Source organism: Enterococcus moraviensis ATCC BAA-383 (assembly GCF_000407445.1).
Lineage (GTDB): Bacteria > Bacillota > Bacilli > Lactobacillales > Enterococcaceae > Enterococcus_L > Enterococcus_L moraviensis.
On the sequence record NZ_ASWB01000001.1, the window covers coordinates 1 to 57,671 of the forward strand.

The following is a 57,671-nucleotide window of genomic DNA, read 5'->3' on the forward strand; positions in this document are numbered from 1 at the left end:
ATTATTCCGGCATAGCTCAGTTGGTAGTAGCGCATGACTGTTAATCATGATGTCGTAGGTTCGAGTCCTACTGCCGGAGTTCCTTAATATAGGATTTAACGAGTATTGACTGCTTCTTTTAACTCTGGAGAGTTGTCCGAGAGGCCGAAGGAGCATGATTGGAAATCATGTAGACGGTGAACGCTGTCTCAAGGGTTCGAATCCCTTACTCTCCGTATTAAGTTTTTATTGGCCCGTTGGTCAAGCGGTTAAGACACCGCCCTTTCACGGCGGTATCACGGGTTCGATTCCCGTACGGGTCATTTATATTTATTGGAGGTTTAGCTCAGCTGGGAGAGCACCTGCCTTACAAGCAGGGGGTCGGCGGTTCGATCCCGTCAACCTCCATTAAATTACGGTTTGGTAGTTCAGCTGGTTAGAATGCCTGCCTGTCACGCAGGAGGTCGCGGGTTCGAGTCCCGTCCAGACCGTTTTATATTTTTTGGCGCAGTAGCTCAGTTGGTAGAGCAACGGATTGAAGCTCCGTGTGTCGGCAGTTCGATTCTGTCTTGCGCCATTTGGAGGAATAGCGAAGTGGCTAAACGCGACGGACTGTAAATCCGTTCCTTAGGGTTCAGTGGTTCGAATCCACTTTCCTCCATTACATAGTAGGGATATAGTTAAACGGTATAACTACGGTCTCCAAAACCGTCATTGTGGGTTCGATTCCTACTATCCCTGTTAATATTTTATGGCGATTGTGGTGAAGTGGTTAACACAGCGGATTGTGGTTCCGCCATGCGTGGGTTCGATCCCCATCAGTCGCCCTTAGTTTTAAATATTATAATATGCGTTATGGCGATTGTGGTGAAGTGGTTAACACAGCGGATTGTGGTTCCGCCACGCGTGGGTTCGATTCCCATCAGTCGCCCTTAGTTTTAAAATTTTGGGGTATAGCCAAGCGGTAAGGCAACAGGTTTTGATCCTGTCATGCGTTGGTTCGAATCCAGCTACCCCAGTTTCTCTTTTTGAGAATCATTAAATTGTAATATGGCGGTATAGCCAAGTGGTAAGGCAGAGGTCTGCAAAACCTTCATCACCGGTTCAAATCCGGTTACCGCCTTGCAAATTTATTTCATGCCGGCGTGGCGGAATTGGCAGACGCGCTGGACTCAAAATCCAGTGCCCGCGAGGGCGTGCCGGTTCGACCCCGGCCGCCGGTATTCTAAAAACACCAACGTTTCTAACGATTCGTTGGTGTTTTTTTTGAATTTTTACTTGGCAATTTCACTCAGTTAGATAATATGTAGAGTGGTAGAATTTGATATATTTTCGGTGCATTCCTTATTTTAAAATGGCTGACTATCTTAATAAAGAATAGCTGCACGAACAGTAGAATTCTATTTTACTATGCTATATCTTCATTCTATTGTTATTAGAAGAGCAATGTATAAGAACATGATGTATACAAATGATGTTTAAGCAATATCAATTTTAGTTAATAATAAAAAATAAATGTTTTATAATTTTGTTTTATTCTATAAAATATCTATTCATTTTCATTTACATCTTAAATTGATTTAACTAAGATATGACATGTATTTCATTTGACTAAAAGGAGTAATATTACTGATTATATATCAAAAATATATTCATAAAAAGATATATAATGTGTTATAATATGTATTATTTAGTTAGATTACTTTGCATGTGATAAGAATATTGTTATCAATAGTGGCAATACTTTTTAAGTATTGATTGTTTTAGTAAAGATGGGTGTACGCGACGAAAAGTGGGGTGATTTGGATAAAATAAGTGTAAGTTTTTTCTAGTACTCTATTCTCGAACTAAAAATAAAAGATCAGACATCTCTTTACACTAATGCAGTATCATGTTATTATCTAAACATACCGACGGTCAGTATAAAATATTTTGGGAATGAAATCCATTATTTTATGATTTGTCGTGATAGTGCGTTCCAACTATTTTTACTCACATACTAACTACCTTAACTAAATATTATGTGCTAACAAACAAAAAGAAATAGCAGATTAGGAGATGAAACAACATGAGAGAGAATATTCCACTTTTTCGCATGGCTAAAAAATATTTGAATCCTAGTGAAAATGTTGCACGCAAAACAACTGCTCCATCTATTGTTGCTGGAGCGGCAATTGTAGTAACAGGAATGGCTATAGGTTCAAAAAAGACAATTGCTTTAGGAGCATTAATGAGTGCAGGTAATTTATTATTTCTAAAATCTAGAACAGGAAAATAGCACATTTCTATGATGGATCATGAAAAAGAATAATCTATATTAAAAAGGTGAAGGTATGAATAAGAGAGTAAAAAACCATGAAAGCTGAGTCTATAATGGTATGTTTCATTATAATCTCGGCTTTTTTTAAACTTTCGTTTCGAAACATATCTTACCTACTATAAGAAGCATTTATCTATTTAAATAAAATGCGAAGTTGGGCGCAATATAACTAAAATGAAAATCGATAGTTAGCGTTTTAACAATAATTAAAATATCTAACAAAGGTAGGTAATTTGGCGTGATAAATATATTAAGGGGCAAGCAAACTGTTTTGGAAGAAAAAAAACTTATCAGTCAAACAATCATTCAGTTGTTTGAGCAACAAGTTTTTTATAATCCAGAAAGAGTGGCCATTCGTTACTTAGGAGAAGAAGTGACATACGCACAATTGAATGAACGTGCGAATTATTTAGGAGATAAACTTAGAAAATTTGGTGTACAAGCAAACGATGTCGTAGCTATTTTGTCCAAACAGAATTTGGATATGATTGTTGCAATAATAGGTGTTTTAAAATCAGGTGCTGCATATTTACCAATAGCATTAGATACACCGATTAATCGTATTAAATATATTTTAGAAGATAGTCAGTCAAAAATAGTCTTAACGAACAGTAAAGACGATCTGATTAAAGAAAATCTAAATATTCCTTTTGTAACAATAGACCAAGAGAAAACACTAAAGGATAATTTACCGATTATTAATACACCTAATGATTTATTGTATGTTATTTATACGTCAGGAACAACAGGAAATCCAAAAGGTGTGATGATCGAAAATAGAAATCTTGCTAACACGATAAATTGGCGTATCCAAACAGGTAGCGTTACAAATCAAAGTGTATTCTTACAAAAGTCTGCCTACGTGTTTGATGTCTCTGTGGGAGAGATATTTTCAACGTTATTAGCGGGTGCAGAATTACAATTATTATCTGAAGAACAAAATAATAATTTTGAAGAACTAGTAAGTGTAATTTACGAAAGTAAAGTCACACATATATCTATCGTTTCAACATTTTTCTTTGAACTACTTGAATACTTAAAAGAAAATAATACTGCCTGGAAATTGGATTCTTTGAAGACTATCTACCTTGGTGGGGATTCAGTTACACTTTCCTTGTTAAATAAATACCGTGAAGTCATGACTTCAGATCCGAATTTCAGTAAATTATTTAATGAGTATGGACCAACAGAATGTACAATTACTGCCACATCATGCCATTTAAAAGACTTTAGTGGCAATACTATGACAATAGGGAAACCCATTTCCAATACGACTGTACTGATTCTTAATGACGAAGGGGAGCAATGCCAAGAGGATGAAATTGGTGAGCTTTGTATCGGGGGTGCCGGCGTTTCTAGAGGGTATTTAAACCATCAAGAATTAACAGCTGAGAAATTCATTGAAAATCCTTTTAAACAAGGAGAAAAATTATACCGAAGTGGTGACTTAGCGAAATACGCAAGTGATGGAAATATTATTTTTCTTGGGAGAATGGATGATCAAGTAAAAATTAGAGGATACCGAATTGAATTAGATGAAATCAAAGATGCTTTGTGTGAATTACCAGAAATTGATTCCGCAGCAGTTTCTATATGGGAAAAAGATGGTAGTCAACACTTATGTGGATATGTTGTTTTTTCAAAAGATCGCCAGTTAACACGACAACAAATCAATAAGAGGTTATCCACTCGACTTTCTAGCTATATGATTCCGACGTTTATTGTACCAATCGATAAAATACCTTTAACAGTCAATGGGAAATTAGATAAAAGAAAATTACCAGCACCTGAAATGGCTCAATCAAAAGAGATTGTGTTGCCGACGACAAAAGAACAAGAAATTACAGTTCGAGTTTTTAAAGAGATTTTAGGAATAAATGAAGTTAGTATTAACGACAGCTTTTTTGAATTAGGTGGCGATTCCATCAAGGCAATTCGAATGATCTCTAGATTTAGAAAATATGATTATAGTATTGATTTACCGACGATTATGGAAAGCCGTTACGTAGAAACAATTAGTGAAAAAATCGCACAAATTGTTACAACGTCTGACAGTTATGATGAAGTGACTGGCGACGTTTTACTGACACCAATTCAGAAATTGTTCTTTAAGAGTAAGCTGAATGAACCACAGCATTTTAATCAATCATTTTTACTTGAAAGTCAGGAGAGACTTCAAAAAGAGCCATTGGAAAATGCATTTCAGGTATTATTGTCTCACCATGATATGTTAAGAGCGGTTTATCCAAACGATGCTCAAACTATCTTATCTCTTAAAGAGTCAAAAACTGTACCAATCGAGTACTTCTATTTTCCAGATATTGAAGAAGACGAAGAAATAAAAATGCAAATAGAAGCGGCAAGTAACCAGTATCAGGCTAGCTTAGATTTGGCTACGGGACCTCTAGTTAAGGCGCTATGTTTTTCAACAAAAAGAAGAGATTTTTTATTGGTCATTATTCATCATTTAGTTGTCGATGGAATTTCTTGGCGAATTATTGTTGAAGATTTGAATACGAGCTATCTTGCTGCAAAAGAGCAACAAGAAATTATCTTACCTGCTAAAACCGACTCTTTCCAAAAATGGTGTGAGTTACTCGCTCAATATGGCAAAAGCTATCGTGTGCAACAAGAACTTCCATTATGGGAGGAAACGGTAAAATCAATTGAAAAATCAAGAATTAGTGATGTAGAACTTGATTCGATTCCATCAGAATTGAAATTAAAAACACTTCATTTTGATGCAGATATAACAAATAACCTGTTGTATGAAGCTGGAAAGTCTTATAATCTTGAAATCAATGATCTTTTGCTAACAGCTCTATTTAGAACGGTGAATAAATTGGCTTCATCTTCTACTGTTTCAGTACAATTAGAAGGACATGGAAGAGAAATCATTGACCAAGGAGAATCAATCGATAGAACAGTAGGCTGGTTTACGATTATGTATCCTATTACTGTCAATAATATTGGTAGATCTCTTGCAACTGATTTGAAAAATACCAAAGAAACATTGAGAAGAATTCCAAAGCATGGTATTGGCTATGGTGTCTTGTGTGAACAGTATCCACACTTAGAACAAGATCAAGCTGAAATTACGTTTAACTATTTAGGTGTGTTCAATGAGGAAGCCGATTCAGATTTAATTAAAATCGATACCGTTGAATTTGGCAACCAAGTATCATCTAAGAATCGCTTTGGAACAAAAATTAACATGGATAGCTCTGTTTCTAATGGTGAGCTGATTCTGAATATTTCTTATGATGCGGCATTTTTCAGCGAAGAATTGGTTATGGCGTTACAAGAAACCTATTATAGTGAACTTCTTGCTGTTGTTGAGCACTGCCTAAGCGTAAATGAAACAGAATATAGTGCTTCTGATTTTGGTGAATTGGAATGGTCACAGCAAGAGTTTGATAGAGTCAATTTAGAAATCATCCAGAAAAAAGATCGCATTCAAAAAATCTTCCCCCTAACAACGATGCAAGAAGGAATGCTTTTCCATAAATTAATAGATGAAGCGTCTACTAGTTATGTTGTTCAGAATAATTTTAAAATAGATGGAACAATCGATTATAATTCTCTGGTAGATAGTTTAGATATATTAGCAAAAAAACACAGAATACTGCGGGCGATGATCAAGTACAAAGGTGTGAAAGAGCCTAGATTGGTCATTTTAGAAAATAAACAAATTGAGTCTCAATATGTTGATATTTCAGCAGATCTTCAACCAGATAAACAAATCGAAAAGTTAAAGGAGCAAGATTTAGCTCGTGGATTTGATTTAGAAAACGATGCTTTGTTCAGAATTAGGTTTATCAAAACGTCGGATAATCAAAGTCATTTGATTATGAGCTTTCACCATATAATTTTGGATGGTTGGTGTTTAGGTCCATTACTCTCTGATTTAAATGATTTTTATACAAAATTGAGTAATGGGATGACAAAAGAAGAACTAATCAAACAAATTCCAGAAGATACGAGCTATGAAGACTATTTAAAAGTCATGAATCTAAAAGATAAGGAAAAAGCTCTAGAGTATTGGACGAATTTATTAGCTGATTATAGTGAGACGGCAACCATTATCCCTGAAGGAAATCCAATCAAGTCAAATGAAGAAGTTAGACTGATTCAGCAAGTTTTAACGACACAGCAGTATGATAAGTTAAAACAGTTTAGTCAAGAAAATGGTCAAACAACTAGCTCTGTTATTGAGTCAGTTTGGGGAACTGTTTTAGCAGCGTACAATAATACCGATGATGTTGTATTTGGAAAAGTAGTCTCTGGTAGAAATGTAGATGTCAAAGATATTGAAAGTGCATTAGGCTTGTTTATTAATACGATTCCAGTAAGGATGAAATTTGAAAAACACCAGGCGTTTATTGATGTAGTTAAACAGCTGCAAAAGCAATCATTTGAAAGTGAAAAATATGATTACTGCTCGTTGGTTGAAATCCAAAATGAAAATTCATTGGGGCAAGATCTTTTTCAATCGATTGTTGTTTTTGAAAATGAGTATCATTCAGAAGAAGACAGTTACTTGAAGTTCAAACCAGAAGGAATTAGAGAACAGACAAACTATCCAATAACGGTTAGTGTGGTTCAAGGCGAGACATTAAATCTAAGAATATCATATGATACAGAGCAATATAATCAAAAAGAAATGGTACAAGTTTTAACTCACTTTACCAATGCGTTACTTCATGTTTTAGAACAACCAAATAAAGCTATGGCTGATATTAGTCTGATGGATAGTGAAGAAGAGAATATAGTGTTGAACAGATTCAATCAGACTAAGGTGGAAAATAAATCTATTACATTTATTCAAGCATTTAATGAACAAGTGAAAAAAACACCAAATAGTCCAGCAATAAGAATCGCCAATGAAACAATCACCTATTTAGAGTTAAATGAAAAAGCGAATGCATTAGGAAAACAATTACGAGCAAAAGGTGTTGGCCGTGACTCTATTGTAGGTATTTTGGCCGATAGATCACTAGAAATGATTATTGGTATGTACGGTATCCTGAAAGCTGGTGGGGCATATCTTCCGATTGATCCAGGCAATCCTATAGATCGAATTGAGTATACAATAAAAAATAGTGAAGCGTTGCTCTTGTTGGTGGATGCTCCAAATGCAGAGTTGGTTAAAACTATAGAGGTTGAACAAATCGTCTTAACGGATATACAAAGAGAATCAGAAGATTTAATGGTGATCAATCAACCAAACGATTTAGCCTATGTTATTTATACCTCTGGTACGACCGGAATGCCAAAAGGAGTAATGGTAGAACACCGGAATTTAGTGAATAGTTTAAATTGGCATATCAAAGACTCTTTTATTAAGAATGACAGTGTGATTTTACAAAAATCCAGTTTTGCATTTGATGTATCCGTTGCTGAAATTTTTACATGTGGACTGACAGGTGCGTGTTTGCAGTTGCTTACAACGGAAGAAAATGACAATTTTAGTCTTTTGGCTGGTGTTATTGAAAAAAATCAAGTGACCCATTTCTTTATGGTCTCTACATTATTTACTGTATTTTTGGATTATTTAGCTGAAATCGATAAGAAAGCTGTTTTATCAAGTTTGAAACATGTTTATCTTGGCGGTGATAAAATGACGCTAGATATGATGAGTAAATTGAATGATCAATACAAAGAATATTCGTTTACTATCAGTAATGCTTATGGGCCAACAGAATGCGCGATTGCAGCAACCTCTTACAAAATGACATCATTTGTTGAAGAGGGAATCCTACCGATCGGCAAACCAATCGATAATGTAAAATTATATGTAATGAATGATGGGAAACTTTGCGGTATTGGCATGCCAGGGGAACTGTTCATTGGAGGTGCTGGTGTATCAAGAGGTTATCTTAATAATGAAACACTGACACACAAAATGTTTACTGAAAATCCATACTGTGAGGGTGAACGAATCTATCGTACAGGAGACTTAGTTCGCTGGTTGGGTGATGGAAATATTGACATTCTAGGAAGAATAGATGAGCAAGTAAAAATTCGTGGATTTAGGATTGAACTTGGAGAAATCAAAACAAAATTGACAGAGTTTCCTGCAATTACAGATGCAGCCGTTATTATTCAAGAAGTCAACGGAAGTCATTTGTTAAATGCTTTTGTTGTAGGCGAACAGCTAGATGTACACGCTATAAAAGAACAACTGAAGAAACTGCTCCCTGCATATATGGTACCTGATTTTATCCAAGAAATTAATGAAATCCCAATCACAAGAAATGGAAAGTTAGATAAAGCTAAATTGCCAGTACCAGAAATCAAGCAAGATAAAGAAATTGTGTTACCTCAAAGTCCAATAGAAGAAACGATCCATAGACTCTTTAAAGAAATTCTAAATGTGGAACAAGTTAGTATTCATAATAGTTTCTTCGATTTAGGAGGTCATTCTTTAAAAGCAATTCGTTTAGCGGGTGCAATTGAAAAAGAGTTACACGCACAATTGTCTATTGGCGAGATTTTAGAAGCTCAAACAATTGAACAAATAGCAAAAAAAGTGCAAATCAAGCAAAAAGAATATGCTGGCTATCAAAAATTAGAGAAAACTGATTACACGGAAATGAGTTCAGTACAACGTAGGCTATATGCATTAAATCAATTGGAACCTGAAAGCATTTTATATAATGTACCCGTAATAATGAAAGCAAATGGTAACATTGACAAATTGGACCTACAATGCGCATTAGAAAAATTAATAGCCCGTCATGAGCCATTAAGAACTGTTTTTTCACTAGAGAATAATCAATTTCTGCAAACTGTTTTGGATAATGCTCACATTGATGTTTTAACAGAAGAAATAGAGGTTGAAGAAATAAACGATCAAATCAATAAATTTATTCAGCCTTTCGACTTGAGTAAAGCACCATTATTTAGAGCAAAAGTCTTTTATTTATCAGATAATACCTCAATTTTAGCTCTTGATTTTCATCATCTTATTTTTGATGGTGGTTCACTTCCGTATTTATTACAAGATTTATCTAGTTATTACGGAAATGAAGAATTGATACCATTGGAATATCAATACAAAGATTATTGTGCGTATGCAAGTAAACAAGAGTTAGACGAACAAGAGCAATTTTGGCTGAAGGAATTTGAACAAGGGATAGAACGAATGAACATCCCAACTGATTTTTCTAGACCTGCTACTCAAAGCTTTAACGGTCGCACGGTGAATGGAAAACTCGATTCAAAAATTAAAGAAAATGTTCAATTATTATCAAAACAAACGAATATGACGGAGTATGCAATTATCCTTGCAGCCTTCAATTTATTACTATCTAGGTATTGTCAAACCAATGACGTTATCGTCGGTGTACCCGTATCTGGAAGAACACATCCAGATATTCAAGATATGATTGGGATGTTCGTCAATACACTTGTATTAAAAAATCATGTAAATGAAGAAGAGACCTTTGAATCATTTGTCAAAGACGTTCAAAACAGAAGTTTAATTGCTTTTGAACATCAGGATTATCCATATGAAGAGTTAGTCAAGCAGTTGGAACCTGAAAGAGACCAGTCTCGTAACCCACTCTTTGATATCATGTTTGCTTTTGAAAAAGAAGGAGATCAAGCAATTCAACTAGGGGATCTTCAATTAGAAGAACTATCGATCGATGGAGGAATTTCTAAATTTGATTTGACTTTAAACATTCATGAACGAAAAGATAGCTATGAAATGTTTTGGGAATATAACACAGACTTATTTACAGAAATAACGATTCAAAACATCATGAATAGTTTTTGTACGATTCTTGCAACTGCACTCAATAACACACAAATGGAGTTGAACCAAATTCCATCTTTGAGTCAGAAAAAACAAGCAGAAGTTTATGAAAGTTTGAATGATACAAAAACAAAATTACCTGAACAAACATTGATGGAACTTTTTGAAAAAACAAGTATGGCTAAAGCTAAGAACAAGGCTATTTCGTATGGTGATACGATTATGACCTATGCCGAAATGAATCAAGCGTCGAACCGTATTGCACACAAATTAAAAGAACTTGGTTTTGGGACTAAAGACCATATCGGAATCGAAGGTCATAAAAATATTGAAACGATTATAGGGATTTTAGCTATCTTAAAAGTGGGTGGCGCTTATGTTCCACTCGATCCTAAAAATCCTATAAGTCGACAAGAGCACATTATTCAAGATAGTGAAATCAAAATTGTCTTAACGAGTGATGAAGAGTCACCGCTAAATAATTTAGTGGAGATCTTAGGACTCGATTTAGCTCAATTTGATTATTGTCCAAATGAAAATCTTGAAATAACAGCAAACCAAGAAGATACGGCTTATATCATCTATACCTCTGGAACAACAGGCTTACCAAAAGGGGTAGAGGTAACACACAAAAATATTATTAGATTAGTTAAAAATACTAATTTAATAGAGGATACCGACTTAAATATTTTACAAACCGGATCATTAGCGTTTGATGCTTCAACATTTGAAATTTGGGGTTCGTTATTAAATGGTGGAAGTCTTACAATGATCGACCAAACGACTCTATTTGATACGACGCTTTTGTCTAATGTAATCAAAGAAGCAAAAATTGATGCCATGTTTATGACAACGTCATTGTTTAATCAATTGGTTTCAGAAGATGTGCATGTTTTTGATCATCTGGGAATGATTATTGTCGGAGGTGAGAAGCTTTCTGAGTACCACGTCCAACTATTAAGGGATAACAATGCAACAATCCAAATTAAAAATGGTTATGGTCCAACTGAAACGACTACATTTGCCTTAACTTATACAGTTGGAGAAACGATTCCAGAACCAATCCCAATTGGGGCGCCAATCGGAAATACAACAGCCTATGTCGTTTATAAAGACAATTTATGTACGATAGGAATGCCAGGTGAGTTATATATTGGCGGAGCTGGTGTGAGTAAAGGCTATTTAAATCAAGTTGAATTAACAGCAGAAAGGTTTGTTTCACATCCTACTTTTGCAACGGATGAAGATTATCTTTATCGTACGGGTGACTTAGTAAAAATCAATGCAGATGGTTTGATTGACTATTTAGGAAGAATTGATGAACAGGTCAAAATTCGGGGTTATCGAATCGAACTAAGTGAAATTTCAAAACAAATCAATGAACTACCTAATGTTTTAGAAACGTTGACAATTGTGAACGAAGCATCTGGCACAAAAGAAATTGTCAGTTATGTTGTTACAGATATTGAACTGGACAAACAATTGATTCTTGAACAGTTACAAGAGACACTGCCTGAATACATGATTCCCAAACAAATCATGCTACTCAATGAGTTACCAAAGACAAAAAATGGAAAAGTAGACATTAAGCTTCTTCCAAAAGTTGAACGCGCTAGTTCAAAAGACTATATTGCACCGAGAAGTGAGAAAGAAAAAGAAATCACAGAAATTTTTAAAATGATTTTAGACATTCCTAAGATAGGAATCGATGATGGATTCTTCGAACTTGGTGGAGACTCAATCAAAGCAATTAGAATTGTTTCTAAATTAAGAGAAAACCAATACCAAGTATCGACAAAAGCGATTATGGAACTAAAAACGATTAGACGAATCAGTGCTTCGATTGAGCGCTCGATTCAACTGAATACGAGTGAGCAACAAGTATCTGGTGAAGGTAAATTTACGCCAATTCAACAAGAATTTTTCCGTGAAAGATTACCAAAACCAGCACATTTCAATCAGTCATTACTCTTAGAGAGTGTGGCACATTTTAACGAAAAGAGCGTAAAACAAAGCTTAGACTTTTTAGTGGCATATCATGATAATTTGAGAGCTGTTTATAAGGAAGATACATTTATTATCCCTGAAAGTTCTCAACAAGATCATTGTGAATACCAGGCAGTTACGCTACCAGTAGATAATGAAATTACTACGATTGAAGAAATAGGAAATGAAGCGCAAAAACAATTTAATATACAATCAGGACCTTTATTTAAAGCGATTCACTTTAAAGGACTGCACAAAGATTATTTATTATTAATTGCACATCATTTAGTAATTGACGGTGTTTCTTGGCGTATTCTATTTGAAGATTTCACTCGTTGTTATGAACAGGTTGAAAACAACGAAGAAATCACTCTACCTGCAAAAACGTATTCTTATCTAAAATGGAGTGAAACATTAGAACAGTATGGCGAAAGTGTGCTCTCAGCAAAAGAAATTCGTTATTGGGAAGAGATAGAAGAAAAAATCACTGAACCGATATTTGCTCGTGGCTCTCAAAAAGAAGAATTGCCTTTAACAACAATTGAATTGAAGTTTTCTAAAAATCTTACAGAACAGTTATTAAAAGATGCAGGCCAAGCCTATAATACTAAAACCAATGACTTAGTTTTGACAGCATTCGTTACAACGATTCAGAAACTATTTTCTAGGAAAGATGTAACAGTCAATATCGAAGGGCACGGACGTGAACAACTCAGTCAAGAAATCGTAACAGACAGAACCGTTGGCTGGTTTACAAGTATCTATCCAGTGGTATTTGATTTATCAGGAGACGGACTGGCTGAAAACATTAAAACAGTCAAAGAAACAGTAAGACGGGTTCCTAATAATGGCGTGGGTTATGGCATTTTAAAAGCCTATCGTCAACTTTTCCATAAGCTTCCTGAATTTACGTTTAATTATCTAGGAGAAATTGGTGAAGAAGGAACAATGGAGACAAGTATTTCAATATCTGATCAAGCATCATTTGAAGAAATCGATTTACTGAATAAGTTTGGCTCTCCAATCACATTGAATGCTCTAGTAAGGAATAAAGCGTTAGAAGTAGCCTTAAACTTTGATCCAGATTATGTATCAGATTCATCTCTACAAAACCAATTCGCTTCAATTTTTGAGGAAACATTAAAAGAAATCATTACACAATGCGTAGCTGTTAAAGAAACAGAATATACTGTTTCAGATTTTGGTGAACTGGTTTGGAATGATCAAGAATTTAAACAAATGCTGTTTGATCAAGACAGAGATATTCACAATATTGAACGGATTTTACCGATGACACCAATGCAACAAGGGATGCTGTATCATAAGGCCGTTGATTCAGATTCTACTAGCTATGTAATCCAAAGCGAATTCCAAATCCACGCGATTGATTTTGATTCAGCTCGTTTGAATGAAGCGTTCCAACTAATCGCTGAAAAATACAGTATTTTACGAACCAATGTTGTCTATAGACAGGTAGAAGAACCACGGATGATTCTTCAAAAAGAAAAAGCGATCGAATCCCATTGTATTGATCTTTCTCTGAACCAAAATCCAATGGTTGAGTATCAAAGAATAGTACAGGATGACGTTCAACGAGGCTTTGATTTAGAAAAAGATTCATTGCTGAGAACCAAGATAATAGAACTTCCAAATAATGAAGTTCGTCTTGTATTGACCTTCCATCATATTATTTTAGATGGTTGGTGTGTCTCAATCTTAATGAATGAGATCAACCATTTCTATACGGAACTATCAAACGGTATTGTTTATTCGGAGATACGTTCACAGCTAGAAATTGACGATAGCTTTGAACAACATGTTCGAAAACTGAATGAGGAAGATTCAGAAGCTGGCTTGATGTATTGGCAAGACTTGATTTCTGATTATGATTCCACGGCTGAAATAAGTGCAGATCATACAGAAAACCAACAAAATGAACCGATGATTCTTACAGAAGAAAAGTATGTTTCAAAAGAGTTGAGTCAAAAAGTTAAAGTAGCAGCTCAAACATTAGGTGTAACAATCAATACAATGATTGAAACTGCTTGGGGAATTTTACTTCAAAAATATAATTATACGAACGATGTTATTTTTGGAAAAGTTGTTTCTGGTAGAAATGCTGATATCGATGGCATTGAAAATTCTTTAGGATTGTATATCAATACGATTTTATTACGTGTAGATAGTACAGATAAAACAATAGAAGAATTAGTCAAAGCTATTCAAAAGCAAGCATTAGATAGTGGTAAGTACGACCATTGCTCACTAGCAGATATTCAAAATGAGTATCAAGCTAGTACCGATTTAATTCAAACCTTATTTGTTTTTGAAAATTATCATACGCAAGAGGAATCTGATAATCAGAAGGCTATTAATTTGGAAATGATCAATGCGCGTGAAGAAACGAACTATGCTATTACATTGAGTGCACAATACACAACGGAGTTAGGCTTCAAACTGATGTATGACAGTCAAAAATATGAAACGACGACGATTGTCCGCTTATTAAATAGACTTGTTTCAATAATCGGAGAGTTGGCGAATGATTCTAGAAAACTAGTTTCTGACATCGAATTATTTGATCATACAGATGAGGAAATATTGTTGACTGTATGCAATCCAAAAGCAGTTAGCTATCCTTCAACTCAAACAATTATTGAACTGTTCGAAGAACAAGTGAGACAACGTCCTGATGCAATTGCTGTTAAATATAGAGAACAAGCGTTAACGTATCGTGAATTAGATCAGCAAGCGAATCACGTAGCTCGCCAACTAATTGAGGCTGGAGTTGAACCTGAACAACCTGTTGGTTTGCTTGTAAGTAAAAAACTCGAAGTGATTGTGGGACTGTTTGGTATTTTAAAAGCTAATGCTGTATATGTACCGTTAGATCCAAAAAATCCAATGGAACGTAATCAATACATTTTAACGGATAGTCAATGTGAATTAGTCTTAACACCAGAGTCGGAACCATGTGAATTTATTAAGAGTCAAAAACAAATGACAGTTACTCTTAATAATGATTTAGAGGCAGTGGTGGCGCCTGAATCATGTACAACTGAGAACAGTTTAGCATATATTATTTATACTTCAGGAACGTCAGGAAAGCCTAAAGGCGTAATGGTAGAGCAACACAATGTGATACGACTAGTTAAAAACAATACGTATGCTGAATTAGCAGAAGCGAATATTTTACAAGGTGGATCCTTAGCATTTGATGCGTCAACATTTGAAATTTTTGGTGCTTTACTGAACGGCGGCAGTCTTTTCTTAGCAGAAGAAGAACAATTGTCAAATCCAGAATTACTCAAAGAAACGATTATAAACAATGAAATCAACTGTATGTTTATCACAACAGCCTTATTTAATCAGTTAGTATCGGCAGATGTTCAGTTGTTTGATCATTTGGATACCGTATTAGTGGGTGGAGAAAAAGCATCAGAAAAACACTTTGCCTTGTTGAGAGAACACAATGCTCAAATTAAATTAAGTAACATTTATGGACCAACTGAAAGTACGACATTTGCTTTGGTTTATCCCATTGAGCAACAGGTTCCTAAAAAGCTTCCAATCGGCAAGCCAATTGCGAATACTACAGCCTATGTGTTAGATGGGCAAGCACGTTGTGGGATTGATATTCCAGGAGAATTGTGTTTAGGTGGAGCAGGTATTGCGAGAGGCTACTTTAATCAGCCGGAGTTAACGGAGGAAAAATTTATTCAAATTCCAGCTGTGAGCAATGAGCGTCTTTATCGAACGGGAGATTTAGTTAAAATGAACGCTGCAGGTGATATTTTATTCCTAGGCAGAATCGATCATCAAGTCAAGATTCGCGGTTTCCGTATTGAACTAGATGAAATCATGAATCAAATTAGATCTATGCCAGAAGTACATGATGCAGTTGTTGTAATCAAAGAACTAAATGATGAAAAAATTATCTGCGGATTTTTAACTTTAGAAAATGAAGACTTGGAACTAGATGTTATTCACACGTATTTAGAACAGAAATTACCACATTATATGATTCCAAGTTATTTACAAATTCTTCCAGAGTTACCGCTCACCAAAAATGGGAAAATCGACATATCGGCTTTACCAGAATTGGAGTACGTAAGTACGAAAGAATATAGTGCACCTACCACAGAAAACGAGAAAATTCTAGCAGAAATTTTTGAAAAAGTTTTAGAAGTTGATCAAATCGGTATAGATGATAACTTCTTCGAATTAGGCGGACATTCACTAAAAATAATGAATGTTGTGAATTTGCTTGAAAAAGAAAAGAACATGACGGTTTCATTTAGATCGATCATTGATGGAAAAACAGTTAGAAAAATAGCGCAAGATATGGACATGAATTCAAAAGAATATGTGCCAATGGAATTGGATGATGAGGAGGTATTCTGATTTTGCAAAAAAAATATTTAATGAGTGCTGCACAACAAAGATTATTTGCGATTGATCAATTGCAGGAACAGAATACAACTTACAATGTTCCCATAATAATGAAAGTGGAAAATCAACTCGACATTGAGAGATTGACACGCGTTATCAATCAGTTGTGTGAAAGACATGAAATTTTAAGAACCAATTTTTCTGTAATGGATGGAAAAATGGTTCAGATGGTTAGCAGTGAAAGAACCATTGAGATTGACTACATGAAAGGGGAAGAAAATCAAATTGAGCAAGTAATTGGTCATTTCGTTAAGTCATTTGACTTAACGAAAGACCCTCTTTTGAGAGTATGCTTATTTGAATATGCTCCTAATGAGTCCTTATTAATGTTTGATTTTCATCATATAATTTTTGATGGAGAGTCGATGTATCCATTCTTTTCAGATTTGGTCAAGCTTTATAATGAAGAAACATTACCAGACTTAAAACTTCAATATAGAAATTTCAGTAGTTGGCACAATAAACTAGATATTTCATGTCAAAAAGAATATTGGTTAAATGAATTATCAGGTGATTTACCTGTAACAGAAATTCCCACAGATTACCCTAGACCTAAAGAAAAAGTTTACACCGGAAAATCATTAACGACTGAATTCGATCGGGAATCCTATCAAAAGGTAAAACAGTTAGCATTAAAATTTGAAACGACAGAGTACGTTATTTTATTTACTATTTTTATGGTATTGCTATCAAAATATAGTAATAATCGTGAAGTAATGGTTGGTTCTCCAGTATCAGGTCGCACACATCCAGATGTTCAAGAAATGATTGGGATGTTTGTAAACACTGTGGTGATCAGAGAAACATTTGAAAAAGACGATACGTTTAGAGATGCTGTAAAAAAAGTGAAAGAAAAATTTTTAACCGCATATGAAAATCAAGATTATGCTTTCGACGCATTAGTAGAGGATTTAGATATCAAACGAGATTCTTCAAGAAATCCGTTATTTGATTATACGTTTGTTTATCAAAAGGGGAATACTGAAACATTACAGTTGGGTGAAGCAATTTTATCTGATTATCCACTAGAACCAAGTGTTTCTAAGTTTGATTTAACATTAACAGCCAGTGATATTGGTGAAAATTATTTGTTCAATTTAGAATACTGTTCAGAACTGTTTGAACCGCATACGATAGAACGATTTGCAAAACATTATATGAACTTAATTCATTCTACGCTGAAAGACGATAGTCAGTTGATTGATAAGCTTTCTTATATTGATAATGAAGAATACCGTCAGTTGGTATCTCAGTGTGATCAAATAAGTTATCCAGTTTCCAAAATGAATTCGATCATTGAACAATTTGAATCGATCGTTGAAAAAAATCCAAATCAGTATGCACTTTGTTTACAAGGGCAGAAACTAACGTATGGTGAATTGAATGAAAAAGCAAACAGTGTTGGAGCCAAATTAAGAGCAGAAGGAATTGGTAGAGAAGACATTGTTGCATTAGTAATGGATCGCTCTTTTGAGATGATTTTAGGTATTTTAGGTATTTTAAAGGCCGGAGCAGCATTTTTGCCGATTGCCGAAGATGCACCGTTGTCGCGTATAGAATTTATACTAGCAGATAGTCAAGCAAAAATGATCATAACTGATCAAAAAAATGAATCTACTGTAAATCTTTTGAAAAATAAAGCTGTTTATGTTTTGAAAGAATCGGAAACCAGCAAGATAGAGAATTTGAGCAAAATAAATCAGCCAGAAGATTTGGCTTATATCATCTATACATCTGGAACTACAGGAAATCCTAAAGGTGTTATGATCGAAAATAGGAATGTACTAAACTTATTTGACTGGTTGATCCCTTTTAGCGAAGTTTCTTCAAACAGTGTAATACTTCAAAAAGCAACCTACACATTTGATGCGTTTGTTTTTGAATTATTTTGGGCGCTCCTCTCTGGAGTACAGTTACAGCTTTTAACATCAGAAGAAAATAAAGATTACAGTCATTTGTTACGTGTTATCAAAGAAAATAAGGTAACACACGCGATTATGATACCGACCATGTTTTCATCTCTTTTAGATTATATAAGAGTCAAAGGGTATGCCCATGAGTTTGCCTCTTTAGAAAAAATTTATTTTGGAGGAGAAGCATTAACGAAAAATTTAGTAGAAAACTATCGGAATTTAGTTGGAAGCGACGCATGTCATCTAGGAAATTTATATGGGCCAACGGAAACAACGATTTGTGCGACCGGCTTTATGATTCCAGAAAAGATAGAATCAGAAAATATTCCTATTGGGACGACGGTCAATAATGTTCACGCTTATATCATGAGTAATGGTGAACTATGCGGTATCGGGGTTCCAGGTGAACTTTGTATTTCTGGAAAGAATAATGCAAGAGGCTACCTGAATTTACCAGAAATGACGAAAGAAAAGTTCAGTGTCGATCCATTTGATCCTGAAGGAACCTTATATCATACTGGTGATTTAGCAAGATGGCGTTCAGACGGTCAACTCGAATGTTTGGGTAGAATCGATGAGCAAGTAAAAATTAGAGGATTCAGAATTGAACTAAGCGAAATTGAAACTAGATTGAAAGAAATAAGTGCTGTTCAAGATGCAACAGTAATCGCTAAAAAAATAACAGATGTGACAGATGACTTGCAGTTATGTGCATACATTGTGGTATCAAGTGAGTTAGAAATAACTCAAATAAAAGAGCGGCTAAAACAAGAATTACCTGATTATATGGTGCCACCTTATATTATGATTGTCGATGAAATACCGATAACGAAAAATGGCAAAGTAGATAAAGCAAATCTACCTCTTCCAAAAATACAAGAACTACGTACGTATATTTTACCAAGCACTGAAACAGAAAAACGTATTCTAGCTATTTTTCAAGAGGTACTCGGAATAGACAAAATAAGTATCCATGATAGCTTTTTCGAATTAGGCGGCCACTCAATAAAAGCAATGAAACTAGCGAGCTTGTTACAAAAAGAGTTTGAAATACCCGTTTCTTTAAGGGATATTTTAGAGCAAGAAACAATTGCTAAAATCGCCCAAAGGTTAGATCAAAAAGAAAAAGTAACGAAAAATGGCATAACAAAGGCAACAAATGATTTTGATGAAATGAGTTCTGTACAAAAAAGGATTTTTGCAATTGAGCAATCAACGCCGTCTAATACCAATTACAACATGCCCTTTTTTATGGAAGTTATCGGCACAATCGATCTTTCAAAATTAAATAATGCATTTAATCAACTGATTCAACGACATGAAAGTTTACGTACGATATTTGATGTAGTGGATGGTAATTTTCATCAATATGTTCAAGAAAAGTTGGAGATTACGATTGAACAATACTCAGTGAATAAAGAGGAAATTGATTCGGTGACAGAGGCATTTGTTCAGCCGTTTGACTTAATAAATGGACCGTTGATTCGTGTAGGTTTTATTAATACCGAGTCAGACATGGCCATTCTTATGATCGATTTACATCATATTATTTTTGATGGATTTTCATTGTCCCTATTTTTTGATGAACTGATCAAGTTCTATGATGAGACAACTTTAGCACCCTTAACTTTACAGTATAAAGATTATGCTGCTTGGCATAAATCATTAGATTTATCCCAACAAAAGCAGTATTGGCTAAATGAACTGAAAGATATGGGAGAAATTGCTAAAATACCAGCGGATCATATGGAAAAAGATGGCGAAAAATCTGAAGGTGAATCAGTAACCATTATGTTAAGTCAAGCTGTGACAGATTCAGTCAAGCAATTTGCCAAACAACAAAGTGTAACAGAGTATATGGTATTTCTAAGCTCATTTATGATCTTACTTTCCAGATATAGCAGACAGGAAGAAGTTTCTGTTGGAACAGCGGTTTCAGGTAGAACGGATCAAGAGCTTGAAAAAATGATTGGTATGTTTGTGAATACAGTCGTTATCAAAGGGGATATTCAGCGAACGGATACCTTTGAAAATATAGTAAAAGCGATGAAAGAGAAAACCCTGAAGGCAAATGAGAACCAAGATTATCCATATGAAAAGCTGATTGAATTAGTGACAAAATCAGATGAACATTCACGTAGTTCGTTATTCAATATTATGTTTTCTAGTGAAGTTGACAGTATGCAAGAGCTGCAATTAGGGCAAACCAAATTGCGCCCGATTCAAATAGATTCTGAAAACGTTAAGTTTGATTTGATGTTTTCCGTTAACGGGATGAATGATAACTACGCGGTTATGCTTGAGTATGATACACGTTTATATAAGAAAGAGAGCATGGAACGAGTAGGGAAGCAATTCATTAGTTTGATGGAGAATCTCATTAAAAAACCGAGTGAGCAAATTGAAAAAATAGGAGTCTTAAAATCAGACGAGATCCAACAATTGATCGAAGAGAATTTAGCGACTAATACAGAGTGGCCAAAAGATAAATCAGTTCTTGAACTATTCGATGAGCAAGTAAAACGTACTCCAGAAAAAATTGCATTAGGAACAGACCAAAGAAGGTTCACTTATCTTGAATTGAATCAACGAGCGAATCAAATTGCGCATCTACTAATAGATTTAGGTGTACAAAATGAGGAATTTATTGGATTTATCGCTGATAAAAATAGTGAAACAGTACCAATTATGCTAGGAATATTAAAAGCTGGGGCAGCATATCTTCCATTGGATAGAAAAAATCCGATTGAACGACAAGAATATATCCTGCGTGATAGTCAGACTCGCATTATCTTAACAGCTGAAAAGGCTGATAAGAACGTGTACGATTCTTTGGCAACGGTTGTACCGATCTCAGATAGCCAGTTATTGGATAGATCAACAGAGAATCCAGGTATTCAGGTTTCCCCTGATCAATTGATTTATTTAATGTATACCTCTGGTACAACTGGAAATCCCAAAGGTACAATGATTGAACATCGAAATGTAGTTAGGCTTGTTAAAAATACGAATTATCTAAACTTTGAGAATATACGTATTGCGCAAACCGGCTCTATCGCATTTGATGCTTCGACATTTGAAATCTGGGGAGCATTGCTCAATGGAGGATATGTTTTCCTTGCTGATCCGGATGTTTTAATGGATGGCTACTTGTTGGAAACCACTATCAAAGAAGAAAAAATCGATACAATTTTTATGACAGTAACGTTATTTAATCAGATGGTTCTTACCCGTATTACAGCTTTTGATCAATTGGAGCATATTCTAGTTGGTGGAGAAAAAGTATCAGAGAAGCATATTCGATTGTTAAAAAATAAAAATAAATCAATTGAATTTATCAATATTTATGGTCCTACAGAAAGTACTACATTCGCATTATTTTATCCAGTAGATCAGGAAGTTCCAGAGGAAATTCCAATTGGTAGACCAATAGCGAATACAACAGTGTATGTATTTGATGGTGATCAATTAAGTGGTTTTGGGATTCCTGGCGAATTGTACCTTGGCGGTGCTGGACTTGCTAGAGGCTATTTAAACCAAGAAGAAATGACCAATGACAAATTTATAGATAGTCCATTTCAGGCGGATGAGCGACTGTATCGAACAGGTGACTTAGTTAAACTAAATGAAGCACATCAAATTGAATATCTAGGACGTATCGATAACCAAGTCAAGTTAAGAGGGTATCGGATCGAACTAGATGAAATTAAAAAAGCACTATTGGAACTGCCAAAAATAGTAGAGGCAGAAGTAATTCTTAAAACGGTGAAAGAATCTCCTCTATTGTGTGCCTATCTTTCACAGGATGGTGGAATGACTGAAAGCCAAATTGACTTTGAACTTAGAAAAGTACTTCCAACCTATATGATTCCTTCGGTTATCATCATTATGGACAAATTGCCAGTCAATCGAAATGGTAAAGTAGATCATCAAGCATTGCCAACGCCAAAAATAAACGAAAATCAGACTCAACGACACTATAGTCCTCCTGAAAATGACACGCAAAAGATAATTTGTGGCATATTCAGTGATGTTTTGTCAGTAGTAAAAGTTGGTGTAGATGATAATTTCTTCGAACTTGGAGGAGATTCTATCAAGGCAATCAGCATCGTATCAAAACTACGAGCAGCTGGATTTGAAGTGAGCGTAATGGCTATCATGAGTGAGCGAACAATTCGTAAGATTGAACGTAAAACAAAGGTGATTACAAAAGCAAGCATGATCGATCAAGGAATGGTAACAGGTAAAACAATACTTTCACCAATACAACAACTATTTTTCAGTAAACAATTACCAAAACCAAATCACTTCAACCAATCGTTTATGTTTAAGAGTAAAGAACCCATTCAAAAGGAGAAACTACAACAAACAGTCAATATCTTAATAGCACATCATGATGCGTTAAGAACAAGATTTGATGGAACAACTCAAGAAGTATTGGCCTATCAAGAAGACTCAAATTTCTTATTTGATTACCACGATTTAAGTGAGATAACAATTGACGATGATGTTATGACTGAAATTCAGAGAATAAGCACTCGCGCGCAAGAGACACTGAATATTGAAACTGGGGAATTAGTCAATGTTCAATTATTTCACACAAATGATCAAGATTATCTGTTAATGATTGTTCACCATCTAGTAATTGATGGCGTTTCATGGCGTATATTGATTGAAGATTTTAACACGGTCTACCATGCTTTAACAACTGAAAATCAGTATTTGTTACCAGAGAAAACGACTGCATTTATTCACTGGACGGATGCCTTAAAAGAATATAGTAAGTCAGAAGAAATCATAAAGGAACGACCTTATTGGCAAAAAATCGAAACAAGTATCAAAGAGGCAATGCCTGATGAAAATGAGACGCATTCTCTTGAACAAACAGTTGAAGAAGTGGAAGATGATCTGTCAATAGCATTAACTAGAAAATTACTCTATGATTCAACTTTTGCGTATGATACTGAAATCAATGATCTGTTATTAACGGCTGTGTCTAGAGCTGTCGGTGAAACGATTGGAACCAATGCTGTTTCTTACTCGATGGAAAGTCATGGACGTAGAGAATTAGGCGAAAACAAACCATTGATCGATCGAACACTAGGGTGGTTCACTAGCATTTACCCTGTCGTATTTACTGGTATCGGACAAACAATTGCAGAGGATATCGAAGTAGTGAAAAAGACTCTGAAAGAAGTACCTAATCAAGGATTAGGTTACAGTTTATTACAAACATACGGAGAGTTGCCTTTGGAAAATATTGAGCCTGAAATCACGTTCAACTATTTAGGTGATTTGGAATCAATGAGTAACCAATCAAACTTTTTACAGATTGCAAAAGTGCGACATGGTGAAGACATTTCTGAAGTGAACCATTTTGGAACACCACTTTTGATCAACACGGTTGTTATTGAAGGTCGTTTACACATTCAAATGAGTTTTAATCAAAAAAGATATAAAAAAGAATTGATTGATCAACTGATCAAGAACATTATGACACAACTGGAAGCAGTGATTTTACACTGCAGTAAGCTGAAAAATGAACGTGGAGCAAATCCGCTTGAATCCTTTATAACGAGTGAATATGACCGTCAAAGTATCTACACGTCCTATTCAATTGAAGGAGAAGTTTGTCGATTATTATTTGTTGAAAACTTAACACTAGAATTTTATCGTACGTTACAATCAGCTCTTGCAAAAGGAAAGCTTGTTGAAGTACCTGATTATTTTGTTGATTTAGACAAGTATGAGGATCAGTTAGCATTTTCAACTCGAAGTGAATTAGAAGCATTTGTGAGGTCGCCAAATATGCTGGAGACATGTACGTTTGCTGGCTTTGATTTTAGTGACCATGAGATTGAGCATAAGTATCCTGCTGCAACGATCCAACGTAAATATTTGGAGCAGTTTAATGACACGATTGTCTCTCATGTTTTGACGATTGATGGATATTATCCTAAAGATAAATTAATCAATGGAGTCAAAGAAATTATCAGAACGCAACCGTCACTGAGATCTTCTTATAGTCAACAAGAAAATCAAATGACGATTGTTGAGCATGCTTTTTCGAATGAATGGCCAGTTACGTATGTGAACAATAGTTATGGTGAAGTCCTTGATCCAATAAATTCAAGTAGTCTTCATACAGATAGCGCCATGCAAGTATTAAGTAGCATCACACTAGTCAAAGTATCTGAAAAACGACATCAGGTTCACATTAATGCTTCTCACAGTATTTGGGACAAAACCAGTTCGACAATAATTGAACAATTGTTAGTACAATATTTGCAACATGAGACGCCCCAAACGCTAGAGATGCATGAAGGTCTTAGACACTATGCAACCAATGTGGAACAACGAAAGAATTCAAATAAGAATCAAAAAATTGTTACTGATTATCAACTAGCTTCATTTAGTCAACTTGCGGATCAGTTTCTTCTGGAAAATAAAGAAAACTCTCTCTCTCAATCAGAGTTTGTGGTTTTAAAACTAGGGAAACATCTGAATGAATTTTATGAAAATAATACTTGGGGATTATTAACCTATTTCATGAAAATCATTGCAAAAGAGAGTGGGATGATCAAGCATCAAGAGTCCAAATTACCGTTTTATATTTTACAAGAAAATAGACGTTATTTAGGAAAACAATACCTGGAATCTTTAGGAGCATTCTTAGATTGTATACCGATTGTGATTGATCAAGAGCATAGTGAAAATGATTCGAAAATACATGAAAATGTTACCCAAATTCAGCACTTAATGTCTGATATGAGTGTAATGGACATTTTGGAAGAAGAACAACCATTACCAATCGATAAACTAATCTCAATCAATAATCAAAGTGCTTTTGGGTTAACGTTTGATCAGTTTAAAGACCTTCAATTACTTTTTGAAGAAAATGAGATTTGTTCATACGAGGTGTTGGTAAATAAATACTTGAATAATTTAGTCTTGGGTGTTCCTAAGACAATGAAAAACCAACGGAAGATGCAACAAGTATTAGAAGAAGAATGTAGTCGTTTGGAAGAAAAACTTAAAAAAAGTGAATGACCAACATTTTAAACAATTTTCTTTTTCACCCAAATTTTTTAACGATTTGGGTGGAAAAGTATCAAGTAAAAGAAGCCTCATACGAAGTGAAGTGTAAACGCCTTTTAATACAGTGCGATGTTAAGTAGAAAAATACAAGGAGATAATAATGGAGCAAAATATGGAAAAGAAATTCAGTCTATTTAAAAATAATCGATGGTTATTGTTTGCAACAATTGTAGTATCTGTGATTGCACAATTGAGTTTAGTTCTGCTAGCACTTTCATTGAAGAGTTTGATGGATGCCGGAACAGCAATGGATCTTCAAGCGTTGTATCGCCAAATATATGTTTGTTTAGTTATCTTGATTGCAATGACCGTTTTTAGTTATAGTGCGTCACAATTGAAAAATCTTTATATTTATAGAACGATGCGTAAATTTAAAGAAGATATTTTTGAGGAAGTAATTCACCAAGACTATGTTACGTTTCAAAAAGTGAATTCAGGTAGTTACCTGTCCATGTTAACAAGTGGTTTTCAAAAAATCGATGAAGAGTATTTGTCTTCTTTCTTTGAGATCATAAAAAGTGGCGTTTTGTTGGTGTTTGCATTGTTTTCAATGTTTTTAAGTAATTATAAATTAGCAATGATGATCATTGTTGTTTGTATTCTGCCAATTGCTATTTCGGGATTATTTGCAAAAAAAATGGAACAGGCTCAAACGTTAGAGACAATTAATGATGAAAGTTATATTGCGAAAGTAAAAGATATTTTGTTGGGATTTTTGGTTATCAAAAGTTTTCATGTAGAGGATCAAATCAAAAAAGATTATATGAAATACAACGAAAAACAAGTGAAAACAAAATATTCTTCAAGAAAAATTACAGAGTTGATTATTGCTATTTCAAAAATGTCTAGTTTTTCAGTTATATTTGTGGCGTTAGCTGGTGGTTTGTTTATGGTCATCAAAGGGAATGCAACCGTGGGAGATATTATTGCAGTGACACAATTAGTAAACTTTGTTGTTATGCCAATCAATGAATTAGGCGTTCTAATGACTAAGTATAAGAGTGGTCAAACAGCGTACAAAAATGTTTTAGCAAGTATTGAACCTAAGCAGACAATTAAACTAACGGATAAAACGGATTTTGTAAAAGATATTCGCTTTAAAGATGTTCAATTTGCATATCCATCTGATGAAAAGAATCCTGTCAATGTATTGAAGAATTTTAATTTTGTTATTGAAAAAAATAAGAAATATGCAGTTGTAGGGTTATCTGGAAGTGGGAAATCGACAATTTTAAGATTATTATTGAGATTTTTTGACATGCAAAAAGGTCAAGGAACACTTGATATTGATGGCATGAATATTGCAGATATTTCTCAAGAAAGTATTTATGAAATGATGTCGATCATTCAACAAGATGTGTATGTTTTTGATCAATCGTTAAGAGATAATATCACATTGAACCAAGAATTTTCAGAAGAGGCAATAGAAGAGGCAGTACGTTTATCTGGTATGAAAGAATTTGTTAGCAGAAAACCATTAGGTATCGATATGGCCTGTGGAGAAAATGGAAAACTTTTATCTGGAGGAGAAAAACAACGATTGTCGATTGCCCGCTCCTTAATTAGAAAAACACCAATTCTATTGATGGACGAAGCAACATCAGCGTTGGATCAGACAACTAGTTTTGAAGTAGAGCAAGCTATTTTAAAAATTCCTCAACTGACAGCAATTGTTATTACGCATAAATTAAATGGCGAACTATTATCGCAATATGACGAAATCGTTGTTATGAACAATGGCCGAATCGTTGAACAAGGTCCATTTGAACAATTGTTGAAGCAAGAAGGCGATTTTTCAAAATTATATCAAGTTGTTCAATTAGAAGATTAAATCAAGGGGAATCGAAGCATGGCAAAGAAAGTTTACTGTATTCCGTATGCAGGAGGATCAACATTATTTTATTCAAAGCTCTATCATTATTTGGCTAAAGATATTGAACTTGTACCTCTTGAACTAAGTGGAAGAGGGTTAAGAATGGAAGAACCACTTTATGAAGAGTTTCAGGAAGCATTAATGGATCTCCACGATCATTTTTTAAAGAATCATCAACCAAATGATTCGTTCATCATTCTTGGTTATAGCATGGGCGCACTACTTGCTTATGAACTGACCCGAATAATTGAAAAACAAGAAATTTTCCCTACCACCCTGATTTGTGCAGCAAGTGATCCGCCAGGAACTTTAAGAGATTTTAGTTCTGTCTCATCATTAACAGATGAACAAATGATCGATTATTATATTAATGCTGGCGGAATGGAAGAATTAACGGTAGATGAAAGAGAACTGATGAAATGCTTCCTGCCGATTATCCGTAATGATTTGAATATGTTGGGAAACTATCGTCCATCTAAAACAAAACTTTCTACTCCTATGTCGATATATAGTGGTAAAGCAGATCATCTAAAAGAATTACCTGGATGGACAAATTATGGGGAAAAAATAAGCTATATAACATTTGAAGGAAATCATTATTTTTTGAAAACGAATTATCAACACGTGGCGAATGAAATCAATAAATTATTTTGCTAGAAAAAGGGAGTGAGAAGTTGACGAATGCAATTGTAACTGAAAATGTCAGTAAAACAATCGATCAAAAAAAAATAGTTGATGATATCTCAATTCAGGTAGCGCAAGGAGAGATTCTAGGTATTCTAGGAAGAAACGGTGCAGGAAAAACTTCTCTAATGAAACTATTATTGAATATTATTTCTCCAAGCACAGGTACGATCCAATTATTAGATAAAACCGTTACTACACAAGACAATAGTGTATTAGGCGAAATTGGCTGCTTAATTGAAACGCCAGTGTTTTATAATCAGTTATCTGCTAGAGAAAATTTAGAAATTCATTGTTTGTATATTGATGAAAAACATTGCGAAAATATTTCTGAAACAATGGCTTTGGTCGGATTAGGTGGAAAAGAAAATGAGTTGGTTTCAAGTTTTTCTTTAGGTATGAAGCAGCGTTTGGGGATTGCAAGAGCGATAGTGACGAAACCTAAAATTTTGATTCTAGACGAACCTATCAATGGATTGGATCCGATTGGAATGATCGATGTTCGAAATATACTATCTGAAATGAATCAAACCTATCAAACAACCATTTTGATTTCAAGTCATATCATCACAGAGCTTAGTCAAATTGCAAGTCGAATTATCATCATGGAGGAAGGGAAAATTATCCGTTCTTTAGACCAAATTGAACTAGAGCGAGAAGAAAGAAGTTTAGAAGAAGTATTTATCGAAATTATTCAGAACTATCAAAATCCAGCCAAAAATTTTGTGAACGGGGAGAGTCAATGAAAGCTTATGCAAAAATCGAGCTAAAAAAAATTAGTTTGAAGAGTCAATTCGTCGGATTATTGATTGCGAATATATTTATTATGCTACTTTCAGTATCTTTAGGGATGCTGATTCCCATGTCAGTAGAATTGATGGAAGGAATGAATTTTTCAATTAGTGCGGGTATGTTAGTAGATACGTTGATCAAAGCAATTTTTATTGTTTGGGAAGCGATCTTGTTGGCAATGCTAATCGTGAGTGAGTTTCAAAATAATACGGCCTTGATGTTTTATACATATCCGGTCCAGGTCAAAGAAATCATTATGGCAAAAGTTGTGATTGTCCTTTCGATCATAACAAGCTTTATATTTATTTCTGAATTTGTTCAAAATGTTATTTTATACTTAGTAAGTTTTATTTTTCCAAGTATAAATTATCAATTTAATTTCAGTTTACTTGTTACGATGGTTATTACAACAGTAGGAAGTGTCCTGATGGGATTGATTCCTTTATTTTTCGGGATGCTCAACAAATCAGTTATTGTTACAGTAACAGTTTCAATTTTTATTATGTGTATTGTTACGTCTTCTGCAGCAGGTCCTGGTGGAATTCTGTCAAAAGGAGCAGCAGCTATTTTTCTTGGAATTTTAGGTCTAATAGCTGGTAAAGCAACGTTTTCTAGAATTGAAAAAGAAGATTTTAAATCAAAATAAAAAATTATAGCGATGAGAGGGGCAAAAAGAAATGAGACCAATGATGCCAAAAATGAATAAAGAGATTGTTTTAATGGGGAATTATGTATTTGTAGTAGTAGGAATTGCTTTGTTTATCATAGGATTGATCATCTATTTGTTAACAAGAAAAAAAGAAAAGAAAGCCTTAAAATATACTGGGCTAGGCATGATGGCGGTTGGCATTTTATCCGTATTAAACAATATTATTCAATACTTTATTTTTAAATAGTAAGATACTTTAGATTCGTAGGTTTGATTATTCGTAATAGGATCGAATAAAGAGACGATAATTAAGACAATTTGTATTATCCATATTTATACTCGTTTTTGAATAACACCTTTACACTAGAAATAATAAATGCTACGATTTAGCTATAAGTAAACTATTAGAACGGAGGCGAGTATGTGTCTAGGAACAAAAATCCAGAAGTAACGATTGAAAAAATTCTAGTGATTTCCGAAAACTTGTTTCAAACAAAAGGATACGATAAGACAACTATTCATGACATTATTAGAGAATTAGGAATGTCTAAAGGGGCTATTTATTATCATTTCACTTCAAAAGAGGAAATATTAGAAGCCGTTATACAAAAACAATTCAAGAATTCTCATGATGATTTGATCAAGATGATCGGTACGATCGAAGCAGAAAATGCCAAAGAAAAATTAATTAAGCTGATGAATTTAATCGAGCAAAGAACATCAAAGACCAGAGTGACAGCTGTTCAAGAAGTAATGATCAATCAAGCAAATAATCCTCAATTTGTTATTTCAGGGATGCAAATAGCTGTGCAACAAGAGGCCCCTTTATTTGCTGAAATCATAAAAGAAGGAATTCAGGATGGTTCATTAGAAACTGAATATCCAAATGAATGTGCAGAAATGTTTTTATTGCTGATCAATTTATGGTGTAGTCCATTTGTTTTTGAATCAAGCTTGGAACAAGTGAAGAGTCGTTTGTTATTTTTAAGGCATAATATGCAGTTATTAGGGTTAGATATTATTAGTGACCAATTAATTTCAGATTTAATTGGTTTTTATCAAGAAATATACGATGAACATGAAATGGTTGAAAAATGAAAGTACAAATAAAAAGTGATCAAGACAAAGCATGCACACGCTCTTGTCTTGATCGCTTTTTTTAAAAGAGATAGAAGTCACATCTTAGCAAATAACGCTTCAACTTGCTCTTCTGCCCACTGACACCAACTCAATTCTTCCTTACACATCCGGATTTTCCTTTGAATAACTAGGAAACGACCAAAGTTTTTTTGACGTTCCAACGGATCAGTAATCTGATCGATTTGTTCTTGTTTTTCTTGGTTCCTTTTTAAAATCTTTAGTTGATGTTGTTTTCGTTCAAATAATAATCCTCTAACAGTATCTTTTTCTAAGATAGCCGCTACATACATTTTAGCGAGAAATTCATCTTTTTGAGAAGGTTCGTTTGTTTCTTCTTGAATCCAGATGCTTACAACCTTTTCTCCTTTTTCAGTTAGGTGATAAATTTTCTTTTGCGCATGTTTTTCATCGTTTTCTACGCGAACGTATTCTTCTTTTAATAGTTTAGATAAAGAGGTGTAGATCTGACTGTGATGTGCTTCCCAGAAAAGTGCTAAATACTGTTTCAATTCATAGCCAGTACAAGGTTTTCGAACTAACATACACAATAAAATATAACTAAGAGTATTCATAGCAAACAACGCTCCTTATTATTTTTGAATCCGCTTATTTTTTTATTATAGCACAAATTATGCTGTTCTTTAGAATGAACTTACATGTCAATATTGACATGTAAATAATTTTAGTGTAATTTTTTATATAGAGAGAAGGGAATTAAATGGAAGAAACAGATTATTTGGAAGAACAGTTAGCAGAAGTAGCGATTGAAAAAGGAGGGTTGCGTTCAGCCTATGCAGTCGCATTTACATGTATGATTGCATTTATGGGGATTGGCTTAGTTGATCCTATACTAAAAACAATTGCACAACAGCTAGATGCTACACCTGCTCAGACAACATTACTATTTACAAGTTATATGTTAGTAACAGGTGTGATGATGCTTTTTACAGGATTTATTTCCAGTCGAATCGGTGCTAAGAAGACATTGATCTTTGGACTTATCATTATTATTATGTTTTCTTGTTTAGCAGGTTTTTCTGAAACAATTAAAGGATTAATCTATTTACGTGCAGGTTGGGGACTGGGTAATGCCTTGTTCATTTCGACAGCACTATCTGCAATTGTTGGTGTTTTAGCAGGACAAACAGAAAAGGCAATTATTATGTATGAGGCTTCAATGGGTCTAGGAATGTCGATTGGCCCCTTATTAGGTGGCGTTTTAGGTAGCGCATCTTGGCGATTACCATTTTTTGGTGTGGCATTTTTGATGTTTATTGCGACATTAGCAATTTCGTTTCTTTTAACGCCAATTGTTAAACCAAAAGAAAAAGTTTCTATATTTGCTGGTATCAAAGCGCTAAAAAATCATAAGTTACGGTCGATAGGTGTTATCGCACTATTGTACAATTTTGGTTTTTTTACTTTATTAGCATATGCACCATTTTTACTTGAAGGATTTACAGAGATGCAAGTTGGTTTTGTCTTTTTCGGGTGGGGAGCATTACTTGCTGTTGCATCAGTCTTTATCGCACCAATTTTGGAAAAAAGAATCAACACGTATCGTACTATTTTGTTAGCCTTATTCTTTTTCCTTGCAAGTTTGTTTTTTATTGGGCTTAATGCACAAAATCCTCAATTTGTAGCGATAGGCGTTATAATAGCTGGTTTCTTTCAAGGGTTGATCAATACACTTTTAACAACCATTGCTATGGAGATTCCCACTATTGAAAGAAGTGTCGCTTCTTCATCTTATAGTTTTATTCGTTTTTTTGGTGGAGCTATTGCACCTTTTGTTGCTGGAAAGTTAGCTGAAACTTGGAACTCAAGTGTCACTTTTTACTTTGCTGCCTTGATGGTACTGATTGGTTTAATTTTTGTCATAGTGCATAGCCAGTATTTTGCAACAGAAGAGGAATATGAATAAACAGAAAAAAGAAGTAGGGAATAACGAAAACCGTTATTCCCTACTTTTTTAACTTTAAATAGTAGTGACAAAAATTTAGATAAAGGATTCATTCATAAAGAAAGCTGTGATGTAGAATACTTCGTCATTTGGTATTGTGATTGCATAATAGGCTTCTAAGAATTGAGTATTTTTTTGTACACAAGCAATTTCTTTTACATATTTTTCCTGAAAAGATATATGTTGCGGAAAACTACTAACATTTTTTCCTTGTTTCAAGCGATCAATCATACAAACAACATGACAAGCTAAACCGACTTTTATCTCATATGAAATAGTAGGATTTATTTCATGAGCCATTGTTTCGACCCATTCCCTGATTGACGCAATCAGTTTTTCGCCGTGCTCATATTCTAACATACCGGCAATGTTGGTTCTCATACCTTCGAAAGAAATTTCATAATCAATAAGTGACTGAATCTTTTGTGTTTTTATTGGATCTAACGCTTCTGAGATAGAGAAGTGTGGCGTTGTTATGGGTGATTCGAAAGGTCCAACTGTACATATGATCTTACCAGAACGTGTTAAGTTATTGATCGTTTCGGACAATAATGTTGCATCAGTTAGTTGTAATGAGACGATTTCACAGGTACCACCTCTTAAATTTAAACGACTACTTAACATTTTTTTGATTAATTGAGCAGAGCCTTCACCAGTAGTACAAAGCGTTAAAATATATAATTTTATCGTTTTATCCTCAGCTGGAGTGTTTGTTTTGTAACTAGAAAGTCCCCTTATATTGACTGTAGACTCAAAAACTTCATTCAAACCATGACCCAAAGAAGCTTTTCTACTTGCCTCTAAAACATGTAGCGTACTAACAAGTTCAATACAACGAATCTGAATAGTCAATTCCTTTTGTAACTCATCACTGAAATTGATCAAAGATCCCATATCAACAAGCAAAAGAACATCTTTTAGCTGGTCTTTTGCACTTAAATAATCTTTGATAGTTGTTAATGTAACGATTGGTTTTTCATCAAGGCTCATATCGAAACCGACTGCTATTTGTTCACCAAGTAATTTGTTGACGACATTAGCCATACTTGTTGCGGTTGATTCGCCATGGGCAACAACGATAACTTCAACTGTTGAATGTTTCTTGGTTTTATTTTCATTGGGTGTAAAGAATAATGCTAGAAAGCCTGCTTCATCTTCTGGAAGCTGGACACTAAAATCAGCTTCAATAATGGAGAGGCAATGTTGAGCCGCGTCAAAAAGACTAGGATGTTCCACTTTAATTTCAGAAATACGAGGATTGCTGATCGTTTGACCTCTTTTAACACGTTGAATCGTATTGTACAAATGAAGCGCTAATCCGTAACGAACATTATCAGACAAGTAAAAATTCAGTAATCGAGAGGCTTTCGCGCAAACTTTATTTGCAGTTGCAACGATTTCAGATCCCACGATTTGCTCTAAGTTAGTTAAATCAACAGTTGAATCAGTATTATAAGAGTGATAATAATTCGTAATGGTTGACTCGATAATTTCTGAAGTTTGAGATAGATCTAAACCGATCCGTTCCATGTCACTCATTTTTTGTTCAATGATTTGGTAAATATCATGTCCTTTCGTATCATTTGGTAGCATTAGTGTGGTTTCTTCTTCGTCAAAAAGGAAAAAGCGCGTATTCGTATTTGGCAATAAAAACCAGATTTTCTTTCGATCTTCTGTGTTATACAGCCCTTCACGGATATAATGAGGGAGCTCATAACTACTGATTTTGATCGTTTCTTCTTGTCTGGCAATAAATTGAGAATAAGCTTTTGCACACAATAGCTGGATATCAGCTTTTAATTGTCCAACATTATTTGAACAGTGATAGCCTAGTAACGCTCGAATAGTATTTGTCGAAACTTCAATTGGTGTTTGTAATTTTTTTGTTTCAGTTTGAAAGAAAGTAGAAATCAGACTTAGCCGTTCTTCAAGACCACGATCTTCTAGGTTAGGTATTTCGATTCTCATTGGAATACGGCGAATGAATGTTTGAAGCAATGAAGACGAAGTATCTTCAGTCGTCGCGCAAATAAGTAAGACTTGCGCTTTCCGTTCACTATTTGTTTCGCCTAATCTACGGTAAACACCTCGGTCAATAAACGTAAACAACATTTCTTGACCTTCAGGTGGAAGTCGATGAATTTCATCTAAAAATAGAATACCGCCATTTGCCTTTTCTAATAGTCCTACACGATCATCATGCGCACCGGTATATGCTCCTTTTAGAATCCCAAAGATAGACCCTACGAGTAATTGCGGATTATTTGCATAATCTGCACAATTAAATGTGACAAATTCGGAATCCGCTTTCACTTTTTTCTGTGACGTAGCATAAGAAAAAATTAATTCTGCGAACATACTTTTTCCAACACCAGTCTCTCCTGTAAGTAGGATATGCATGCCATGCGGGGGGTATAAAACAGCTGCTTTCGCCTGCTCGCCACAATGAAAAAGACTGGGGCTTTTTTGGATGAAATCATCTAAACTATTCTTTTCTGTTGCCTTTTTTGGTGTAGTTGAAAAAAAGTAAACTGGTTTGGTGCCAGTTTTTTTTGCTTTTCCAATTTTTACTAATTGATTTAAATCGCTGCTAACATTTGCTCGTGTAATATTTAGCTGCGTAGCAAGTTCAGTTGCAGTGACAGGTTTCTCTTCAGTGTAGTCATTCAGTGTATGAGCGACTTTATCGATTCTTTTCATGTTCTCCCGACCTTTAACAAATAGTTTGGTTCCAGTAATTTACCATAAGTATAATGTTGTAAAAGCAATTAGTCAAAGTCATCTGTTTTACTTTCTGTAATGTGTTTTATTTGATCGCTCGAATGTGTTTTATCATTTGTTTTTTTAAAACACATGGGTTGTAGCGACTGGTTTAATACTGTTTAGATTGTTTGGCACAGTAATTGCTTATAGTAATATGATGATGTTAGTCACTAGTTGAAAGGGAGAGGGTTCGATGATTTCAGAAATAGATGTCATGCAAATCATTGTTTATGCAGGTAACGCTAAGTCACTTGCAATGAACGCAATCAATGAAGCAAAAAAAGGAAAGATAGTTGAAGCAAAAAAAATGCTGGAAGAGAGTAAGAGTAATTTAAAGATTGCGCATCAACAACATACAGATATTTTGCAAAAATTTGCGAATAATCCAGATGAGCCGGCTAATATGTTTTTGACCCATGCACAAGATCATATGATGGCAGCAATCACTGCGACAGATTTTACAAAAGAAATGATTGATTTGCATGAAGAAATACAGAAATTGCGTATCTTAATTAAAGGGAAGAGTTAAAAAAATAGAAAGGGATGAGTGAATATGAAAATTACGTTAGCGTGTGCAGGTGGAATGTCGACAGGAATGTTAGTGAAAAAAATGGAGGAATATGCCGAGACACAAGGAATCAAGGCCGATATTTCAGCTTGTGGTCTTAGTGAATTGGAAGAAAAAGTAGTTGGATCAGATATCATCTTACTAGGTCCTCAAGTTGGCTATCAACAAGAGAATGTAAAAAAAGAATATCCGACTATTCCTGTTATGGTAATCGAAATGATGGATTACGGCATGATGAATGGAGAGAAAGTTTTTAAACATGCTCAAGAAGTAATTACGGCTAATGCGGGTTAATTAAAGGGGGATTACGAATGTCAGACGTGAAAAAAAGTTCGTTTATCAATGGATTGAATCTGTTTGTTAATAAATTTTCAAATAATATTTTTGTTAAAAGTATTGCGAACGGTATGATGATGACACTACCAATCACGATCGTAGGAAGTTTGACTACGATTATTGGGATGATTCCAGGGTTACCAGAAATTGTGGTGAAAGCTTGTTCGTTAGGGACATCAATTTCAAGTAATCTAATTACAGTATACGTAATCATCGGGATTTCAAGTGCAATGGCAAGGGAGAAAAAAGGAGATGTTATTGCTTCTATTATTCTCTCGCTAGCAACATTTTTTGTTTTGACACCTATTACGGCATTTGATATTGGACAGGAAAAGCCAGCAATGGCATTTGAGTTAACATATTTAGGCTCAAAAGGAATTTTCGTGGGAATGATCGTTGCACTTTTTGTAACTTGGCTTTTTGCCAAAATGGTAGAAAAACGGATTACATTTAGGATGCCAGAAAGTGTACCGACAGCTATCGCTAAAACCTTTGAGGCCATTGTACCCGCTGCAATTATTTTTATAGTAGCTATTATGATTAGTACAGCCTTTGCTGAAACCCAATTTGGAAATATTCATGACTTTATTTATACCAATCTACAAACGCCTCTTGAAGCCTTAGGTGGATCGATTTGGTCAGCTCTTTTCATCATGTTTTTATCGGAACTATTATGGTTTTTCGGAATTCATGGGAGTATGGTCGTGGGCTCTGTTATTGCTGTTTTATTCACAACGCAAGCGTACGCTAATATGGAAGCTGTAGCAGCTGGAGAAGTGGCTACGAATATTATCAATTCTTTTTTCTTAGATGCATTTAAAGGACCAAGAGCTTTGGCGTTAGCTGTTATTTTGGTTTGGATGAGTAGAAGCGAAAAATTTAAATCAATCGGTAAAATTTCATTGATTCCTAGTATTTTTGGTATCACTGAACCAATGAAATTTGGAATACCAATGATCATGAACGCAATCATTTTTATTCCGTTGACTCTTTCGGCAGCAGTTTGCGTAGGAATTGCCTACTTGGCGACAATTATTGGTTTTTTACCAGTCATCAGTGTGAATGTACCCAAAAATTTACCAACTTTCTTATCTGGTTTTATGGCGGCTGGCTGGCAAGGATTGGTTGTACAATTGATTCAATTTGTTGTGGTAGTATTATTGTATCTACCGTTTATGAAAAAATTGGATAAACAAGGAGTTGTCGAAGAAGAAGCAACTGTAAAAAATGAATAGGAGCGTGAAAAGATGCGAGCACTTGAGGTAAAAAGAAATGAAAACGAGTTAGCAATCTATATTCCAGATGCAGCAGTGCTACCAGCGAACGTTTATTATGGGCTAGATAATTCAGGAGAAACAAACACTGATTTTATAGAATTTACTGAAAAAGGTTGGCAAACGATAGCGGATCCTAATAAGGATGAACGTCTTTACTTTCAATTAAAAGCAAATTCAGAATCTTTTATTGGAGCAGAGCGGCGTTTACCTTTAACTAAATTATATAACTGTCGAGATATGGGGGGCTATTTGGCTACAGATGGTCGTTTGACAAAGTGGGGGGAAGTTTTTCGTTCAGATGCGTTACATCAAATTGATACAGCTGGTCAAGCTTATATTGAACGTATCGGGGTAAAACGAATCATTGATTTTCGTTCGCCAGAAGAAATAATGAAAAATCCTAATAAGAGAATTTCAACTAGTGAGCTAGCCAATTTTAATCCTCATGCTGATATGGCACAGCAAGCGAGTACTCAGTCTATTTCGAAAAAAGATGAAGATAAAATTGCACAACTAGAGGAAATGGTAAAAACTGAAGAAGGTCGATTGCAACTGGTTAAAAATCGGAATGTTATGATCAAACAAATGGAACAACTTGCTATAGGTGGGAAAGCTATTGAAGCATATAAGCAATTTTTTAATGTTCTTTTACAAGATTCAGTAACACCACTGATTTTCCACTGCCAAGGGGGCAAAGATCGGACTGGTTGGGCAGCTGCGCTATATTTAGGTGCTCTAGGTGTAGGCAAAGAGCAAATTTATCAAGATTATCTTTTAACAGAGAAAATGAATGCTCCTAGAAATGCGAAAAGAATGAAAATTTATAAAAAATATACGGACAATGAGGATGTTTTGGCATTTTTATCATCACTGCAACAAACAAGAGTCGACTATCTAGATGGTGCATATAAAACAATAGAGACACGGTATGGAACGATGAAAGAGTATTTAAATGAGGCGTTAGGGATTGATGGGAATCAGCTAGAAATACTGAGAACGAAATATCTCTATGACATAGACTAAAAGCAATCACTAAGAAGGGGGAAACTAGCAAGACAGAGAAAATAAATCTGTTTTGCTAGTTGTTGATTGATCGGAAATTTCAGAAGTGTTTAATTAACCAAGATCGCCTTGTTAAAAATATAAAACAACTTTTTACTTTGTTGACAACGCTTTACTTTCATGTTTTAATAACAAGAGAAATCAAGATTGTTACTGAATTTTCAGGCTATACTTTATTTCTTTTTATCAACATTTAATTAGCTAGCTGATCTAATCTCATTGAGGAGATATTATGGAAGTAAAAAAAGTAATCAATAATAATATTGTAAAGTCTCTTGATTCAGATGGTCATGAAGTGTTAGTGATGGGTAAAGGAATTGGCTTTAAAAAAAATATCGGTGATGTTATTGAGGATATGCTTATCGAAAAAGTATACACAAGCAACGCTGATCTAAATACAAATAAGCTTACTCAATTATTAGCGAATGTTCGTTTAGAACATTTACAAGTTGCAAATGAAATCATTGGTTTTGCTAAAGTTTCTTTGGGAAAAAAGTTGAACGAGAATATTTATCTTACGTTGACTGATCATATTGATTATGCAATTGAGCGACATAATAGTGGTTTACCTGTTCGAAATGCTCTTTTATGGGAGATCAAGCGCTTTTACAATCATGAATATTTGATTGGTAAAGAAGCGTTGACTATTATTTCTAATCGTTTGGATATCGTTTTACCGGAAGACGAAGCAGGCTTTATTGCATTGCATATTGTGAATGCTGAATTGGATTTGTCACAAGTCAGTCAAGTATCTGAAATGACAAAAGTCATTCAAAAAATCATTAATATTGTAAAATATCATTATAAAACAGATTTGGATGAATATACATTAAATTACGAACGTTTCATTACGCATTTAAAATTTTTTGTCCAGCGATTGTTTAGTGGAATAGAGTTGGATAAGGATAAAGATGAGGGCTTCTTGTTTATGTTGAAAGAAAAATATCAAGAAGAATATCTTTGTGCTTTAAAAATTCGCGAATACATCGCTAAAGAATTTGGTCGTGATTTAAAAGAGGATGAGATGATTTACCTAACGATTCATATCAGAAGAATAACGAACAATTAAAGGATTGTTACTGTATAAAAACAGGCTATACCTAAGAAAAATCTCTTTAAATAAAGAGGTTTCTTAGGTATTTTTTTGTGTCATCGAGTCAATTGAACTTTCAAGATTTATGAAGAGAGATTTGGAGGAAAAGGAATGAATTATCAAGAATTAGCACACAAAATTATCGAAGACATTGGTGGAGATAAAAATGTAAGTGGATTGACACATTGCGCGACAAGACTACGTTTTAATTTGAAAGATGAAAGTAAAGCGCTAACGGATAGTATCAAAAATACTGCTGGTGTGATGGGTGTAGTTTCAAAAGGAGGACAATATCAGGTCATTATTGGCAGCGATGTAGGAAGTGTATACAAAGAGATCATAAAAGAAATACCAGCATTAGATGGTCAATCGACAGAGTCAAATGAAAAAGATGATCGTGGAACAGCTTCAAAAATCATTGATACGATCACAGGGATTTTTACACCGATTTTACCAGCTATTACTGCGGCTGGAATGCTAAAAGCTGTACTTTCGCTATTAGTTGTTTTTAATGCAATCGATAAGACAGGACAAACATATATCATCATTGATTTTATGGCAGATTCAGCTTTTTATTTCTTACCGATTTTATTAGCTGCATCTTCAGCCCAAAAATTTAAAACAAATATGTATTTAGCGATGATGGTAGGAGGAATTTTACTTCACCCGAATTTTGTAGGAATGGTCAACGCCATCAAGGAAGCTGGAGAGGGTGGGATTCATTTATTCGGGATGCCGATTTCTGCGGTAACATATGGTTCATCTGTAATTCCAATTATCTTGTCTGTTTGGTTTATGTCTTATGTGGAGCCGATTGCAGATAAGGCATCACCTAAAGTAATCAAGTTCTTCAGTAAACCTTTGATTACGATTGCGGTTGTAGGAACGATTTCATTAGTTGTTATTGGTCCTGTTGGGTATTTCATTAGTGATGGTATTTCAAATGGAATCAAAGCGTTAGAAAACTTTAGCCCTTGGTTGGTTCCAACCATTATTGGTGCCTTCACTCCGTTATTTGTAGCTACTGGTACACATTACGGTCTTGTGCCGATCGGTATCAATAATCGAATGACAACAGGTTATGATTCAGTAATTTATCCAGGAATGTTAGCATCTAATCTTGGGCAAGGTGCTGCTTCGTTAGCTGTTGGTCTTAAAAGTAAAGATTCTTCAATCAAACAATTGGCAGCATCAGCAGGTTTGACTGGTTTATTTGGTATTACAGAGCCTGCTTTATATGGTGTTAACTTGAGATTTAAAACGCCTTTATATGCAGCGATGATCGGTGGTGGGGTTGGTGGCTTATTCATGGGGATTAGCCGCGTGAAAAACTTTACTGGTGGTTCACCAGGCTTGTTGACACTTCCAAGTTACATTGGAGATGATACATTAAAACACTTATACATGGCGTGTATTGGCGCAGCAATCAGTATCGTGATTTCATTTGTTGTCTCATACATTTTATATAAAGAACCCGCTACAGAAGTAAAACAAAAAGAGAGCAATGATACAGCAATGAATACTGCCGCTGTAGAAGATGTATTAAATGTTGCAACACCCGTCAAAGGAGAAATCGTTCCTTTATCAGCGGTTGAAGATGGCATGTTTTCTGAAGAAATCTTGGGTAAAGGTTTTGCCGTAAAACCCGTAGAAGGTCTTGTTTATGCACCATTTTCTGGAACAGTTACGGCAGTTTTCGATTCTAAACATGCTATTGGTTTAACAAGTGAGTCTGGTGTGGAACTCTTGATTCATATTGGCATTGACACAGTTCAATTAAATGGATCCGGGTATGACTATTTTGTAGAAAAAGGTCAAAAAATCCAAACGGGTGATAAATTAATTCAATTTGACTTAGAAAAAATTACGGAAAAAGGCTATAATATAATTACACCCGTTGTTGTAACTAATTCAACAGATTTTGGGGACATTATCACATTGACTAAGGTATTGTCTGTACCAGGTGAACAAGTAATGAAGGTTATTCGATAATAAGAAGCCTTTTATTCTAATAAATTGGAGGATGATTTGAGATGGGATTTAGAACAGACTTTTTATGGGGCGGCGCAACTGCGGCCAATCAATGCGAAGGTGGCTATAACGAAGGTGGTCGCGGTTTAGCGAACGTTGACTTAGCACCAGTTGGACCAGATCGTTTTCCAGTGATTACTGGGGAGAAAAAAATGTTTGCGTTTGACGAGGAACATTTTTACCCAGCACAAAATGCAATCGATATGTATCACCGTTATAAAGAAGATATCGCCTTATTTGGTGAAATGGGCTTTAAAACTTACCGTTTATCTATTGCTTGGAGCCGAATTTTCCCTTTGGGAGACGAAACAGAGCCGAATGAAGAAGGCTTGAAATTCTATGAAGATTTGTTTAAAGAATGTCGCAAACACAACATTGAACCTCTTGTAACCATCACTCACTTTGATTGCCCAATGCATTTAGTAGAAAAATATGGGGCATGGCGTAGTCGCGAAATGGTTGGTTTCTATGAAAATCTATGTAACGTTATTTTTAATCGTTATAAAGGGTTAGTAAAATATTGGTTGACGTTTAATGAAATCAATATGATCTTACACGCACCGTTTATGGGAGCTGGTCTTTATTTTGAAGAAGGAGAAAATAAAGAACAAGTGAAATACCAAGCGGCACACCACGAATTATTGGCAAGTGCCATCGCTACGAAAATCGCTCATGAAGTTGATCCTGAAAACCAAGTGGGTTGTATGTTAGCGGCTGGAACAAATTATGCCTATACATGTAAACCAGAAGATGTCTGGGCGGCACGTAAAGCGGATCGCGAAAACTTCTTCTTTATCGATGTTCAGTCTCGTGGAGAATACCCAGCGTATGCACTTAAAGAATTAGAACGCGAAGGCATCGAATTGCCAATTGAAGACGGGGATTTAGACTTGTTGAAAGCACACACAGTTGACTTTATTTCATTCTCCTATTACTCATCACGTGTTCAATCAACAGATCCAGCGATCAATGAAAAAACAGCAGGAAACATTTTTGCTTCAGTGAAAAACCCTTATTTAGAAGCAAGTGAATGGGGCTGGCAGATTGATCCGCTAGGGTTACGCACAACCATGAACGATTTGTATGATCGCTATCAAAAACCCTTATTTATCGTGGAAAATGGCTTAGGAGCAGTAGATGTACCAGATGAAAATGGCCAAGTCATTGATGATTATCGTATTGACTATCTAGCAGCACACATTCAAGCGATGAAAGATGCCGTAGAACTTGATGGTGTGGACTTATTAGGGTACACAACATGGGGCTGTATTGATTTAGTATCTGCAGGAACAGGTGAAATGAAAAAACGTTATGGCTTCATTTACGTAGACCGTGATAATGAAGGTAATGGAACCTTAAAACGTTCGAAGAAAAAATCGTTTGACTGGTATAAAAAAGTTATCGCAACAAATGGGGAAGATTTGACGAATTAAAGTTACCTTAAACAAAAAATAAAGACAAAGATGAGTTGTTCAAACTCGTCTTTGTCTTTTTCTATGTCCATACTTTTTTGTGATGTAACCTGTTACTCAAAATGGAACAAAATACAAGCGGCTTTTCTCTTCGTCAAGAGTTTAGAAACCGCTTTAAAAACGATCAAGTTCGAGGTATGCTTATCTCGTCAAAAGGAAAACTCGAGGAATCCGACAATAAAATTAAAAATAGATTGGTGGAAGAAAAAATGAAAAAAAGAGACTTTGTTGATACAAATAATTTTACGAAAGCAGAAATCGATTTTATGATCCAACTTGCTTTAAAACTAAAAGAATCAATTAAGAATGGTTATTATCCTCCACTTTTAAAAGATAAGACTTTAGGAATGATATTTGAACAATCCTCAACTCGAACTAGAGTATCGTTTGAAACAGCTATGACACAACTTGGTGGTCATGCACAGTACCTAGCACCTGGGCAAATTCAATTAGGTGGGCATGAATCAGTAGGGGACACCGCTCGAGTATTATCTCGTTTAGTCGATATTTTAATGGCGCGTGTTGAACGTCATCAAACAATCGTTGATTTAGCAAAAGATGCAACAATTCCAGTTATTAATGGAATGAGTGATTATAATCATCCTACACAAGAATTAGGCGACATTATTACCATGACAGAACATTTACCAGCTGGTAAAAAACTGAGTGATTGTAAAATTGTTTTTGTCGGTGATGCTACTCAAGTATGTGTTTCCACAATGTTCATGGCAACAAAAATGGGCATGGATTTTGTTCAATTTGGACCAAAAGGTTTCCAAATCAAAGAGGAGACCTTAGCAATTGGGCAAAAGAATGCAGAACTCTCTGGTGGTAGTGTATTGATTACAGAAAATGCGGAAGAAGCGATGAAAGATGCTGACTTTATCTATACAGATGTTTGGTATGGTTTATATGAAGCAGAATTATCAGAAGAAGAACGTATGGCTACTTTCTATCCAAAATATCAAGTGAATCAGTCATTGATCGATCTAGCTGCACCTCATGTTAAATTTTTACACTGTTTACCTGCAACAAGAGGTGAAGAGGTGACAGATGAAGTGTTAGATGCTCCTTATTCAGTTGTTTTAGATGAGGCTGAAAATCGTCTAACTGCAATGCGATCTTTATTGATTTACTTCATGAATCCATACTTGGATTATGCAAGCGAAGCAGTTGGAAAACAATATGATGCAGAATTTGAACTGATGTTAAGAAATGCTGTAGTCGCTAAGTGATTTTTAAGAAATTTTGAAATAGAAGTGGTGTTGATGCTGAACATACTTCCTGCTTCTATTTCAATCTCTTTAATGAAAGGTGCGTACAAAACATGAAAGAAAAAAAGAAATTTCGGTTGTTTGACGCAGTTCTAATGGCAGTCGTTGTCATACTCGTTGTGGAATCTGCCGCTCCTGCAGCTGCAATCGGTTCGTCGCAGTTTTTTTGGTGGGGCATCTTGTTAATTTTATTCTTCTTGCCTTATGGCTTGATCTCAGCTGAACTAGGAACAACATATACGGGAGACGGTGGTATTTATGATTGGGTAAAAATGGCTTTTGGTCGGCGCTGGGGTGCTCGTGTGGCGTGGTTTTATTGGATTAATTTTCCAATTTGGATGGCAAGTTTAGCCGTTCTTTTCACTGAAGTTATGACCCAAATTTTCGGATTGGAGTTAGGAACGTCAGCGTTAATAATTGGCCAATTAGTATTTATTTGGGCAGTTACTTTCATTAGTTGTTATCCTGTTAGTGATAGTAAATGGATTTTGAACCTGGCTGCTTTTGCTAAGGTGGCAATCATGGTCTGTTTAGGTGTGTTAGGGATTTATCATGCGGTGACAAAAGGGATGGCAAATGATTTTTCTGGAAAAGCATTATTGCCTACTTTTGATTTGGAAAGTTTAAGTTTTATCTCTGTCATTTTATTTAACTTCTTAGGATTTGAAGTAGTGACCACTTTAGCAAGTGATATGGAAAATCCTAAAAAACAAATTCCGCAAGCAATCATTTTCGGAGGGATTTTAATTGCGTTCTTCTATCTATTTGCTGCATTTGGAATGGGAGCGGCAGTACCAGCAGATCAATTGTCGACATCGGGTGGATTGATCGATAGTTTTATCTTATTAGTTGGTGGCATCAATCCGTTTGTAATCATTATTGGTCTATTGTTCATGTACACATTAGCAGCCAATCTGATCTCATGGGCGTTGGGGGTAAACTATGTTGCTTTTTATGCCGCTAAAAATCATGATATGCCAAAAATCTTTGCAAAAGAAAACCCTAAAAATGAAATGCCAGTCGGAGCTTCTGTTGTGAATGGAGTAGTTGCTTCGGTGCTAGTGATTGCAGCACCATTTATTCCAAACGAAAACATCTTTTGGGCATTCTTTGCATTAAATGTGGTGGCATTATTACTATCTTATATTATGATGTTTCCAGCTTTCTTAAAATTACGTAAAATCGATCCAACTAAAGAACGACCATTCAAAGTACCAGGTGGTCCTGTACTATTGAAAATTATCGCTTATATTCCATTGGCGTTATTGATCATTACACTATTTTTCTCAATTGTACCGTTATCAAGTGCCGAGTTTACTGAAAAAATACCAATCTTGATTGGAACACTTGCTGCAACAATTATTGGGGAAATCTGTATACGCTTAGGGGATAAAGAATATACGAAAAAAGAAGTAGAAAAAAATCAAGAAAAAGGGAGTTTAGACCATGAAAACAATTGATAGTTCACCGAAAAAAGACGGATTCCGTATGCCGGGAGAATTTGAAGCGCACCAAGGCGTATATATTTTATGGCCAGAGCGTCCAGACAATTGGCGTAATGGTGGTAAGCCAGCACAAAAAACATTTGTGGATGTAGCAGTTGCTATCACTGAATTTGAACCAGTGACTGTCGGTGTTTCTGCTGAACAGTATGATAATGCACGTCATATGTTGCCTGAAACAGTTCGTGTTGTTGAGATCGCTAATGATGATGCTTGGGTTCGAGATTGTGGCCCGACCTTTGTCAAAAACGATAAGGGAGAAATTCGTGGAGTAGATTGGACCTTCAATTCATGGGGAGGCTTGGTTGATGGTCTTTATTTTCCTTGGGATAAAGATGACCAAGTCGCACAAAAAATATGTGAAGTCGAATGGAAAGATCGCTACCGTTTAAATGATTTTGTTTTAGAAGGCGGTTCAATTCATGTTGATGGTGAGGGAACATTGATCACAACAGAGGAATGTTTACTTTCAGAAGGTCGAAATGCCCAACTTTCGAAAGAACAAATAGAACAAGTGTTAAAAGAATATCTTTCATTAGAAAAAATCATTTGGTTAAAACGTGGTATTTATTTAGATGAAACCAATGGTCATGTGGATAATATCGTGAATTTCGTGAAACCAGGAGAAGTTGTGTTAGCTTGGACCGACGATGAAAATGATCCCCAATATGAAATCTCAAAAGAATGTTTGGAGATTTTAGAAAACGAAACAGATGCTCATGGTCGCAAGTTAGTGGTCCACAAATTGTACGTACCTAAACCTATCTTAATAACAGAAGAGGAAAGTTTGGGCGTAGATGCTGTAGCAGGAACACTACCAAGAGAAAAAGGGGATCGATTAGCAGCGAGTTATGCAAATTATTACACAGCGAATGGTGGGATTGTTTTACCATTATTTGATGATCCGAATGATGAAAAAGCGATTGCGTTATTACAAGAATTATATCCTGACAGAAAGATTGTTGGCGTGCCTGCTAGAGAAATTCTATTAGGTGGTGGGAATATTCACTGTATTACCCAGCAAGTGCCAAAGTGAGGTGGACTAAGTGAAAAAACGTATCGTAGTTGCACTAGGAGGAAATGCGATTTTAACGACAGACCCTAGTGCCAAAGGACAGCAAAAAGCGTTAGCGCAAACAGCTTATTATTTAGCTGATTTTGTCGAAGCAGGTCATGAATTGATCATCACACACGGAAATGGCCCTCAAGTAGGGAATTTATTATTACAGCAACAAAAAGGCTCAACGGAGAAAAATCCAGCAATGCCTGTTGATACGGCCGTTGCAATGACCCAAGGTAGCATTGGCTACTGGCTAGAAAATGCGCTAGTCGATGAGTTAAAAAAAAGGAATATCTCTAAGAATGCAGCAACCATTTTAACCCAAGTTGTTGTAAGTGAAACGGATCCTGCTTTTCAAACACCCAGCAAACCAATTGGTCCTTTTTTAAGTGAAGCAGAAATGAAAGCAGAAAAAAAGAAAACACGAGCAACTTTTGTTGAAGATTCTGGGCGCGGTTTCCGTAAGGTCGTTCCTTCACCAAAACCAATTGGCATCGTTGAATATCCTGTGATCAAACAATTGGTAGAAAATGGGATCATTACGATTGCAGGTGGCGGAGGCGGCATTCCTGTAATTGTTAAGGATGGAACCTATCAAGGAGTGGAGGCTGTCATTGATAAAGACTTTGCTTCTGAAAAAATTGCCGCTTTGGTTCATGCCGATATGTTAGTCATTTTGACGGGTGTAGATCATGTTAGCATTAATTTCAATCAACCTAATCAGTCTGATTTAACTAAAGTTAGCGTAGCGGATATGGAGAAGTATGTTGAGGAAAATCAGTTTGCTCCTGGTAGTATGCTTCCAAAAGTGCAAGCGGCAATAACTTTTATTAAAGAAAATGCTAAGGGTAAAGCCGTAATTACTTCTTTAGAAAATGTCAAAAACTTACTAACAGAAGAAACCGGTACAATTATTACAGCCTAGCTTTTTTTGAAAGAGTAGAAGCAAAAACTAGTTTCTACTCTTTCTTTCTGCTATATTAAAATATATCGCTTACATATAAAAATGATGAGGAAGATAAAGGAGGGCAGCTCGTATGAAATTAACATCTAGCAATCCTAAAAAGGACGGTTTTTACGCACCTGGAGAATTTGAGCCCCATCAAGAAACATACATGATTTGGCCAGAACGAGCGGATAATTGGCGTAACGGTGGGAAACCTGCTCAAACAGCTTATGCGCAAGTCGCACAAGCTATTTCTATGTTTGAACCAGTTACAATGTTCGTTTCGGCTAAACAATATAAAAATGCACGTCAAGTATTGCCAGCACCAATTCGAGTAATGGAAATGAGTAATAATGATGCTTGGATCAAAGACTATGGCCCAATTTATGTAACGAATAAAAAAGGAGAAGTTCGTGGCGTAGATTGGCGGTTTAACGCGTGGGGTGGTTTATTAGATGGACTTTATTTTCCATGGGATCAGGATGATTTGATTGCAGAAAAACTATGCGAATTCAATCGTATCGATTATTATTCTCTAGATGATTTCATTTTAGAAGGTTGCTCCATTCACTTGGATGGTGAGGGCACACTGTTTACAACGGAAGAAGTTTTACTTTCAGAAGGGAGAAATGGTAAACTTTCTAAAGGAGAAATAGAAGAGCAATTGAAAAGTTATTGTAATGTAGAAAAAATTATTTGGCTAAAACAAGGTTTTTTCTTGGATGAAACAAATGGAGACATCGATAATATGCTTAATATTGTTAGACCCGGTGAAATTGTCCTTACATGGACAGAAGATACTGAGGATCCTCAGTATGAAATCTCTAAAGCAGCTTATGAACAATTGATAAATGAAACAGATGCCAAAGGGAGAAAACTTACGATTCACAAAATGCTAATGCCTGAACCAATGTACATTACAACAGAAGAAAGTCAGGGCGTAGATCCCGTTAACGGCATGTTGCCAAGGTTTCCAGGAGATCGACTGACAGCAAGCTATGTGAGCTATTACACAGCTAATGATGGTATTATTTATCCTGTATTTAATGATAAAAATGATCAAGCAGCCGAAGCATTATTGAAACAATTATATCCAAATCGTAAAATTATTGGTGTCCCTGCAAGGGAAATTTTGCTCGGTGGTGGAAATATTCATTGTATTGCGCAAAGTATTCCTAAAATCAGATAGGAGGGAAATAAATGGACTTTTTTGAAGTAGTAAACCCTCATGTTTCAGAGTTAACTAAAAATGAACATCTACTGTTTGACTATGTTGTAAAAAATTTAAATGAGATCAAAAATAAGAGTATTCGAGAGGTAGCGGATGATTGCTTTGTATCAACCACGACTTTTTTAAGATTTGTTAGAAAAATCGGTTTTTCTGGCTATAGTGAATTTACGACGGTTATAAAATATACCTTATTAAATCAGAAAAAAGAAGAAAAAGTCAGTCCTTTTGTTGTTTCTCAAAAAGATTACCGCGAGGAATATCTTAAAAATATCAATGAATCTGTTCGGGTGATTGATAAAAATAGTTTAAGAAAGGTAGGAGAATATTTAAAAAAGAAACCAATTATATACTTATTTGCTAAAGGAATGAATAAACAGCTGATGCAGTATGTGAAGTATTTATTTGTCGCTGCTGGGTTTTTGGTAGTATTTCCTGAAGATCAGTCGATGCGAGCCGTGGTTCAAAGACAAATAAAACCTGAAGATATGGTATTTATTTTAACTTATCAGGGAAAAGATGAAGAATGGGTCCAGTTGATGCAACAATTAAAAAAAGCCGCTCACCCGTTATTAGTGTCAATTACAGGGGCAGATAATAATGTCGTTCAAAATATGAGTGATGTTAATTTTTATGTTTTTACAGATGAACTTTTCTTAAATAAAATGGAAATCACCTCTCATATTTCAATGTTGGCCATTCTTGAATTGATTTTATATCAGTATTTGGATAACGCTGAAGAAGGTGAATACCACTTGATTTTTAAATAGTTTTTTTGTTATTGTTTATTTATTTTTCTTCAAAAAAAGTTACCTTGCACACTAGTCGTTCAAGGCAACTTTTTTTATTATATTTTTCCATAATCATAATGATGCTTTGGTACGTGTTTTAAATAGGTATAGGCCATAAGTGTGAGCGCAGATAATGTTGCTCCTGTAACAACTATTTTTTTCATGAACATCAATCCCTTCTAAATCATTTATGTATCTATATTTCAAGTGCAAAATGCACGTACGTGGACGGTAGGATTCGAACCTACACCTCATCAGGTCGAGAATAAACATCCGTTAGTCCTCAAAGAGTTTTAACACCACGTTCATCCACAAAGTTATTGGTTGTTTACTATGATTAAACTATAACCTTAATAGATTAAATCAAACATAAAAAAGCTTGAAAAAACTGTGAATTCATTTGAATTTGTTATGAAGAGTATGAATATCCTGCCGAATAAAAAAACAAAGAACGAGCCCAAAACAATCAGAGTTGTTGCTTGAGGTGTCTGTTTTAATAAAGGGGTATGCTATAATTAAAAAATCATCAATAAAGATCAAATTTTATTTATAGAAAAGAGAGTGACACGACAATGTGGAAAAATAAAGAAGAAAAAGCTGCTACATATGAGCTGTTAGTACAACAACAGGCAGCAATCATTGAAATCGAGCATGATAAAATTGCTAATTTGGCGAACTCTTCAGCGCTTTTAGCAGATGCTCTGCCAAATACAGTCTTTGCAGGGTATTACTTATTTGATGGCAAAGAATTAGTTTTAGGTCCATTCCAAGGGAAAGTTTCATGTACACGCATTAAAATGGGCAAAGGTGTCTGTGGAGAATCGGCAGAAAAGCGTAAAACGTTGATCGTTTCCGATGTGAAAAACCATAAGAACTATATTTCTTGTGATTCTGCCGCACTTTCTGAGATTGTTGTAACCATGGTCAAAGACGGAAAGCTGTTAGGTGTTTTAGATTTAGATAGCGCAGTCATAAATGGATATGATGAAATAGATCAAGAATATTTAGAACAATTCGTTGTAGCACTTTTAAACGATACCGATTTTAATTAAGAGGTGAGCATGCCTTTCGCTTAATCTATTTTCCTATGAGATAATCATTGAAAATAGTGTGAGAGGATGGTAAAGATGTTAGAGGTATACTTAAATTTTAAAAACGAAGCCGCTGCTGCAATTGCTTTTTATGAAACAGTATTTCATGTGATTTGTGAAGACAAGATGACATTTGCCGATGCACCAGAAGATCCTAAAAATCCAATACCAGAAGCTTGTAAAGAATTGATCATTAATGCTTCAATGACAATTGAAGGTGTCCCAGTCATGATTTCTGATGTACCGGATGGAATGGGCTTACCATTTATTGAGGGAAATAATATTTCGCTTGTGATCAGTACAGAAGATGAAGTAAAAATCGATCGCATTTTTAGTCGTCTTGCGGAAGGTGGAAAGGTGACGATGCCTCTTGGAGCAACTTTCTGGTCTAAAAAATTTGGAATGGTCGTCGATAAATTTGGGATCAACTGGATGCTGAATTATTATACTGAAACATAAAAATGAAATAAAAAAATCTCATTTTTTAATTCATAGGAGAACATCGATAGATTTTGAATGTATATAATCTATTGATGTTTTTTAGTTGTGGAGAAAATGCAGGATTTACGTAATGAATCAACATTTATTTTTGTTTGAATTTTGTTATAATAAAAATGAAGATAAGTTAGGAGGCAGAACGGGCAATGGGGTATGTATATCTTTTTGTTGCAATCATAAGCGAAGTCATCGCAACAAACTTGTTAAAAGCAACGGATGGATTTTCTAAGTTATGGTCATCAGTGGAATGTTTGGTGGCATATCTTATTTGTTTTTATAGTTTGTCTAAAGCTATAAAATATATGCCGTTAAACGTGGCGTATGCATTATGGGGCGCCATTGGGATAATTTTGATTACCATTTTTTCAGTTGTTTATTGGAAAGAACAGATCAATGTACCAACAGTTATTGGTATTGGTTTTATTGGTATTGGTTTTATTGTGATTGGTACGGTTTTAGTAAACGTATTTGGAACAGGTCATTGATTGTACCCAACTAATTGGAGTATGTATGTTATCTACTGTCATTAGAATGAGCTAAAATTAACGCTTGATTCTTTAAAAGTCAGATTGAATATGTTATACTAACAAAAGCGTATAGTATGCTATTAAATCCAAACGGGGACGTTACGGATTCGACAGGCATAGTTGAGCTTGAATTGCGTTTCGTAGGTTACGTCTACGTAAAAACGTTACAGTTAAATATAACTGCTAAAAACGAAAACAATACTTTCGCTCTAGCTGCGTAAAAACAGCGGGTGAAGATCCTCCCGGCATCGCCCATGTGCTCGGGTAAGGGTCTCAAATTAAGTGGGATACGCTAGATTTTTCCGTCTGTAAAATTTAGAAGAGATCATCAGACTAGCGAGAGTTTGGGCCTGTTATGCGGCATGAACTTCAGCGAAACCTCAAAATAGTATGACTATGAACGTAGAAGTTTAAGTGGCAATGTGTTTGGACGCGGGTTCGACTCCCGCCGTCTCCATTATTAAAGAATAAAAGGCGTTACAGATGTTGTTATATCAACGTTTGTAACGCCTTTTTGTTTTTCCGATGTAGAGATTGATGTAGATTCAGTTTAATTACTCATAAAATTAGCAAAACGTGCTGCAGTTTCATCTTTCTTTTGTTGAGAAACGTGAGCATAGATGTTCATCGTTGTCTGAATATCTGTATGTCCTAATCGATCTTGAACCTCTTTAATAGAAGCTCCTGCTTCAAAGAGTAAGCTACAGTGAGTGTGTCTAAATCCATGTGTAGTAATTGGTTTCAACTTATACTTATCACAAACTTGTTTCATGTATTTTCTAGTAACAGTGGGTTGCAAAAACTCATTTTTAAGATTGCTAAATACAAGTTGATTTCTACCCAATGTATTTATGCCTATCACAAAGTAGTCTTTCTTTTGCGTTTTACGCCATTTTTTTAATATGTCGAGTGTTTCATCATCAACACTTACAACACGCTTAGAACTACCTGTTTTTGGTGTTTGAATGATAAGTTTAGACTCCTCACCGCGAGTTAAAGTTTTGTTTACCGTGATTGTCTGATCTTCAAAACTTATGTCACTCCAGGTAAGAGCCAAAGCTTCTCCTTTACGCATACCTGTGTAAGCTAATACCCTAAATAATGAATAGATTTTTGGTTCGTTTTCTTTTGAAAGGCAATTGAAAAAAAGCGTTAATTCCTCTTTTGTATAGAAATTATCTCCTTTTTCCTCAATGGTTTCTTTCGCCATAGGTTTGGTTACTAGTTTAGTTGGGTTAGTATTAATTAGTTCAATACGTACTGCATAATCAAAAACCATCCCTGCATAGTTCATTATCATATTAAACCGTTTAAGATTTTTAGACCAAAGGTTGATAGCCTTTTGGCAATGTTGTATCTTAATTTTTTTAATCCTCATTTCACCAAAATAGGGAAGAATGTGATTTTTAAAAATTCGCTTTGTTTTAACAAATGTACTTTCCTTAACAGTATGTTGATACTGTTCAATCCAATCATCATAAACTTGTTGAAAAGTGTAATTTACTTCGGTTGTTGAAATACCTGCTTCAAAATCAATCCGCTTTTTATTTAACTTACTTTGGGCTTCTTTTTTTGTCTTGGCATTTCTAATAGTGACATTTACTTGTTTTCCAGTTACATAGTCGATTCCTAAATAAGCTGTTACCATCCATAACTTCTCGCCATTTTTCTTTTTGTATTCTTTGAATGTAGCCATTTTGTTCTCCTTCTACTTGGGCAAGCAATGAGATACATGACTTTTGGCATCACTCCTTTCAAAAATAAATAGCTATTGTTTAGTATATTTTTCAAATCCTATACCATCAGTTTCTACAACTGATTTTTTACTTAGAACCCAGTCTCCAAATCCGGTTTTTTTATTTTCAAAAACTAAATCGGCACTATATCCAGTTTCATCTGTTGGATAACATACTTCAATGTGAGAATCACCTTCTTCTCCACCTATTACATGACTTGGTACCCCATACTTAGTAACTATACCCTCTAAGGTTAATTTACCTTCAACAAAAGATTGATAGTCTTTGTAACTCATCACTTGGTTGCCTATCTCATGAGAATTAATGATCGTGTCAATAATAAAAAATTCTTTTCTTGGCTCAGAGCTGTGTTCATCAGAATCATCTATCTTGTAATTCAAAACTTCCTTTAACATGTCTTGATATTTTGGACTTACTTTTATTTCAGAAATATCATTAATTTTGTTTAAAATCTTGGACCTATTTGACTGATGATCAGTCCATTTTGGGTAAAAAACGCTAATGTCATCACCGTATGTTTTTATAATAGATAGTCCGTTATTAAGCTCTCTTATATATTCTTTTGAAAGAGTTGAAAAATCTAAATTTTTAAAATCTTTATTTTCATATTTATCAATGATATTAAGCTCTGCGTCAATTCCTTTCTTAGCTTGATCTACTTTTTTATCATTCGAAGCATTATCAGTTAGTTTCCATCTTGATTCTAGAGCGTTAGCAATATCTTGTACAAAAGCATCATCGCTTTTGTTACTGCATCCAACAATAAATAATGCCACTAAAACAATTGCTACCAAAATTTTTTTCATTCTCTTTCCTCATTCCATAATAATCATAAACTAACACTAATAAATCTAAGGATTTTTGAACTATCACCAGAATATCGATAATTGTTTAAAGCTTGTCTTGCAATACTTGGATTAAGCATATAAAGTTTGGTCAAAAAATCAAAAATACGAACATAAAGTGCAGCTTTACTTGTTCCAAATTCAACAGTTATGTCTTCAAAACTCATATTTTTCCTAAAGCATTCTTTTAAAGCTTCATTGTTAATCATTGTTAATGATGCAAATACATTTGCTCTAGCTTCCTTAGGAAAATCTTCTTCAGAATAACCATTCCCTTCTAACAAATCCGAAAAACTTTGAGAAGCCTTTGACTGATCCATATCGAAGTAAAAGTGTCCTAATTCATGAAGAATAGAAAATCTTTGTCTTCCATAATTCATTAATGAATTAAATGAAATTCCATAATTATTGTCAAACCGTATGATATTTCCAGATAAATGTTCAGTCAATACCTCTCCAAATCTGTAAGGTATGATTTCAATATTTTCTACATCAATCGCATAATCTTTAAAGTGATTCCAACGAAGATCTTTTAATTCAAGCCCATAGTAGTTAGCAATCTTATCAATAATTATGTAAGTTTGGTCATGGTATTCAAAGTAAGAGTCATAGTCTAAGTCCACAAGCAGTCATCCAATCATTTGTTTTTTAGTTTGTTTTTCATATACTCATAATAATCTCTAAGTTCTTCTTCTAATTTCTTGCGATGTTCTTCTGGGATGTCTTTTGTATCAATACGAAAGAAAGTAGTAAACTCTTCTTCTTTCCCTTCAATATTGGGGTTGTCCGTACGACCCAATAAATAATCAGTAGATACATTGAAGTAATCTGCAATCTTCCTCAATTTGTCAGCTGCAGGTTCTTTTGTTTTTAAAGTATACAGATAGTTTTTGCTATAACCAAGTTCAAGAGACACTTCTTTTAAATTTTTATCACGCTTATGCGCAAGTTCTTGAATCCTTTCAAATGTTGTCATAACAGTATTTCCACGCTTTCTATAAGCTTTAAAACAAGATTAGTATAAAAAAGTTGGACAAAACAGTTGACTATCCAACTAAAGTTGGTTATACTCATCTCGTAAGCTAATTTAGTTAGCTAATTATTTGACAAACAAAACCTTAAAACAAATACATTAAATCGTTGGGGAACGGTAGGAATGTTGATTTGTAGGCTTTTACTAGTCTTATTTAGCTATGGATAAATAGTACACTATAGTTGGATAGTTGTCAACGAATTTTAGAAAATTAGCTAATTTAGTTAGCTTACAAATAATAAATATGAAAGGAAGTGATTAGATGTCACAAGAATTTATCACATATGTTCGAGTCCAGTTGGCTAAACATAATAAAACTCAGGCGTGGCTTGCAGATACGATTAATATCTCTCAACCGTATATGTCAGACATCATGAAGGGGCGTAGAAGTCCTGAAAGCAAGATTCCAGAAATTAAAGCTGCACTTGAATCATTGGAAGTGATCAAGGAGGTATAACAATGAACGTAATCTTAACCGATGAAGATGCAAAATCATTAAGACGACATATTTATGAAATTGCAGTTGAAGAGTTCAAATCTGCAAGGGAAGATGTTCATATTTCAGAGCAACCATACAACCAAACTGAAATTGCTGAAAAAATGAGAGTGTCAACCAAAACAATAAGAGCTTGGGAAGAATTAGGTATGCCACATGGAACAATCGGTAATTCTAAATTTTACGATTTCATTACTGTTAAGCAATGGGTATTAAAACAAAAATCATGAATCTTGGGCAAGCAATGAAAGGAATCACATGGAATCAAATTTACTACTTATAATTTCTACACTAATTTTATTGATCGTATCGATTATCTGTTTAGCAGCGGGAGAAACGTTTATGGGAATCGTTCTTATAGCAGTGTTATGGATCGAGAGTATTTTACTAAGGATAAAGGAGGGAAACGAATGAGTCCAACAGAAGATAAATCAATTATGCATTTGAACATGGTACAAAATCTAATCAACAAAGGCGCACGAGTTAACAATATTCAATTATTTAGAGGGGATGTAGTAACAGAGCTAACAGTATATCTGCCAAATTTTAGAAAATTGACTTACAGCTTAACTCTGTACCCAACTCGTAATCAGTCGGTCAAAATCACTACAGCTAGTAAAGACATCCTTGAAGAAAAAACGTTTGATCACGTCTACCATGCTTTGAAATTTATTGAATCTAAGGTTTGAGAAAGAGGTAGTAGTAATGAAAAAAATTAAGTTAAGAGTCAGATATGTTGAGGATTCCGAAAAAAATGAATGGGTGTATTTAGAATCAAAGGAACCAGAATCAAGTTTATGGAGCATCGTTGTTAAATATCCAATCAAAAAAATGCCCGACGGTGAAGAAGTGATCGGCTTAGATTTACCTTTACGTATCAGAGATATGATGGAAACTGGTTTTTATGTGTGGTCTCAGTTTTAGGAAAGGGGCGGTAATTTTGAAACACAAATTTTTTAAAGCACTAGACGAAACACCTTTTGTTTTATTTCTAGCCGTTATGTCAAGTCTGTGGGTAGTTGCTGGGATGATGATCATTATTCTCTGCATTTTGAACAGCACATTGAAATTGAAAGACATTCCTATGGCTCTGTTTGTTGTTGCTACGTCGCATATGTCTATCTGGATCGGTTTAGCTGTAATTGTCGTTTATGTCATTGTTCGGACATTGGATTTCCATTCATATGTAGTCGGACGGAAAAGATTAAATTAGGAGGGATTTAGATGCCGATTTATTCAGATTTAAGAGAAATTGTTGAAAAAGAAGGAAATGAGAAAGACTTTCAGTATTGTGGTTATCAATGTCACATCAGACGAGTAGGTGTACCTTATTCTGGGCATCTGTGCGGCTATATAGAAATACCAAGAGTTCACATATTGCATGGCTTAAGCTATGACGAAATCGAATCT

General features: G+C 34.9%; 39 protein-coding genes, 13 tRNA genes and 1 other RNA gene (1 of these 53 running past the window's edge). 47 read left to right on the plus strand and 6 right to left on the minus strand.

Annotation, left to right across the window (positions count from 1 at the left end; genetic code table 11):
* The first annotated feature begins 5 nt into the window (after nt 1-5).
* The 22 genes from I586_RS00005 to I586_RS00110 all read left to right on the plus strand — a co-directional run bounded on the left by I586_RS00005 (nt 6) and on the right by I586_RS00110 (nt 30,606).
* Nucleotides 6-79: transfer RNA gene (locus I586_RS00005), tRNA-Asn, on the plus strand.
* Nucleotides 80-126: 47 nt separating this feature from the next.
* A tRNA-Ser gene (locus I586_RS00010) sits at nt 127-215 on the plus strand.
* A gap of 15 nt (nt 216-230) precedes the next feature.
* Nucleotides 231-302: transfer RNA gene (locus I586_RS00015), tRNA-Glu, on the plus strand.
* Nucleotides 303-314: 12 nt separating this feature from the next.
* Nucleotides 315-387, plus strand: a tRNA-Val gene (locus tag I586_RS00020).
* A 9-nt stretch (nt 388-396) separates the two neighbouring features.
* Nucleotides 397-470, plus strand: a tRNA-Asp gene (locus I586_RS00025).
* 13 nt (nt 471-483) lie between these two features.
* Nucleotides 484-556: transfer RNA gene (locus I586_RS00030), tRNA-Phe, on the plus strand.
* A gap of 3 nt (nt 557-559) precedes the next feature.
* A tRNA-Tyr gene (locus tag I586_RS00035) sits at nt 560-640 on the plus strand.
* 9 nt (nt 641-649) lie between these two features.
* Nucleotides 650-720 (plus strand) — tRNA-Trp (locus tag I586_RS00040).
* A 13-nt stretch (nt 721-733) separates the two neighbouring features.
* Nucleotides 734-806, plus strand: a tRNA-His gene (locus I586_RS00045).
* Nucleotides 807-837: 31 nt separating this feature from the next.
* Nucleotides 838-910 (plus strand) — tRNA-His (locus tag I586_RS00050).
* Nucleotides 911-926: 16 nt separating this feature from the next.
* Nucleotides 927-998 (plus strand) — tRNA-Gln (locus I586_RS00055).
* A 33-nt stretch (nt 999-1,031) separates the two neighbouring features.
* A tRNA-Cys gene (locus tag I586_RS00060) sits at nt 1,032-1,102 on the plus strand.
* Nucleotides 1,103-1,118: 16 nt separating this feature from the next.
* Nucleotides 1,119-1,202: transfer RNA gene (locus tag I586_RS00065), tRNA-Leu, on the plus strand.
* A gap of 845 nt (nt 1,203-2,047) precedes the next feature.
* Nucleotides 2,048-2,257, plus strand: coding sequence for a hypothetical protein (locus I586_RS00070; protein ID WP_010765232.1), 210 nt, complete (start codon nt 2,048-2,050; stop codon nt 2,255-2,257).
* 313 nt (nt 2,258-2,570) lie between these two features.
* Nucleotides 2,571-16,451, plus strand: coding sequence for a non-ribosomal peptide synthetase (locus tag I586_RS00075; protein ID WP_034701296.1), 13,881 nt, complete (start codon nt 2,571-2,573; stop codon nt 16,449-16,451).
* Between the two features lie 2 nt (nt 16,452-16,453).
* Nucleotides 16,454-25,462, plus strand: coding sequence for a non-ribosomal peptide synthetase (locus tag I586_RS00080; protein WP_010765230.1), 9,009 nt, complete (start codon nt 16,454-16,456; stop codon nt 25,460-25,462).
* A 148-nt stretch (nt 25,463-25,610) separates the two neighbouring features.
* Nucleotides 25,611-27,341 carry an ABC transporter ATP-binding protein gene (locus tag I586_RS00085; protein ID WP_010765229.1) on the plus strand — a complete coding sequence of 577 codons (1,731 nt, stop codon included), beginning with the start codon at nt 25,611-25,613 and terminating at the stop codon, nt 27,339-27,341.
* A gap of 18 nt (nt 27,342-27,359) precedes the next feature.
* Nucleotides 27,360-28,040 (plus strand): thioesterase II family protein, encoded by a 681-nt coding sequence (locus I586_RS00090; RefSeq protein ID WP_010765228.1) that lies wholly within the window; start codon nt 27,360-27,362, stop codon nt 28,038-28,040.
* Between the two features lie 17 nt (nt 28,041-28,057).
* Nucleotides 28,058-28,813: an ABC transporter ATP-binding protein gene (locus I586_RS00095; protein ID WP_010765227.1), complete on the plus strand. Its 756-nt coding sequence runs from the start codon at nt 28,058-28,060 to the stop codon at nt 28,811-28,813.
* Nucleotides 28,810-29,505, plus strand: a complete 696-nt coding sequence (locus I586_RS00100; RefSeq protein WP_010765226.1) for an ABC transporter permease — start codon at nt 28,810-28,812, stop codon at nt 29,503-29,505. The genes I586_RS00095 and I586_RS00100 overlap by 4 nt, the downstream gene beginning before the upstream one ends.
* 31 nt (nt 29,506-29,536) lie before the next feature.
* On the plus strand, nt 29,537-29,755 hold the full coding sequence (locus tag I586_RS00105) for an LPXTG cell wall anchor domain-containing protein (protein ID WP_010765225.1): 219 nt from the start codon (nt 29,537-29,539) through the stop codon (nt 29,753-29,755).
* 176 nt (nt 29,756-29,931) lie between these two features.
* Nucleotides 29,932-30,606, plus strand: coding sequence for a TetR/AcrR family transcriptional regulator (locus I586_RS00110; protein ID WP_010765224.1), 675 nt, complete (start codon nt 29,932-29,934; stop codon nt 30,604-30,606).
* A gap of 77 nt (nt 30,607-30,683) precedes the next feature.
* On the opposite strand, the gene I586_RS00115 is transcribed toward I586_RS00110, so the two are convergent.
* The gene (locus tag I586_RS00115) at nt 30,684-31,220 is read right to left on the minus strand and encodes a PadR family transcriptional regulator (protein ID WP_010765223.1); all 537 of its coding nucleotides are present in this window, start codon (nt 31,218-31,220) and stop codon (nt 30,684-30,686) included.
* 146 nt (nt 31,221-31,366) lie between these two features.
* Between I586_RS00115 and I586_RS00120 the strand changes: the two genes are divergently transcribed.
* On the plus strand, nt 31,367-32,572 hold the full coding sequence (locus I586_RS00120; protein WP_010765222.1) for an MFS transporter: 1,206 nt from the start codon (nt 31,367-31,369) through the stop codon (nt 32,570-32,572).
* 75 nt (nt 32,573-32,647) lie between these two features.
* Here I586_RS00120 and I586_RS00125 read toward each other — a convergent pair whose 3' ends face one another.
* Nucleotides 32,648-35,311, minus strand: a complete 2,664-nt coding sequence (locus tag I586_RS00125) for a sigma-54-dependent transcriptional regulator (RefSeq protein ID WP_010765221.1) — start codon at nt 35,309-35,311, stop codon at nt 32,648-32,650.
* Nucleotides 35,312-35,567: 256 nt separating this feature from the next.
* Between I586_RS00125 and I586_RS00130 the strand changes: the two genes are divergently transcribed.
* From I586_RS00130 to ssrA, 17 genes are all read left to right on the plus strand, one after another.
* Nucleotides 35,568-35,903, plus strand: coding sequence for a PTS lactose/cellobiose transporter subunit IIA (locus tag I586_RS00130; protein WP_010765220.1), 336 nt, complete (start codon nt 35,568-35,570; stop codon nt 35,901-35,903).
* A 24-nt stretch (nt 35,904-35,927) separates the two neighbouring features.
* Complete coding sequence (locus I586_RS00135) at nt 35,928-36,236, plus strand: PTS sugar transporter subunit IIB (protein WP_010765219.1); 309 nt, start codon at nt 35,928-35,930, stop codon at nt 36,234-36,236.
* A 17-nt stretch (nt 36,237-36,253) separates the two neighbouring features.
* Complete coding sequence (locus tag I586_RS00140; protein ID WP_010765218.1) at nt 36,254-37,513, plus strand: PTS sugar transporter subunit IIC; 1,260 nt, start codon at nt 36,254-36,256, stop codon at nt 37,511-37,513.
* A gap of 12 nt (nt 37,514-37,525) precedes the next feature.
* On the plus strand, nt 37,526-38,578 hold the full coding sequence (locus I586_RS00145; protein ID WP_010765217.1) for a tyrosine-protein phosphatase: 1,053 nt from the start codon (nt 37,526-37,528) through the stop codon (nt 38,576-38,578).
* A gap of 271 nt (nt 38,579-38,849) precedes the next feature.
* Complete coding sequence (gene licT / locus I586_RS00150) at nt 38,850-39,686, plus strand: BglG family transcription antiterminator LicT (RefSeq protein ID WP_010765216.1); 837 nt, start codon at nt 38,850-38,852, stop codon at nt 39,684-39,686.
* A 135-nt stretch (nt 39,687-39,821) separates the two neighbouring features.
* The gene (locus I586_RS00155; RefSeq protein WP_010765215.1) at nt 39,822-41,702 is read left to right on the plus strand and encodes a beta-glucoside-specific PTS transporter subunit IIABC; all 1,881 of its coding nucleotides are present in this window, start codon (nt 39,822-39,824) and stop codon (nt 41,700-41,702) included.
* A 41-nt stretch (nt 41,703-41,743) separates the two neighbouring features.
* Nucleotides 41,744-43,174, plus strand: a complete 1,431-nt coding sequence (locus tag I586_RS00160; protein ID WP_010765214.1) for a 6-phospho-beta-glucosidase — start codon at nt 41,744-41,746, stop codon at nt 43,172-43,174.
* Between the two features lie 248 nt (nt 43,175-43,422).
* Entirely contained in the window at nt 43,423-44,448 is a 1,026-nt protein-coding gene (gene ptcA / locus I586_RS00165) for a putrescine carbamoyltransferase (RefSeq protein WP_010765213.1), read from the plus strand.
* 92 nt (nt 44,449-44,540) lie between these two features.
* Nucleotides 44,541-45,947: an APC family permease gene (locus tag I586_RS00170; protein ID WP_010765212.1), complete on the plus strand. Its 1,407-nt coding sequence runs from the start codon at nt 44,541-44,543 to the stop codon at nt 45,945-45,947.
* On the plus strand, nt 45,934-47,025 hold the full coding sequence (gene aguA, locus I586_RS00175) for an agmatine deiminase (RefSeq protein ID WP_010765211.1): 1,092 nt from the start codon (nt 45,934-45,936) through the stop codon (nt 47,023-47,025). The genes I586_RS00170 and aguA (I586_RS00175) overlap by 14 nt, the downstream gene beginning before the upstream one ends.
* 10 nt (nt 47,026-47,035) lie before the next feature.
* A complete protein-coding gene (gene arcC / locus I586_RS00180; protein WP_010765210.1) occupies nt 47,036-47,974 on the plus strand; it encodes a carbamate kinase in 939 nt (312 codons plus the stop codon).
* 112 nt (nt 47,975-48,086) lie between these two features.
* A complete protein-coding gene (gene aguA / locus I586_RS00185; RefSeq protein WP_010765209.1) occupies nt 48,087-49,184 on the plus strand; it encodes an agmatine deiminase in 1,098 nt (365 codons plus the stop codon).
* Nucleotides 49,185-49,195: 11 nt separating this feature from the next.
* The gene (locus I586_RS00190) at nt 49,196-49,993 is read left to right on the plus strand and encodes a MurR/RpiR family transcriptional regulator (RefSeq protein WP_010765208.1); all 798 of its coding nucleotides are present in this window, start codon (nt 49,196-49,198) and stop codon (nt 49,991-49,993) included.
* Between the two features lie 593 nt (nt 49,994-50,586).
* Nucleotides 50,587-51,066 (plus strand): GAF domain-containing protein, encoded by a 480-nt coding sequence (locus I586_RS00195; RefSeq protein ID WP_010765206.1) that lies wholly within the window; start codon nt 50,587-50,589, stop codon nt 51,064-51,066.
* 66 nt (nt 51,067-51,132) lie between these two features.
* Complete coding sequence (locus I586_RS00200) at nt 51,133-51,564, plus strand: VOC family protein (RefSeq protein ID WP_034701302.1); 432 nt, start codon at nt 51,133-51,135, stop codon at nt 51,562-51,564.
* Nucleotides 51,565-51,749: 185 nt separating this feature from the next.
* On the plus strand, nt 51,750-52,088 hold the full coding sequence (locus tag I586_RS00205) for a DMT family transporter (protein ID WP_010765204.1): 339 nt from the start codon (nt 51,750-51,752) through the stop codon (nt 52,086-52,088).
* A gap of 134 nt (nt 52,089-52,222) precedes the next feature.
* Nucleotides 52,223-52,590, plus strand: a transfer-messenger RNA (tmRNA) gene (ssrA, locus tag I586_RS17030).
* 90 nt (nt 52,591-52,680) lie between these two features.
* Here the strand turns inward: ssrA and I586_RS00210 are convergent.
* The 4 genes from I586_RS00210 to I586_RS00225 all read right to left on the minus strand — a co-directional run bounded on the left by I586_RS00210 (nt 52,681) and on the right by I586_RS00225 (nt 55,708).
* Complete coding sequence (locus I586_RS00210; protein ID WP_010765203.1) at nt 52,681-53,826, minus strand: tyrosine-type recombinase/integrase; 1,146 nt, start codon at nt 53,824-53,826, stop codon at nt 52,681-52,683.
* 72 nt (nt 53,827-53,898) lie between these two features.
* Nucleotides 53,899-54,693 (minus strand): hypothetical protein, encoded by a 795-nt coding sequence (locus tag I586_RS00215; protein ID WP_010765202.1) that lies wholly within the window; start codon nt 54,691-54,693, stop codon nt 53,899-53,901.
* A 23-nt stretch (nt 54,694-54,716) separates the two neighbouring features.
* Nucleotides 54,717-55,355, minus strand: a complete 639-nt coding sequence (locus I586_RS00220) for an ImmA/IrrE family metallo-endopeptidase (RefSeq protein ID WP_010765201.1) — start codon at nt 55,353-55,355, stop codon at nt 54,717-54,719.
* A gap of 14 nt (nt 55,356-55,369) precedes the next feature.
* The gene (locus I586_RS00225; protein WP_010765200.1) at nt 55,370-55,708 is read right to left on the minus strand and encodes a helix-turn-helix domain-containing protein; all 339 of its coding nucleotides are present in this window, start codon (nt 55,706-55,708) and stop codon (nt 55,370-55,372) included.
* Between the two features lie 319 nt (nt 55,709-56,027).
* On the opposite strand from I586_RS00225, the gene I586_RS00230 reads away from it, so the two are divergent.
* The 7 genes in view from I586_RS00230 to I586_RS00255 are tightly spaced (at most 28 nt apart) and all read left to right on the plus strand, a layout consistent with a single transcriptional unit that may run on beyond the window.
* A complete protein-coding gene (locus I586_RS00230) occupies nt 56,028-56,222 on the plus strand; it encodes a helix-turn-helix domain-containing protein (RefSeq protein WP_010765199.1) in 195 nt (64 codons plus the stop codon).
* A 2-nt stretch (nt 56,223-56,224) separates the two neighbouring features.
* Complete coding sequence (locus I586_RS00235) at nt 56,225-56,491, plus strand: helix-turn-helix domain-containing protein (RefSeq protein ID WP_010765198.1); 267 nt, start codon at nt 56,225-56,227, stop codon at nt 56,489-56,491.
* A gap of 28 nt (nt 56,492-56,519) precedes the next feature.
* Nucleotides 56,520-56,675, plus strand: coding sequence for a hypothetical protein (locus I586_RS17225; protein WP_010765197.1), 156 nt, complete (start codon nt 56,520-56,522; stop codon nt 56,673-56,675).
* Nucleotides 56,672-56,950 (plus strand): hypothetical protein, encoded by a 279-nt coding sequence (locus I586_RS00240; protein ID WP_010765196.1) that lies wholly within the window; start codon nt 56,672-56,674, stop codon nt 56,948-56,950. The genes I586_RS17225 and I586_RS00240 overlap by 4 nt, the downstream gene beginning before the upstream one ends.
* A 16-nt stretch (nt 56,951-56,966) precedes the next feature.
* On the plus strand, nt 56,967-57,185 hold the full coding sequence (locus I586_RS00245; protein WP_010765195.1) for a hypothetical protein: 219 nt from the start codon (nt 56,967-56,969) through the stop codon (nt 57,183-57,185).
* 16 nt (nt 57,186-57,201) lie between these two features.
* Nucleotides 57,202-57,474: a hypothetical protein gene (locus I586_RS00250; RefSeq protein ID WP_139242600.1), complete on the plus strand. Its 273-nt coding sequence runs from the start codon at nt 57,202-57,204 to the stop codon at nt 57,472-57,474.
* An 11-nt stretch (nt 57,475-57,485) separates the two neighbouring features.
* Nucleotides 57,486-57,671, plus strand: partial view of a hypothetical protein gene (locus I586_RS00255; RefSeq protein WP_010765193.1) — the beginning only. 243 nt of this gene lie beyond the right edge of the window; the window shows 186 of its 429 coding nt (coding positions 1-186); its start codon is at nt 57,486-57,488; its stop codon lies beyond the right edge, outside the window.

Excerpts from the sequence above, each read along its gene's own strand:
- I586_RS00070 (WP_010765232.1), top strand. The coding sequence starts at position 2,048 with ATGAGAGAGAATATTCCACTTTTTCGCATGGCTAAAAAATATTTGAAT.
- I586_RS00085 (WP_010765229.1), top strand. The coding sequence starts at position 25,611 with ATGGAGCAAAATATGGAAAAGAAATTCAGTCTATTTAAAAATAATCGA.
- I586_RS00090 (WP_010765228.1), top strand. The coding sequence starts at position 27,360 with ATGGCAAAGAAAGTTTACTGTATTCCGTATGCAGGAGGATCAACATTA.
- I586_RS00100 (WP_010765226.1), top strand. The coding sequence starts at position 28,810 with ATGAAAGCTTATGCAAAAATCGAGCTAAAAAAAATTAGTTTGAAGAGT.
- I586_RS00105 (WP_010765225.1), top strand. The coding sequence starts at position 29,537 with ATGAGACCAATGATGCCAAAAATGAATAAAGAGATTGTTTTAATGGGG.
- I586_RS00115 (WP_010765223.1), bottom strand. The coding sequence starts at position 31,220 with ATGAATACTCTTAGTTATATTTTATTGTGTATGTTAGTTCGAAAACCT.
- I586_RS00120 (WP_010765222.1), top strand. The coding sequence starts at position 31,367 with ATGGAAGAAACAGATTATTTGGAAGAACAGTTAGCAGAAGTAGCGATT.
- I586_RS00125 (WP_010765221.1), bottom strand. The coding sequence starts at position 35,311 with ATGAAAAGAATCGATAAAGTCGCTCATACACTGAATGACTACACTGAA.
- I586_RS00130 (WP_010765220.1), top strand. The coding sequence starts at position 35,568 with ATGATTTCAGAAATAGATGTCATGCAAATCATTGTTTATGCAGGTAAC.
- I586_RS00135 (WP_010765219.1), top strand. The coding sequence starts at position 35,928 with ATGAAAATTACGTTAGCGTGTGCAGGTGGAATGTCGACAGGAATGTTA.
- I586_RS00140 (WP_010765218.1), top strand. The coding sequence starts at position 36,254 with ATGTCAGACGTGAAAAAAAGTTCGTTTATCAATGGATTGAATCTGTTT.
- I586_RS00145 (WP_010765217.1), top strand. The coding sequence starts at position 37,526 with ATGCGAGCACTTGAGGTAAAAAGAAATGAAAACGAGTTAGCAATCTAT.
- licT (WP_010765216.1), top strand. The coding sequence starts at position 38,850 with ATGGAAGTAAAAAAAGTAATCAATAATAATATTGTAAAGTCTCTTGAT.
- I586_RS00155 (WP_010765215.1), top strand. The coding sequence starts at position 39,822 with ATGAATTATCAAGAATTAGCACACAAAATTATCGAAGACATTGGTGGA.
- I586_RS00160 (WP_010765214.1), top strand. The coding sequence starts at position 41,744 with ATGGGATTTAGAACAGACTTTTTATGGGGCGGCGCAACTGCGGCCAAT.
- ptcA (WP_010765213.1), top strand. The coding sequence starts at position 43,423 with ATGAAAAAAAGAGACTTTGTTGATACAAATAATTTTACGAAAGCAGAA.
- I586_RS00170 (WP_010765212.1), top strand. The coding sequence starts at position 44,541 with ATGAAAGAAAAAAAGAAATTTCGGTTGTTTGACGCAGTTCTAATGGCA.
- aguA (WP_010765211.1), top strand. The coding sequence starts at position 45,934 with ATGAAAACAATTGATAGTTCACCGAAAAAAGACGGATTCCGTATGCCG.
- aguA (WP_010765209.1), top strand. The coding sequence starts at position 48,087 with ATGAAATTAACATCTAGCAATCCTAAAAAGGACGGTTTTTACGCACCT.
- I586_RS00190 (WP_010765208.1), top strand. The coding sequence starts at position 49,196 with ATGGACTTTTTTGAAGTAGTAAACCCTCATGTTTCAGAGTTAACTAAA.
- I586_RS00195 (WP_010765206.1), top strand. The coding sequence starts at position 50,587 with ATGTGGAAAAATAAAGAAGAAAAAGCTGCTACATATGAGCTGTTAGTA.
- I586_RS00200 (WP_034701302.1), top strand. The coding sequence starts at position 51,133 with ATGGTAAAGATGTTAGAGGTATACTTAAATTTTAAAAACGAAGCCGCT.
- I586_RS00205 (WP_010765204.1), top strand. The coding sequence starts at position 51,750 with ATGGGGTATGTATATCTTTTTGTTGCAATCATAAGCGAAGTCATCGCA.
- I586_RS00210 (WP_010765203.1), bottom strand. The coding sequence starts at position 53,826 with ATGGCTACATTCAAAGAATACAAAAAGAAAAATGGCGAGAAGTTATGG.
- I586_RS00215 (WP_010765202.1), bottom strand. The coding sequence starts at position 54,693 with ATGAAAAAAATTTTGGTAGCAATTGTTTTAGTGGCATTATTTATTGTT.
- I586_RS00225 (WP_010765200.1), bottom strand. The coding sequence starts at position 55,708 with ATGACAACATTTGAAAGGATTCAAGAACTTGCGCATAAGCGTGATAAA.
- I586_RS00230 (WP_010765199.1), top strand. The coding sequence starts at position 56,028 with ATGTCACAAGAATTTATCACATATGTTCGAGTCCAGTTGGCTAAACAT.
- I586_RS00235 (WP_010765198.1), top strand. The coding sequence starts at position 56,225 with ATGAACGTAATCTTAACCGATGAAGATGCAAAATCATTAAGACGACAT.
- I586_RS17225 (WP_010765197.1), top strand. The coding sequence starts at position 56,520 with ATGGAATCAAATTTACTACTTATAATTTCTACACTAATTTTATTGATC.
- I586_RS00240 (WP_010765196.1), top strand. The coding sequence starts at position 56,672 with ATGAGTCCAACAGAAGATAAATCAATTATGCATTTGAACATGGTACAA.
- I586_RS00245 (WP_010765195.1), top strand. The coding sequence starts at position 56,967 with ATGAAAAAAATTAAGTTAAGAGTCAGATATGTTGAGGATTCCGAAAAA.